This is a genomic window from Pedobacter steynii (assembly GCF_900103665.1).
GTDB lineage: Bacteria > Bacteroidota > Bacteroidia > Sphingobacteriales > Sphingobacteriaceae > Pedobacter > Pedobacter steynii.
The window spans coordinates 115,344-173,014 of sequence record NZ_FNGY01000003.1 but is presented as its reverse complement, the minus strand read 5'-3'; the positions used below and the strand labels follow the sequence as shown (position 1 = coordinate 173,014).

Sequence of the window (57,671 nt, the reverse complement as noted above, 5' to 3'; positions counted from 1 at the left end):
ATTGTCACTCGTTTATGAATTGGATGCTTTTGAAACCATCTCCGGTACAGCGCGCGAAAAAGGTTTGAGTTTTCCTGTTTATTCCGGCGCTAATGAAGTAAAGGTCAGCTTAAAAGGCTTGTTTCATCCGTCGATTGACCGCGCGGTAAAGAATGACCTTGTTTTGGAAAAAGGAGAAAATATCACTTTTCTGACCGGATCAAATATGGCCGGGAAATCTTCTTTATTGAAATCACTGGGACTCAGTATCTATTTGTCACACCTTGGCTTTCCTGTCCCTGCAGCACAAATGGAAACTACGATTTTCAATGGATTGCTGACCACGATTAATTTACCGGACAACCTCAATCAGGGCCTGAGTCATTATTACAGCGAGGTGAAAAGGGTAAAAGAAGCGGTTTCAACGCTCCTGGAGCAGGAGCGTATGTTTATCATTTTTGATGAACTCTTTAGAGGAACGAATGTAAAAGATGCTTTTGATGCTTCTTTGTTAATTGTCTCAGAACTTTCACATGTCCATAATTCTATCTTTTTTATTTCCACGCATATCGTTGAACTGGCCGATGAACTCCGTAAGTTTGAAAACATCTCTTTTAAATATATGGATACCTTTTTTAAAGAGGGCAAACCGGTATTTACCTATCAGCTAAAAGAAGGCGTTTCTCAGGAACGTTTGGGCATGTACATCATTGAGCAGGAGGGGATCGTTGAGATCATCCGGCGGGTATCTAAAAAACCAAACGGTCTGTCATTGTCCTGATATGGTCGTTATTGTTGTTGATTTCGTCTGCTTTTAATGCATTCTGAACCGCCCAGCTGAACAACTCCTGGTCTTTCTTTTCTGCTGCAAGCTGTGCAATTCTGTAATAAGTATAGGCAAGGTAATCTGTAGTTCTTGAAGCGCATCTGGTGGCCCTCATATAATATTCCAGGGCTTCAGCATTTTTCTTTTGAGTCCCTTTCATGCGCCCTAAAATATAAAGAAGAGAAAACTCAACCCCGTATTTGTCGGATTTTGATAAAGTATCGATGTATGAAAGTGCTAATTTTTCGGCGGCTTCATATTTCTGTTCTATCCTGAGTTTTTGAACTGCAGATACTTTAGCCATCGCCACTGCTTCGGGTTTCATTTCCTCCTCCCAATGGATTACCTGAAAATAAGGATCTGTTTTGATGGATTTGACTTCCCCCTTTACCGGGATTTTAAGGTGGCTGATTTGTTGGCTGATCTCCACTTTTTTAAGGCTGCTTTCTCCGCTTTCATACGTAATGAGCAGGTTGAGCGGAAAGCGGTAGCTGTTGTTTTGTTGGGTGATGTTTAGCCGGACTTCGTTTTGTTGCTGCTGCCAGGAGGTTTTCCATTCCGGAACACCGGTCTGCTCGAACCATTGTTTAAAGAACCAATCGAGGTTAGTGCCGTTGGCCAGACTGATCTCTTTTGTGAAATCTTCCCAGCGGAGGCCGGACGACTGGTATCTGGAGGTTATCTGATGCATTGCCTTGTTGAAATTTTGCTTTCCTACAGTTTCCGAAAGTAATTCCAGGACGAGGAAACCTTTACTGTCCGCAATGATGTGATCATTACTGCCCGTTAGGCGGGTTAAAGGTTCGTCATTTCCTGCAGCCGCATTTTTCAGGTAGCCAAAGCCGGACTGGTCATTGATGTAACCTGGATAACCCTTTTTACGGTAATCCATGGCATGTTGCGGATCAAATTTCTGAACCACCTGCAGCGATCCATATTGTGCCATTCCTTCCGAAAGGATGGCTTCCCCTTTGTTTCCTTTTGCCATCACGAGGTTGCCCCACCATTGATGGGCAAGCTCGTGGCCGAACAAGGCATAGTTAAATCTCCTGATGGCAGAGCTGGGCATCAGGATGCCACCCAATAAACTCGCCCCACCAATTCCGGTCTGCTCGGACACATGTTCCGGAAATTCAATAATGCTGAAGCTTGGAATTTTTAACGGGCCGAATTGTGTGCTGAGGAAGGAGAGGACCTGTTCTGATTTGATCGGTACTTCCTCGTTATAAGGGGTGCCAGCAAGGGTGTAGGCATAAAACGGGACAATTCCTTTGTAAGGATGAGTGTTGTAATTTCCAATGTATAAAGAGAAAATGTCTGGTTCGGTATAGCTGAACTCCACCGTTTTGTCCGGGTTTTTGGTGAACACTTTTGACGTACTGGCTGCCATCACTGCGGTAAGACCGGAGGCAGTGGTAACGCTGATGGTTCCTGTACCTCTTGTATACTTTTTGCTGCCATCTTCTGCAAGGGAATTTACCTGTGGATACCAGGCAGAACCATAGCCGCCTGCCATACAGAAAGTGCTGTCCAGGAAGTACTGGAAGCTGCGTCGGGATCCGCGTTCATATTGGAAATCAAAATTCAGCTGGCTGCCTGCGGCCAGGTTTCTGGAAAAGCTGAGCTGATAAACGATGTCGCCGGAAGAATTTCTGGAGGTATCTGTTTTTCTGATCTTAACATCGGTATTCAATAACCTGATCACCGGTTCAGTATCTCCTTTTGTAATGACGATTTGCAGGGAATCTGCCGAATAAGCTTCGGTCAGAAAAGACATGGTCCCTTTAACTGCAAAACTTCCTTTTGTTAAATCTGCTTTTACCTCCATCCGGTACTGCAGGTTTTTTTGTCCGTAGCTGATGCTGTTGAAGCTTAAAAGGTAAGCTAAGCCTATATATATGGTTTTGTACTTCATCGTTTTTTTATACAAAGGAAGCAAAGCCGGCTATAGGAAAATTGTATCAGATTAACCTTTTAATACGGAACGGAATTTATGAGGAGAAACGGGGTAATAGAGGCGGAAGGATTTAATGAAATGAGCTGCATCAGAAAATCCTGTAGTATAGGCAATTTCAGAAATGCTGAGCTTTGTACTGAACAGCAGTTCCATAGATTTTTTTACGCGCATCTGAAGTTTGTATTCCCCTATCGTGAGGCCTTCACGTTCCCGGAATGCCCTGGCCAGGTAAATGGGGTGCACGAAGACCCTTTCAGAAATGCTGTCTATGGTATGTTGGGTTTCCAGTTCTGTTTCCAGGATCTTTTTAACCTTTGGAAGCCATACCAGACGGGAAGGGACAGGCGTATGCTGATGTGCTGACAGCCAGTTGAAAATGTATTCTTCTGACAATTCAGGGTCAAGATCGTTGCTGAAAAAATAGAGCAATTTGTAGAGATAGCTGAACGCTCCTGCCTGGTAAGTGGTGGCGAGCTCCGGTAATACAGCGCGGAGGCCATAAGCATCCAGGGCATCTTTTTTGAACTCGATGTTCATACAGCTGCCACCGGTTTTTCCAAAGCTATTCGCATGACGGTAACCGGAAGGACGGAGGATGACTTCTCCCGGGTTCATGATCCCGTCGTTACGTTTGTTAACTTCTTCATAATTCCCTTTGATCAGCAGGCTGAGGTAAGCATTTTCATGGTAATGCTCATGGATATGTTCCGCAGGGGCATAGTGGGTCAGGTTTAATTTGAACAAAGGATGTTCGTTAAACTTCTTCTCAATGCCGAAATAGTTTCCGGAAGATAATAAAATGGCCATATTCGGAAGATCTCTAACCAAATATAGCCATTTTTAAGACTAGATTCCAGCCTTTAGTCCGAGGGTAAACCAGGAGCCGGGCATAGGTACCGCTCCGGCCTCAATGTATTGTACATTGAACAAGTTGGCCCCATCTGCATAAATGCTGTAATGCGCTTGTTTAAAAGCTATTCTTGCATCCATAACGGTATAGTTTTTATAGCTGATGCGTTCGTTGTAACGGGCAGTAAGGGTTAGGTCAATGACTTTACAAAAGGTCGCATTCGCTGTTCCGCTCAGCTGATTTCTCAGGCTCTCCAATGCATATCTGGAAAAGTTTGCGGTGCTTAGCGTAGTTTTAAAGCTGGGATCGAGGTTGGTATAAGAAGCACCTAGTCTGAGTCCGTTTAACCACCCGTTTTGAGAAAGACTGGCCAGCTTATAATCTGCGCTTAATGTAAAACCATTGGTATTGACCTGACTGAAATTTTGAGGCTGCCATGGATCGCTCTGTTGTGCTTTTACCCAATCAATAAAATTATCGATCCGGCGGACAAAATAACTCGCATTCATGGAAAGCTGGTCATTGTTGAACTTAATTCCTCCTTCTGCATATTTCGATTTTTCAGGACGAAGCTGGTCGTTTCCAATATTGGTGGGTCCTTTATAATAAAGGTCTGTATAGGTCGGTAAACGTTGTCCCGTTCCGAGGTTCGCAAATAAGCGCCAGTTGCCATAGAAATTATAACCTGCATCGAGGCCTGGGAAAGCCTGCCATCCATAGTCGGAATTGTAATTGGTATACATCCCCACATTAATTAGCAAACGTGCTACAGGTTCAAATTTATATTCTCCAAAGATGCCGGTATTGGTCCGGTCTCTTTTGCCGAGGTTGGTGCTTTTGATGCGTTCGGTTCTTGCTTCCAGTCCGAAGCCAAAAGTACCGATGGCGGTTTGAACCGTATTGTTCAGTTCTGCATCGAATACATTGCCGATGTGGTGGTTGTGGAACTTATCCGGCGTTTGCTTGATGTAAAGGTAATCGTCTACATTATTGCGGTAGCTGATCCGGGGAACCAATGTCCAGTTGTCCATGATTTTAGTCGTATAGGAAACTGAGGCCAGTGCGGTCTTTACCGTTTCTTCGGCTTCTTTATCTCCGGGGGCCGCATAGAAGGCATTGGCTCCAAAATTATTATGGACATAGCCTGCCATGACGTCGAGGTAATCCGAAGATCCCACATTTATTTTTCCCTGGTAATACAGTTTCTGGTTGTTAAAGGCCGTATTGTAGCGGTAACCATTTCCCGCTTCCTGAGCTACAGAGAACAAATGGGAGGAGCTGGTTAATGCCAGAGATCCGCTGGCCTGAATCCCGTAGTTGGCATAGGTGCTGCCATTTCCTTCTTTCTTTTTAAAACTGCTTCCCGAGAATAGGTTTGCGGAAAGCCCGGTTGTTTTTACCGTCCGGGTTACAATATTGATGGCACCGGTGAGGGCATTGATGCCATAGATTCTGGAAGCCGATCCCCGGAGGACTTCGATATGGTCGATGTCGTCCATAGTGATGGGCAGGTTCATCATGTTATGTCCTGTTTGCGGATCTGAAACTTTAATGCCATTGATTAATACCAGGCTTTGATCGAACGTTCCTCCATCCATACTGATGTCTGCCTGTGATCCGCCGGGACCACGCTGACGAACATCTACACCGGAGACATAACTGAGCAGTTCGCTGACCGATCTGACCGGCAGGCTTTTGATTTTCTCCCGGTCGATGATGGATACATTTCTGTTTTGTTTGGAAAAAGGCAGTTGAAGTCTGTTTTCTTTGACGATGACTTCATTCAGTTTCCTGGTGGTATCATTTAAAGGTTTAGAGATATTTTCTGTTTGCGCATTCACGCTGAGGGTACAACCCAATAAACCGATCAGGTATGCGGAATTTTTAAAAAGCATGCTTGTTTATATTTGGGGGCCAAATATAGGTCTTTAAATGCGATCATTCTTTTGCGTTTTTGGGATTCTAATGAATGATTTTTGGGGATTCTCTCTGAAATTTAAGCTGCATGTTTCGCTGAAGCAAAGGCAGGATGCAGGGTAAATAATTGTATGTAAAATTTATATCTTATCTATTGATTTTTTTACGCTTTATGGGGCCTTTGCCTAAAAAATGACGTTCTTTACGAACATAACGCAAATCCCGTTTTTTGTAAGTGTATGTCTAAACCGTTTCTCGTTTTGTTGCTCCTGTTGCTTGGTTTTAATGGGTTGGCCCAGAAAGTATTTTTAGAAGGAGTGGTGCTGGCCGATTCGGGCAGGAAAGCAATTTCAGGAGCGCGGGTTTCTTTAAAATCAAGTCAGCAGCAGACGGTGACCGATCAAAACGGTTATTTTAAAATACAACTGGATAAAGGAAAAACCGAGCTTCGGATCAGCCATATGGCTTATGCGGAACTGAGTACCGCATTGTCGCTCAGGAAGGACCATCACCGGACTTTCTATTTAAAGACGAACACTCAATTCTTAAACGAAGTTCAGATCAGCGGTGATCAGGGGATCCTGCAAAGTAACCTGAATAATTATCACCTGCTGAGGGCAGCCGATTTGGAGAAAACACCTGCTTTTTTAGGCGTGCATGACCTCATTAAAACGATTAAGACCCTGCCTGGAATTGGCAATGGGGGAGAAGGGAATGCAGGGCTGTTTGTCCGGGGCAGTAACTCCGGACAAAATCTGGTGCTTTTTAACCATTCCGTCGTTTATAACCCTTCGCACCTGCTTGGATTTTTTTCTGTGTTTAACAGCAACGCCGTGGAGCAGGTGAAATTTTATAAATCAGGCATCCCATCGGAATACGGAGGCCGGCTATCTGCTGTAATTGACATTAAGAGCAATCAGGCTGTCGCAGATTCGCTGAGACTGGAAGCAGAGTTGAGTGTGCTGGCTGCAAGTTTGAACCTGAAGATTCCAATCACAAAGAACTGGTCTTTTGCGACCTCCATGCGGAAAACATTTATGAACCATTCTGTATGGCCAATCGTAAATCGTTTGGGCAATAGAGATGAATCCAGCAACCAAATGAGGTATGATTTTTATGACCTGAACTTTTCCTCTGCTTTGGCTTTAACAGCGAAAGACCGATTGTTTGCTACTTTTTATATGGGAGCAGATGATTTTGGCTTTGACATCCGCAGGTTCCAGATTAACAATGGAATGGATTGGCAAAATAATGCGGCATCCCTCAATTGGAACCGGATCGTTTCGGATAAGATCGTGCTGGACAATACCTTAAGTTATAGCGGATACCGTTTTAATTTCGGCATGCAGCAGGAGGGATTTAAAGCAGGGGTTCAATCTGCAATCAGGGATTTCAGCTATCATTCGGCTTTACAGGTTTACCTGGACCAGCATCAGCTGAAAGCAGGTATAGACCTTAATCAGCATAAGTTTAAACCCAATACCCCCTTTGCAAGAAACGGGCTGACGGATTTTGATTATGGAATCGCGAATACTTATTTTGCTGATGAGGGGGCCTTGTTTCTCAGTGATGACTATCAGTTTTCGGAACGGCTAAGTATTTATGCCGGACTGCGGTTAACGTATTACCGCCATACAGGACCCTACAACATCACTAGTGAAGATGCTTCGGTTACCCATTTCCCAAGGAGCAAAACCCTGAGCGATGAGCTCTTCCTGGAGCCCTCTTTTACAGCCAGGTATCATTTGAATAAGCAGACTGCACTAAAGTTTGCCTATTCCAGAAATGTGCAGACCATTCACCTGATTCCGGTTACTGCCTCCAACTTTCCAAGTGATTTCTGGATGCCCAGTATCAATGGGGTTCCGCCTGAAAAAGGGAATCAATACAGCCTCGGTATTTTTAAAGAATGGGCTGATTCCGGTTATGAGGGCTATATTGATTTGTATGCCAGAGATTCGAAAAATGCGATTGAATTTTCCGGGGGCATCATGAACCTATTTGAAAATCTGAGGATTGAAGATCATATTTACCTGGGGAAGGGTAAAAGTTACGGTGCTGAATTTTTCCTGAAAAAGAAAAAAGGAAAGTTTACCGGATACCTGAGTTATACCCTTTCCAGGTCTGAACGGACATTCGCTGAAATTAACGAGGGGCAGGTTTTTCCTTTTAAATACGATAGAACGCATGATTTGTCGCTGGTGTCTGATTACAAATTATCTCCACGCTGGAATTTATCAGCGCTTTTTACCTTGGCGACAGGAAATGCGTATACCAAGCCGGTAAGCAGGTACCTGATTGCAGGAAATGTAGTGAATGAGTACGGTGCCTATAACAGTTCCAGAATGCCCCTTTACCACAGGCTTGACCTTTCTGCAGGTTATCAATTTCATACCGGGAAGTATAAAAGTTCGCTTTCCTTATCGGTCTATAATGTATACAATAAAAAGAACCCCATGTTTAATTATTATATGGCCCGTGGGAGCCTGAGTTCTGGCAGGGTATCTGTTCAGGAGAAGTCGATTGCCTTGCTTCCCGTCCTTCCCGCCATTAATTATAAAGTAGTTTTCAGATGATGAATTTTTGTAGAAGTGTTTTTTTTGTACTGCTGCTGTTGATGGCTTATTCCTGTAAAAAGCCAGATAAACCGGCACCTTATAAACCCCGTTTTGTAGTGGAGGGCTGGATTGAGAAGGATGATTATCCTTATGTGATTGTAACCCATAACCTACCCTTTTTTACGGCGATAGACTCCGCACAACTGGCAGAGGTGGTGATTCGCTACGCTAAAGTAACGGTATCTGACGGAACCGAAACGGAGGTGTTAACCGGGATGACCGACAAACGTTACTTTCCCTACTTTTTATACAGAGGAACTTCGCTGAAAGGAGTAACAGGGGGTAATTATAAGTTAACCGTAACCTATGCCGGCAATACGCTTGAGGCGGAGACTTCTATTCCCAAGGTTACGCCTTTAGATAGCATCTGGTTTGTTCCAAGGCCTAAAAATAATGTTCAGTTAAATGTTCGCTTTAAGGATGCGGCAGCTGATAAAAATTACTACAGGATGTATACGAAGTTAGAAAAGGCAAAAGTGTTTACGCCAACATTGCTCTCCAATCAGAACGATCAGTATTTTAACGGACAGGAATTGCAATTGCAGGTCAATAGAGGTCAGGATAATAACCTGACGAGTAAACACGATCCTTATTTTATGAAGGGAGACACGGTTATGGTTAAATTTTCAGGGATACCGCAAAGTGGATTTGAATTCTGGAGCAGCCTACAGGATGAGGTCCTGAATGGCTCTAATCCTTTGGTTGGAAGTACGAAGGCCTTGAAAACAAACATTAAAGGGCCTGGAGTAGGGATATGGTGCGGCTATGCTTCGACGATTTATCGGGTTATTGCCCAATAAAAAAGGTGGAAGATTATGAGTCTTTTTAGATTGGTTTAATACGGTTCGATATGACTATTAAAACACTAATAAACAATGATTTACATTCATGACGACTTTTATTAAACCATAAAAAACCGTATATTGTCTTACCTATTTCGTACCAGTAGGTCAGTGACATACAATCGCTATAACGACAGCACAGAAATTATTTCGCCATTCCAATATTGAAACCACAATGGGCTACATGAATAATTTCCTCCATAAGGATGAAGCCCTGGACACGGTTATTAACCTTGGTCGAAGAAGTCGTAGCCCGTCTTAAGCCCCATTACAATAGCCCACAAGAAGATAAATGGATTTCATATATTGAGGCTATGTATTGCCTTATTATCAAGTCTAAAACAATTCTACAAACATATCGGGACGAAGGTAAGATTCGGTTTAGTGAACCGAGTAGAAAGTCTATTCTATATGACCGAGACTCAATCAACGAGTTTTTAAACAAGTACACATCTGCATTATCCGATCACTTGCCTAAGGTTGAAAGCGAAGCACCGTGTATTGAGGGCTTACAGCTGGGTGTCAAGCAATATGCGCTTGAAACAGGTGCGAGAGTTCCGCTCTGCCTGGATGAAAACAGGCAGACAGGCACAAGCCCATGACAAATCCAAAGACTGAGATAGAGATCATGCCCGTTATTTTTATCTGCATAAGTGGGGTTGTCTGAAGTGGATTTTCGAGAAGTCGATAACAACTCTTAATATTTTAACCTTTTAATCTAATTAACATGATCACTAAAATCAAAATCAGAGCCATTGATGGCGAACTTGTTTGTTATCTAATCAATAGCGAAACTGATGCAACAATCTTAAAAAATAGAGATAGGATAATGTTACATTCACATGCAGCTACAAGGATCAAACCTCTTCTTTGTAAATCAAAAAAAGCCATTCTTCTTATCGAAAAATGGCTTTTTTATGGTGGGCTCATAACTAATTAATAATTATATTAGACAAAAGAAATTTAATCATTATGACGCCTCAAACCCTGCCCTGTGACATGAATTTACGTGGTGTTATTTTTGTATTAGTTATTCTGTTTAATACATTATTTACTTCTTGTGGTAATGCTCAATCTTCCCAAAAAGCACGAGCGACATTGTCTGCTGAAAAAATTACTTACCAGGAGTGGAAGGAAGAAGCAAAAACGAATATTAGACTTTTACCTAAATATGGGGACCTGCCTAAAACTGAGGATCAAAAAGATGCTGACAATGAACTTATCAATACTTATATAAAGCAAGAAGGGACCAGGAATAAGGCATCGACCGCATTGATCAGTTTGGGATTTAATTATTTATATCGTGGAGATATTAAAACGGCCATGTACCGATTTAACCAGGCCTGGCTTCTGGATTCAACGAATGTTGATATATATTGGGGCTTTGGGGCCATTTATCATTCCTTTGGTGATTATGAAAGTGCAATGATGCAATATGATGCTGGGTTAAGTATTGATCCTAAAAATTCAAGGATAATTACGGATAAAGCAACTGTTTATATGATTGGTTATTATGCTAACAATGATCAGAATAAGCTCAACAAAGCAATAGTATTATTGGAGCAATCTTATGCCTTGGATTCAAAAAATCAGAATACACTGTTTAAACTTTCTATTTGTTGTTTTTTAAAGGATGATTGTAAAAGGGCTAAAAAATATTATAATGAATGTATGAATCTGGGCGGTCAACCAATTACAAAAGAATTTACCAAAGCCCTTAATGAAAAGTGCAAAGGGGAGTAATTTATTGAAACATCTGTTTCTACAATTCTTGGCATTGCAGTATCTAAATAAGCTTCTAGGAAACAAAAAAGCCGTTCTTCTTATCGAAAAACGATTTTTTTGTTTGTGGACCCCAACTGGGCGTTTCTCGAACCATTTCCTATCTGATTTATGTTTAATCAGCGATTTGGCTGGCAAATGATATATAGGATTTAAAGTTCCTGCCGAACAAACCACTCCACATACTGTGGCAGAGAGGTACCGGCATAGTAAGGCAAATTCATGAGTAAATATGGTTTTTGACTCGGTGTGATCGCTTTCTCAATGTTGAAAGTACCAGCATACATACGTATCGCATAAGGATGATCTGAAGCATCTATGAACTGGTGAAGTGATTTCAGACTCCCTGTGCTCCCTGATTTTATTTCAATGGGAATAACCAAATCCTGGTGGGTAAAAAGCAAATCAACTTCTGCATTCGATTGAGATTTTTCCCTAACCCAAAAATTAGGCTTATGCGCTGAAATACTTTGAAGAGATATAAGCTCCTGTGTTACTAAATGGGGTATAACAGCACCTTTGTAAGCTCTATTCAAATCATCCATAGCGAGCATTTCTAATTGGATACCAAGAGTATAATTGACTAAACCAGTATCTAGAAACTGTAGACGTGGCGACTTCTTTAGATCTGTTTTTATAGGAGGTTGCAAATCTGTTGTAGGATAAATCAACCGTATGATTTTTGCATCATCAAGTGTTCTAAATGCTTCTCCTACCTCCCTTGATCGATAGCTGGAATTTCCAAAACCCTGAAACTTTACACGTTCGTCGAGATACAATGGGGCAGTATCCATCAAATGTTTAATAATTTTCCTTTCCGTATCATTAGATGTATACTTCTCTACATCATTTTTATAAGTCCCCCAAATACTTTCATATATCCTAGGTAAATCTGAAAGGCTCTGCTGCTGAACATCCATTTTTATTATTTCTGGCATTCCACCAATAATTGCGTAACGATGAAAAGCATCCATTAACAACTTATGAGCAACTGGTTTTATTGGAACAGACTGCAAATATCCTAATAGCTCTTGTTTACCTACGGCTTCCAGATATTCCTGGAAATTTAATGGATGGAGGTATAGAAATTCTACTCTTCCCACCGGGAAGCTTTGCACCTTTTGCATTGCAAATTCTAAAAGAGAACCAGCACTGATCACATGAAGCTCCGGCAATTCTTCATAAAAATATCGTAATAACTGGATGGCTTTTGGACTTTCCTGAATTTCATCGATGAAAAGAAGCGTATTAGCCATAGCAGATGAAGGTATGGTATGAGCTAAAAACAATGCTTCTAAAATCGTTTGAACATTATCAAAGTCTTCAAAATAACGTCGATCGCCAGGCTTTTCCAGATTGAGTATAATTCTATGCTGATAACCCTTAGCAAAATCTCGTATCAGTGTAGTTTTCCCAACCTGACGTGCTCCTCTAATGATGAGCGGCTTACGACTATCCCTTAATTTCCAGCTATTAAGATAATTTTCAATGTTTCTTTTAAATGACATGACCGGTATGATTTTTATTTTGTAATAAAACCAATCCAAATTTACTTAAATAATGTAACAAAACAAGCCCATATTGTCTTGTGTTTTGTAACAAACCAAACTCAGTTAAAATACCGTGACATGTTTGTTCCGGTTTTAGATATAGGAAACATAAATCTTGCAGCCGACAAATAACACTTAGAAACGAAAAAAGCCGTTCTTCTTATCGAAAAACGGCTTTTTAAGCAGTGGACCATGATGGGCTCGAACCATCGACCAAAAGATTACGAATCTCCCACCTTTTTTATCTTTCGTTACCCTGTTTTAGAAACGATTGGCGTAGGCCTCAAAGTCAGTGATTAATTTTTTGAAACCAGACTGTGTGAATTCTTTCATGCTTAATTTAGAACCGTCTTGAAACACCAGACGAGGCTCTGTGCTATAGTAGAAATTCGTTTCAGTAACTTCTTTTCCTTTTTCATAATCATAATATGTATAGGTATAAGAATCTTCAATAGATACGAGCTCCGATTTAGCAATGATTGCATTTTCTTTTTTATAGAAGGCAAGAACATTTGCGTTGGCGTTATAGGCCTCAGCTTTCTTCTTGTATTTTTCCTTTTCCGGAAGATTTTCGTTCGCTTTCTCGGCATCAGCTATTGCTTTAATGTCTATCTGACCAGCAATCTGAATGTTCATGATCTGCATAGCTGTATTTGCATTTTTTAATACCTCTTCAAATCTTTCAGCATCTTTAATTACATTAAAGTTTGTATTGCCGTTTCCTGTAACATTGAGACTAAACAAGGTTTCAGTTCCTTTGGAAATGGAAAGGCTTGAATTTAGTACTTTTAAATCATTGCTGATGTCAATTTTGAAGGCAAATGAACCTAAAGCAAGGTTTATATTTGTTTTTAAAGGTGTACCATCTGTATTAAACTCATAAGTTGAGGCTAATTTCAGCTCTTCTTTACCATCAACTTTCAATGTTGCATTTACAGCAGCAGGCAGTTCATAGGTTGTTCCATCAACTGATGCTGTTACTTTGGAAGCAGTATAGGTTGCTGTTAGTACTGCATTGTTTTCGGTAGCAGATGCTGTTGCAGGATAGTTGATTTCAAATTTATCGCCGGATGCTGTTTTTGTCCATTTGTTCAGTTTGCTATCGAAAGTGTAAATGCCGTAGAATTCATTTAAAGCACCTGATTTAACACCTGTGTTTGCAGAGGTAAGCGCAGAAAAAACACGGTCTACATTGTTGTTTTTAGCAGCAAAGCTGGTAGAAATGATTTGTCTTCCCACTACCGAGTTGGACATTATTTCCAGGTCCAGTTCTGCCAGTCTGGTTAATGCAGCAATAAATTTTTCGTTAGGTAAGGTGTTTATTTTTGCTAAGAAATTAATCCCATTGTCTTCTAAGGCTTCTTTATGTTTTTCAATGCTGAGTTTAGAATATTCCAGCTTTACGGGGGGGAGTACTGGTGGTTCTGAATTCAGGTCCTTCTTTTTACATGATACGAGAGCTCCTAAAAGAAGAGCAGAGAATAAAATGTTTTTCTTCATTATTTCTGTGTTAATTTAAATTTAAACGAAGATAAATATAAATTTCTCTATTGATTTGTTTTTGTGCGAATACTGAGTCTTTTCTCAGTATGATTTGCGTTACAGGCAATGTTGTTTTATGAACCGGATATCTTTGCCCGATGGTTTAGCCCCGGAGGCCAATTAGATTTTTAGTTCCAGATGGATATCAAGTGGTTGATGGTCAAATAATTCCTGGTCCAGTTCTGTCGTTAATATGGCTCCGGATTTCATGTAAAAGTCGACAGTCGCTTTTGTTGGCGTTGCAGAGATGTATAATTTTGTTGCTCCAAAAGCCTTTCCTTCTCTTTTTGCCTCCCCGATTAGTTGTTGTCCTATTTGCCGGCCTCTATAGGTGGAGCTTACATATAACATGTCCATTTTGCAGTATTCAGCAGCTGAACCTCTTTTTTTCTTTTCTATGGAGACTGCTCCGGCAAGCGTCTGTGTATCAAAAGCACCAATTATTGTTCCACCTGCATCTATGATTTTGTACTGCGCAGTCATGAGTTCGTCGAGATCTTCCTCATCCCATTCGTTGATCTCATAATGATCAGGGGCCAGGATCAATATCCCATCTTTGTATTCGTAAGATTCGTAAATGCTTTCTGCGCGGTCAATTGTCCTGATCTGTTCAATTTCTTTTCTCTTCAATGGCCTGTACGTGATCTCTTTCATAAATAGACTGGGTTATTTCTTGATGATTTTAATCTTCTTCAGGGATTTGCCGTTTCTGGAGATCACTCCGATATAGAGTCCGGTGTTTAGTCTGGAAATGTCAAATTGTTTATTCCCATTTGCTTTTTCTTCAAACACCCGCTGGCCAAGAATGTTGTACAATTCGAAAGTATAGGCTTCATATCCTCCGTTCAGGATATTGATATTGGTTTCGACAGGGTTTGGGTAAAAGCTGAAATCAGCATCTTTCAGGAAATCCACCAGGATCACTTCTGTCTGGATTTTTCGGCCATCGAGCGTTTCCATCGTTACCCGGTACCATTGCGGACCTGTTTTCGGGTTGATATCGGTATAGCTATAAGTGAGTTGTCCCTGAGTAATGTTGCTTTCTGAAAGCGTGCTGAAAACACCTCTTGAACTCTGTTTTTCCCAGGTTAGCTTTTTCAGGTTATTGGTCGTTCCAATGTATAGGTTCAGCACAATCTGGTCACCTGCTACTGTTCCCGTAAATGAGCGGGTGTAGCAGGAGATTCCTTGTAGGGTATAATCAATGGCACGGCTTCTTAAGCCGGTAAAACCGGGGCCTTTAGCTGCAATGGCAAAGACTGTACTGTTAGTGCTTGCTTTTTGTATAATGCTTAAGGTATCGCTGACATCAGTCAAAGGCACCATTTTTTGATCTTTAAGGTGATAAATGGTGTAACCGGTAGCATTGGCTATCGGGCTCCAATGAAAGAACAGTGCGTCATCGCAATTATAACCCACTTTCAGTTCTGGTGATTTAGAAATGAGGAAGGGCTTGCTTTGAAAAGTATTGGCATCGACTTCCATTTTGAGGATTGCTTTCGTTAGCAGGTCCGGTGTTGCCCATTTATAGAAATTTTTACTCAGGTCAGTATTGTTGTTTAGAACGGTCCAGTTGGTTCCATTATCATAACTAACCGATAATTTCCCTGTTTTTCCTGAAGCGAAGCTGTTTTTCCAACGGAAATAATTCTCTTCAGTTGCCGGGACATGGTCTGCGTTTTCCGGGTAAGTCCAAAGGAAATTATCCGCGGTACTGAGGCTATAGGCAATCGAAAAATCCTGAAGCGTTTGTTGTACTTTACGGCCTTTGACATGAACGGTATAGGTTCCTGGAGCAAGATTTTCCAGGCTGACCTGCTGAACGGTATTCAGTTGGTCGATCTTGCGTTTTGCCGGAGCAGCAAGAGAATCAAGGTGAGGATAACTGCTCAGCACCCAGGGTAAAATAACTTCCCCGGATGGGCTCTGCAGAGATAGGTCAAGGTGATTAACGATGCTTTGTGCAGTGTTGACCTGTGCGGGAGGATCGTTCCAAACCAGGGTAACTTTTATTGACTTTTGGTTTGCAGGAACCTGTATCGGGATGCTGAAATCCTGATCCTGACTAATTACTGAGGCCTTGTATCTGTTATCTGTTAGTGTATTTAGCGCTTCCCTTGCATTTAATTTGCCGTAGCCATAGATATAGTCCACCTGTGGAGTTCCCAAATCATCAGAAGAATTGATTAAGATGCTCCTTGCCAGTGCAGAGGAAGGAGCTTTTCCAAATAAGCTTTTGTATTTTTGTTCAAAGAGAATGGCTACGCCGCTGGCCAGTGCTGTTGCACCGGAAGTTCCATCCTCACTAAAGGTAACCACATCAGGTTTTACCCTTCCATCATAAGCTGGCCCTCTGCTACTCAGCGCCTCAATGACATTCTCCCGGCTGACTGAACCAATGACCAGGATGTTTTTCGCCTGTTTAAAGTTTCCGGTAAGGTTTGAGGTGTTTGGCAGGTCCTTATAAACCCCTGAAGTTGGTGTTGTTGTACCACTGTTTCCTGCAGAGAAAGCATGGATTAAATCGGAAGATTCAAATACCTGTTTATCGTAGGCAGCGGCTTCGATGCCATACATGCTCTCCAGCGTTGTTCCATAAGAATGGTTTTGAATATTGATATTTAAATCTCTGAAGCTTTTTAACTCGTCAGGAAGCGTACTTTTATCAACATCCGAAGAACTTAATTTAGCGGCTGGTGCTACGCCGAGTCCTTTATAATAGGAATTGCCATTGCCAAGCGCTATGGTTGCCATGTCTGTGGCATGTTGCTGAATGTCCTTGTTGGGACTAATTGCTCCGGGAATATACTTGCCCAATAAGTCCAGATCTTTAACGTCAAACATTCGCTCTTTTAAGGAGATCGTGATTCCGTTGCCATCGATATCAGGAAACAGGGCATGTACGGTAGAGATCTCATTCAGTGTGTGGTCAAATTTCGAGATGACTGATTCTACCTTGACCTTCTGAATGATGTCTGCAAAAAGAACGGTTTCCTGTTCCAAAACGGCAGTTATCTCAGAGAGCGGGATGACTGCTGTGATGAGGTTATGGTTAAAATCTATTTCCGGCTGATACCCGGATAAAAATGGTGGAACTCCATTTTTGAGTTCTTTGAGGACGAATCTGATTTTTATGGGTTTATTTTGTGAATTACCTTGTGCGAGGAGCTCATTTAGCTTGTCGCTGGCCTTCCATAAAGCATTTGCCGGAGCCTGATAAACGACTGTTGCAGCTAAATTTTTTAGGGCTTTTCTGTTCAGTACAAAATGAGTGGAAGAGAACTGTCTGCTGGGATTTAATTTTGCTAATTCATTGGCACTGAGAACTCTGTTTGTCTTTACGAGCACCATGCTATCTACAGGAAGTGCTAATTTTTTATCGGAAACAGAAACATACTTCTCATACACCCGCTCAATTTTCGTTGAGGGAATTTGGGCCTGGACATAGGTGCTAATTAGCCAGAATAGTAACAAAAGAGATCTAGTTAGAAAATTCAATAATTTTATGTTGTAAAATTTTGATTACGTAAATAATTCTTACTAAATTACAATTAATCACCTATTTCACAAATTAACTAACCAATATTAATCATCCTAATTAAACTAATTTATGAAAACCAATCGAATCTTAACCCTAGCCGTGCTGTGCTTATTAACCGGGGGACTTTACTCCTGTACAAAAGATAAAAATGTAGCGGAAGACGCTCCAAAACAGGAAGAACTTTCTGCTGCCACTTTAGCTCAGATTAAAGCCCAGGGATTTAGCACTGAAGGTGCCCGTAAAATCGAAGGCGGCTACCTTGTAGAAGGAGATATCCTTTTAACGGACGAGAATCTTACTCAAAAAGTCGAAAGCCCTAATTTGGTGATCGCGAAAGAAGAGCAATATAGAACCACCAATTTAGTAACCACCCTTCCGCAGGTAATTACGGTATCCGTATCGAACCTCCCGCAAGTGTATAAAGATGCGACCAACATTATGATCGCCAGATACAATGCATTGGGTTTGTCGCTTACTTTCCAGCTGGCAACAACCGGGACGATCGGAAAGATTGATATCGTAGGCTTTAACGAAGGTCCAAGTGGTGGTTTCATTACCTTAGGTTCTGCAGGTTTCCCTACTTCACAAGGTAAACCTTTCAATAAGATCCGTATGAATACGAATCCTGCTGCGTACGGTACGAATCCAAATTTAAATTACCTTGCTTCTGTGATCCAGCATGAAGTTGGCCATTGCATTGGTATGCGTCATACTGATTACATGAACCGTGCTTATAGCTGCGGTTCTGCAGGTGCTGGTAATGAAGGCCAGGCAGGTGTTGGTGCAATCCATATCCCTGGAACGCCAACAGGTCCTGATGCAAATTCATGGATGCTCGCTTGTTCAAACGGTGGGAACCGTACCTTTAACGCCAACGACATTATTGCGCTGAACTACCTGTATTAATTCCTGAAAATTAATATAGCGTCACGTGAATAGGTGATCTGACAGAACCCGGTCTAAAGTACCGGGTTTTGTTTTTTGTTTTTATTATGTTTGCTGAATAATTGAGTAAAACCGCTATAAAAAAAATATTTATGATTATTGCGCCTAGAATACGTGGGTTTATATGCCTGACCGCTCATCCGGAAGGTTGTGCCCAAAATGTGTTGAATCAGATCAACTATGTAAAATCGAAAGGATCGATCGATGGTCCTAAAAAAGTGCTTGTAATTGGCGCTTCTACCGGTTTTGGTCTGGCTTCCAGGATTACCAGTGCCTTTGGATCTGATGCTGCTACCATTGGTGTTTATTTTGAAAAACCACCTGCAGAAGGAAAAACAGCTTCAGCAGGCTGGTACAATACCGCCGCATTTGAAACACAGGCGCACAATGCCGGTCTGTATGCTAAAAGTATCAACGGAGATGCTTTCTCGAAAGAGATCAAAGAAAAAACGTTGGCACTGATCAAAGCAGACCTTGGACAGATTGACCTGGTTATTTACAGTCTTGCTTCTCCAAAAAGGGTTCATCCGGTAACGGGAGTGACACATAATTCAGTGTTGAGGCCAATAGGTGAAGTGTTTAGCAACAATACGGTAGATTTCCATACCGGAGTTGTTTCTGAGATCTCTATTCAGCCGGCTAATGAAGAAGATATTGAAAATACAGTTGCGGTAATGGGTGGTGAAGACTGGGCGATGTGGATCGACGAATTAAAAGCCGCAGGTTTACTTGCTGATGGTGCAACTACAGTTGCTTATTCTTATATCGGCCCTGCTTTAACCGAAGCGGTATACCGTAAAGGAACCATTGGTCGCGCTAAGGATCATTTAGAGGCCACAGCTTTCACAATTACTGATACGCTAAAAGATATCAACGGAAAAGCTTATGTGTCCGTAAACAAAGCCTTAGTGACCCAGGCGAGCTCTGCAATTCCGGTAATTCCTTTGTACATCTCTTTATTATACAAAGTGATGAAAGCAGAAGGAATTCATGAAGGATGTATTGAGCAGATCCAGCGTTTGTTTAAAGAGCGTTTATATACAGGTGCTGAAGTACTGACTGATGCGCAGGGAAGAATCCGTGTAGACGATTGGGAGATGCGTGAAGACGTTCAGGCTAAGGTTGCGGCTTTATGGTTGGAATCAACTACGGAAACGCTGCCGGCAACAGGAGACCTTGCAGGTTATAAAAAAGATTTCCTTAACCTTTTTGGCTTTGATGTAGCAGGAATTGACTACGAAGCAGATGTGAATGAAATGGTAGAGATTTCAGGATTGGTATAAATCCGGTTATTTTTAAAGAAGGGCAATTTTCAAACCGAAAATTGCCCTTCTTTATTTTAACGCTTTCTATTTATAGATATTTGGCCAGCACTTCTTCCAGTTCCTTGGGGAACAATGGTTTTTTGAACAACCTGATGACATGAGGGTTTGCTTCTGCTTTTTTGATATCTCCGAAATCCAGTGTAGAAGAGAGAATGGCTACGATACATTTCTCTGTGATCGGGCTTGGTAATCTTTTAAAGATTTCCAGGAATTCAAAGCCATCCATCTCCGGCATTTGAATGTCCAGTAAGATGAAATCAGGTAGTTTATCTTCTTCCCTCAGGTTTCGGCTGAGGTAATTGAGCGCTTCTTCTCCGGATTGGCAAAGAATGATTTCATCAAATAACTTAGATATGGTAATGATTTTTGAATTGATCTTCAGGTCAACTTCATTGTCATCTATCAACATTACTCTTTTGTACTTACTTAACATTTGGTATCGTTATTTTAAAGGTGGTGCCCTCTATTGAGTTCGAACTTACCGCTATTTTTCCGTTAATTTTATTTAATGCTTCTTTCACGATGAAAAGACCGAGGCCGCTTCCGTGGTTGATCTTGCTCTTAAAGAACTGAAGGAATATTTTTTCTAAATGTTCATTCAGGATGCCCATCCCATTGTCGTTGATGGCGATGTTTACCTGCGTTGGCTGAACCTCTATGGTAATGTTTACATTTTTATTCAGCTCCGTTTCTTTCTGATATTTTATGGCATTGGAGATCAGGTTGCCCAGGATGACTTCAATTCTGAAGGCATCTCCAAAGAAAGGTTCATTCTGGGTGATGTTCACATTGAAATGCATGTCTTTATCCGTATAGGAATACAGTTCAATCAGATCCGATACCAGTTTCTTGAAGTCGACCGCGGTATTTTCTGAAATGGTCTTGTTGTTTTTGTAGTATTGGAGGGTTTTCTGGATGTAATAATCCAACCTGTTGGAACAGGTTTCTATCAATCCCCAGTATTCGCCGCTGGAATGAAAGAGGCCTTCCATTTTAACGAGGTTGACAATCCCCATGGCCGAAACCAGTGGTGCCCTGAGCTCATGGGAAATGCTGTAAATAAACCGGTTCAGTTCGTCATTGGTTTTCTCGAGTTCTGCTACTTTATTTCTGAGGTCTATTTTAGATTTATAGGCATCATAAGCATTTTTGATAGAGTTGTGCAGTTCCAGGTCATTCCATGGTTTGGTGATATACCTGTAGATGTCCCCATGATTGATCGCATCTGCAAGCGCCTCAATGTCGGTGTAACCGGTCAGCAGGATTCTTGTAGGATCAGGATAAGTGTGTTTAATGTTCTTGAAAAATTCCACTCCTGTCGTATTGGGCATTTTCTGATCCGCAATAATCACCTGCACGGAAACGTTTTCAAGAATTTTTAATCCTTCGTCAGCGGATAAGGCTGTGTAAATTTCATACTGGCGTCTAAAACTTGCTTTGAAAGCGTGCAAGTTATTTTCTTCATCATCAATATACAGAACACGTATAGTTGTTGCATTCATAACAAAGTGTATTATCGTGAGGTTACGGGTAAGGTAATAATAAATTCTGTACCGTGATTTACTTTTGTGAGTACATCGATCTGGCCGTGATGGTTTTCAATAATCCTGAACACAATAGATAATCCCAAACCAGTTCCTTCTCCGACATCTTTAGTGGTGAAAAATGGTTCAAAAATCTTCTGTTTAACTTCTTCTGACATTCCTGGTCCTGTATCTTTAATGCTGATTTTTACCTGATCATCTTCATGCCAGGTGCTTATAGTTAACTTTTCTTCCTCATCGCTTTGTGCTTTTCCTTTAATGGCTTGAATGGCATTGCTGATCAGGTTCATAAATACCTGATTGATTTTCCCCGGCATACATTCAACTTTAGGTAAGTTACCATAATTTTTCTCAATATTAAAGTTGGCAGGAAAGGTATTTCTAACCAGCACCAGTGTAGAGTCCAATCCTTCGTTCAGGTCTACGAATTTACAATCGTTTTCATCTAATCTGCTAAAATTTTTCAAGCTTCTGATAATCTCTGCAGTTCGTTTTGCGCCTTCGCCAATTCCGGAGAGAAGAGATTTGATTTCATCGCGAACAAAGTCGAGGTCTATTCTCTTCTTAAAGCTCTCAATAGCATGGATCTGTGTATTTAAATCTTCATCCAGTTTGAGGTTCTCGTACATGTTAATGACTTCGTTTAGCTCTTCAATATCGAGTTCTAAAGGTTTGATATTAGAGGTGACAAAGTTGATCGGATTGTTGATTTCATGTGCGATACCGGCAGTAAGTTGTCCGAGACCGGCCATTTTTTCTGAATCGACCAGCTGACTTTGTGCTTCTTTAAGGTCTTTCAAGGTCAGTTCCAATGTACTGTTGGATTCCTGTAACTCGAGTGTTCTTTCATTTACCTTTTGCTCCAATTCTACATTTTGTTGCTTGATCAATTGCTCATTTTCAAGGGAGATCCGGAGGGCCTGAGCCTGAGATTCTTCTTTTTCCTTTTTAAAGGTATTGATTTTATCAGCCAGTGCAAAAGAAAGTAAAACTACTTCTAATGCCGAGCCAAATGGCATCATGTTATAGGTAAGGGTATTGTATTCTAATATATTGTAATCTTTCAGTACAAAGCTGCATACGCCAAGAAGGAAGACACTCCAGGCCAGAAGGAAAAACTTGGCCGGTCTGAATCCTTTTAAATAGACCATGAAAGCGATGATCAGCATATACATTGCAGCCGCAACAGCGGTGACCTGAATGATCTGATATCCTAAGTTTAAATCTCCAAAAAAGGTAGAGAGCAGGGCAATCAGATAAGGCAGATAGAAAAAGTTCAGGGTTTTATGCAATGTTGGAAGGAAGTCCCGGGTATGCAAAAACTGTTTCATAAATTCTATTGCCGACAGGGCCGCCAGGGAACTCAGTATGTAGACGGCGTGGGTAGACAGCCAGGTGTTGTCAGGCCATAAGTATTTAAAGGCATAGCCCTGAAAGTTGGCCTGTGTAAGGCCTATGATCAGAATATAGACAATGTAATATAAATAGCTTTTGTCCTTTGTGGAGATGAACAGAAACAAGTTATAGATAAACATCACAGAAATAATTCCGATATATAGTCCGAAGATGATAGACGCATTTTGAATCTCATCGATCAGGGAGCTGCTGTTTCCAACTGTGAGTGGCACCTGTAATTGTTCTCCGCCGTGAATTTTCAGTAGAATGGTATAAGTTTTATGCCTTTCCAGGTTAAACCTCAGGGTAGGGATGGGGTTGTCGAATTTCCTGCTCGCATACACGAGCCTGTCGCCGGTTGCTTCATGGCGAATGACTTTCTGTGAAGAATCGACAATAAAAAAATCTAAATAATCAATGGTTGGAAGGGCCAGTCTTAACATGAGGTCAGACCTGCTGCTTTCGTTTTTGATCAGAAACTTTAACCAGTAGGTGGCATTTGTAACGCCTAAATTAGGTACAGGAGTATTTAAGCGGGTATACTCCTGATTTGTCAGGGCAGCTTTCACGTCGATGCGGTGTTCCTGATCTTTTAAAAGCATAATCTTCTTGCCAAAATTACGCTCGATTTCCCCGGTTTTAACAATTACGGTGTCTTGTCCTGATGATTGCAGAGGAGCAAAAAAAGCTACCCAGATTAGCAACAGAAAACAACTCCAGAATTTATTCATATTTAGGTATTAATAACTGATAATCAATTTCTACGTCCCCTTTTGGGCCGGTTTCAAGGGTTAGCTGTATCGGGTTGTCTCTTAAGTCAAAGATGCGTTCCCTGTCAAATTCCTCTGCCGTTTCGAGCGTTTTTGCATTCATTTTTCGGAGTACCCTGGCAATATAATTGTCGTTGGGATATACAAATTCACCTCCTTTGCCCAGGGAATCCTCGACAACAAAGCCTACTTTTCTAACCATTGGCAGGGTATAATCTGCACAGATGGTGAAAAGTGAGGCCAGTCTGATTTGGTTTACAATCGCAATTCCTGCCCTTACGAGCAATATGCTGATGCCCACGCCAGCCACACTTTTTGCATTCCAAAGTCCACAAAGCTCACCAGTTCCGCTATCAAAATATTGATTAATGATCGTCGCCACGTTAGGGTCCATCGATCCGACTGCCTTTTCTACCGGAAGCGGATGGATGCCATCTGCAATATGAACACGTACCCCGCCTACCACTTCTCCACTTTCTGTTTCAGCAACAATTCCATGCACATTAGGCAACTCCATCCATTGTCTGTTATTGGTGGTGATATTGGTAATCCCATAGTCTTTCAACACCTGCACATGCCCTTCAAGATACCTTTCACAGGTTTCGGGTTCTTTAACCGCAGTAAATGACCGGAAGGTTAGCTTCATTTCCATTTTATATAAATTGTAATATATCTTTCAAAGGTTTTCGTAAAGCCCGTACCGTTGGAGCCGAAGCATGGGACAACCGGAACATAAATACTCCTTGTTGGTCCCCTAAAGTAGGGAATATTTGCAATAGATCCTTTTGATATTTTGACAGTTCTTCTGTCATTTTTTGATTCAGGCCTTCACCCTTTCCATGATTTAGCCTTGCGAAGAGAAATAAAGGTGCAGAAATGGGGTGAAAAGAGAGCCCGTTGAGGTTTGCATTGATCCAGACCCTTTGAACCGCTTCACCTCCTTTAAGGAAGTTTTCCGCTTCATAAGATGGCATGGTGACCAGGCCAATTCCGGAAGAAGTACGGATTGCTTTTCTCGACAGGTTTTCAAATGCTGCCCCGCCGCCCCATCTGTTGAGCAGTTTAATGACTTCCGGACTCTCGGCAACTTTCAAACCTGTTTTATCAGATTCTGACAATTCAAGAGATAAGATGTCCAGTCCGTCTTTGGTTTCATTGACCGCTTCCGGGGTCCATCTGATTTCTTTAGTATAAAAATCATGGTGGCCCTGAGGGTATAGGAAACGAACCCTTTCCACTCCGGCAACGATATCGGCAATCAGATTGATTTGTTGTTCATCCTGAATCACCTGTAATGTGGCAGGAGAGTTGAGGCTTGCAGCCGATTTTAATGCGGCTACTACTGCTGTTTCAATAGGCGCTTTGTTTCCCTGTTTTCTGTTGGTTAACCTGATGGCCATTCCTGCTGCAAGATCTGTTGCATAGGCTGCCGAGGTTTTTTGGAAAGAGAAAGCCGCAACTAATCTTTTATTTTCCGGATTTGGAAAAGCGAGATAGCTGGCTTCCAGTCCAGCTTTTCCTGCTTCGAGTTTGATGTTTTCAATGGCCGTTCCGAACGCAATGTTGGAGGTAATGTTGTCAAAATCTCCCCAGGATACAGAATGTTGCTCATCATGGAAGAGGTATAGTTTTCCGGAACGGGCGATCCATTTCCATGGCTGGTTATTACCCGCGGAAGGAGCAATGGCTGCTGCGGAGACCAATTGTTCGACTTGTTCGGTACTCAATGGAAACGATTCCATTTCTTTGCTGCTGATCGCTGCAATCGCCTGATTCATTTCGGCTTCAGTCAGTACTTCTGCAGTGTAATCCACTACATTATAATCGTTGTCTTTTGCTTTGTTTTTATCGCCGATCAGGTCTTCCAGATCCACAAAGTAGCGGCCGGATTCTGTATATTGTTTCAGACTGATGCGTCTGCATACATCTGCACCCAGTGCGCCACCGAGGGCGACTGCTGAGGCCAGCTGTGGCCAGGTAGTAATCGATTGGCCGACTTCTACCATGGAAGCTTTCAGGCGGTTAGAAAGGGTGTCTACACCAATCATCGCCAAGAGAAAAGGAACTTTTTCTTCGTTGGTTTTCAGGTATTTCACCTGGGTATGATCCAGGTGGTCTATCCAGCCATGAAGGATCGGACGGTTAGGTTCGAGGTCAAAACGCTCTACATCCAGGGTTCCGCGATCGCTCATGTCCTGTACAACAGGAATGCCCAGTGATTTGGCTTTATGTCTCAGTAAAATTTTAATGTCAAGGCCATCACATTCATCGACAACGATGTCCAGATTTCCGCCTTCGGTAAAAAAGCGGTCCATATTTTCCTCTGTCATGCCATCATCAAAACAAGTCACTTTTAGGAAAGGGTCTATTTCTTTGATCTCTCTGGCCACGAGCACTACTTTTTTAATGCCCAGGTTTTGCACGCCTGTTCTGATGCGGTTGAGGTTGGTGAGTTCCAGAAGATCGAAATCAGCAAGTCTGATCTCTCCGAACCCTCTCTCCATAGCCATGGTGATGGAAATGGATTGTCCTACAGAAAGACCTACTACGCCTATTTTCTGTTTGCCCAGGATGTCGCGTTCTTCCGGTGTTATTTTGTATATATTTCTGTTCGTTCTTACTGCTATAAATTCTTCTTCATCCAGGAGATGGACCAGTCGTTCAGACCATGGGTAATATACCCATACGCCATATTCCAGTTTTGATAAATTTCCGATGTGCTTGATTTTCAGTTCCTCCATCTCTGCAGGCTCAGGTTTCTTTTTCGGATGTTTTGATTTGATCAGATCATCCAGTTGAGTCTCTATCTCATCGTGTATTTTGGTGTGGGGTTTTTCTTTTAATAAAGCCTCGAGAGCGTCTTTATCTTGTTGTTGATAGATTCTAAAGAATTGCGGTTCACAGGTGGTGAAATCTTCTTTTATCAGGTTCTCAAGTACTAACATCTTTAAACGGGTTTATTTTATGAAATGCAAAAATAGTATATGTTAAGACATTACTTCTTTTTTTAACGATGTATTTAGCACTTTTGATTAATTTTGTTTTATATGGAGGACCAGTTAGTAAATATTTTGTATGTTGATGACGAGGTGCATAACCTCAATGCGTTTAAAGCGTCATTCAGACGATCGTTTAACGTCTTTACAGCAGAATCAGCGAAGGAAGCAATGCCGATACTGGCGGAGCATTCCATTCAGATTATTATTACCGATCAGCGGATGCCGCAGATGTCGGGTGTAGAATTTCTGGAATCTATTCTGGAAGCTTATCCGGACCCTATTCGCATTTTGCTAACCGGTTATGCAGATATCGCTGCCGTTATCGATGCGATTAACAAGGGCCAAGTCTATTTATATATCACAAAACCCTGGCAGGAAACGGAATTAAAGTTGTATATTGAGAAAGCTTTTGAAGTTTTTCAATTGAGAAAGGAAAATAAAGAGCTGACTAAAAAGCTACTGATCGTCAATGAACAATTGGAGTTCATGTTGCGTCAGAAACTTATTTCTTAACTCAGATATTCTTTTGATGATTTCTTTATTTTAAGGTGTTTTGGTAACATTTTAGTACCTTTTTGTGTAATTATTTAAGAATAAAATCTGATGTAATTTTTATCAATAAATAGTTTTTTTGTTCATAATAATTAAAATATATTTAACAAAAAAAAGGCTAAATTCTATGAATTCTGACACTTCCGCAAACGTTCTCTATGTTGATGATGAAGTCCATAATCTAAATGCTTTCAAAGCCAGCTTCAGGCGTAAATTTAATATTTTTACGGCAAACTCGGCAGTAGAGGGCAGACAGATCTTAGAGTCGGAAGATATTCACGTGATCGTTACCGATCAAAGAATGCCTGTTACTACAGGGATTGAATTTCTGGAATCTATCATCCCTGATTTTCCGGAACCCATCAGAATTTTGCTCACCGGTTATGCGGATATCAACGCCGTTATCGATGCCATTAATAAAGGACAGGTTTATCGTTACATCCAAAAGCCATGGATGGAGGACGACCTTAGGATTAATATTGAGAAAGCATTTGAGCTTTATATGCTGAGAAAAGAAAACAGAGACCTGACTGCCAGTCTTATTGAAGCAAACGGAAAACTGGAGAACCTGCTCAGGGGAGACCTGGACGCCTGATCAATTTTTAACCTAAAAGTACATGAGCAAACGGAGATTAGTTTTATGGTTACTACTCTCTTTCTTTTTTGTCAGCTGTGCTTATGGTCAGAATACTTCTAATAAAGGAACCGAATTTTGGGTTGCTTATACCGGCCACGTCGATGGTGTAAATTCCAGATTATATTTATATGTGACTTCTGATGTGAGTACGAACGTTTCTGTCAGTATTGGAGGAACAGCCATTCCCGGATCTCCGTTTTCGGTGATTGCAAATGAGATTACGCCCATTCTGATCAATCCTCAGTTACTGAATGTTTATATCGGGAGTTCGGATGTTATAGAACCGAACAGGGCGATCCGGATAGAAGCCGAAAAACCGGTAGTTGTCTATTCCCATATTTTCAGAGCGGCACGATCTGCTGCCACATTGGTGCTTCCTACAAAGGTATTGGGAAGAGAGTATTATGTTTCGGCTTACGTACAGAACGGCTATTTTGAGAGTCCCAATCAGAATCCAAGATTCGTTCAGGGCTATTCCGAGTTTACTATTATTGGTGTGGCAGACCATACTCAGGTAGAAATCACACCCAAGGCAGCGGAAAGGAATGGGCAACATCCGGCAGGGGTCACTTTTACGAAAGAACTGATGAAAGGAGAGATTTATCAGTACCAGTCTACCGAAGACCTGTCCGGAACACATATTGTATCTGTCGCAGGAGCTGGCAGTAGTTGTCAGCCGGTAGCCGTCTTTTCCGGAAGTTCCTGGGTCGGTTTTTGTAGTGTTTCGCAGGGCTCAACTCAGGGCGGGGATAACCTTTATCAGCAGTTGTATCCAACTTCCTCATGGGGCAAGGAGTTTATTACGGCACCGATGATCAATAAGCCCTACGATATTTTTAGACTCTATTTTAGTAAAGACAATACCAGCCTGACCATCAATGGGGCAGCAATCAATGCGGGAAGCGCGGGTTTTTCTCCGGGCCCATTGAAGTCTGCTTATAACAAAGGAGAGTTTTTTGAATTTAGTTCGAGTCAGGCAAATCATATCGTCGCATCAGAACCTGTTAGTCTTGTTCAATATCAGATCAGTCAGGGTTGTGATCCCCGGAATACCGATTCAAACAATCCTTTATATCCCGGAGATCCGGAAATGACGATCCTGAATCCTGTGGAACAAACTTTGTCCAGGATTACGGTTTATTCTGCTATGAGGAACCAGACGAGTCCTCAAACCCAGATCACGCAGCATTTTATCAATGTCATCATCAAGAATGACTTTATTCCTTCTTTTCGGATTAATGGTGTGGTTCCGGTTGCGCCATTTGTGCCCATTGCCGGGAGTCCTTACGCTTATCTTCAGGAAGATGTGACCCAGGCTTCGGCGATTAATCCGACACATACTTTATCTGCTGATGGGGGATTTTCTGCAATCGCTTATGGATACGGAAGAGTCGAATCCTATGGTTACCTCGCAGGTGCCGACGTCCGGAATCTTTTTCAGAATATTGAAATCATCAATACCGCAACGCAGTTGAAGACACCGGATGTTTGTATGGGGGCTTCTTCGGAATTCGTGTTGACTTTGCCCTATCCAACCAGTAGTCTGACCTGGATTATTGACGGTGTAGCCCAACCTGCTTTAACTAATCCGGTTGGAACACCAGTTGTTATTGATGGGGTTACCGTTTATACCTATCGCTATAATCAAGCTATGGTTTTTAATGCACCGGGGAAACATTCGCTGAAGGTAAAGGTTTTAAACCCGAGTCCTTCGGGTTGTGATCCCATGGAAGAGATCGGTCTGGATTTTGAGGTTTTTGCCCCTGCAGTGGCCGATTTTACAATGAGCACGCTGAGTGGTTGTGTCGGTACTGCGGTTGTATTTACCGATAAGAGTGATCCGAAAGGAAAGAACATCTTGAAATGGACCTGGGATTTTGGTGATGGAAGCCCGGAACTGGTGAGGGATAATGGTGCTCCGTTTGAGCATATTTATGCTACAGGTGGAGATTTTGTAGTGACATTGAAGATAGACAATCAAAATGGTTGCGGGCCCTCGCAGAGTGAGCCTAAAGACCTTCATGTGAACCTGGTTCCTGAGGCTAAATTCAGTTATTCAGGAGCTTGTGCAACAAAAGCAACAGTATTTACAGATCTTTCCGTTGCTAATGAAGGGAGCCTTAGCAAATGGCATTGGGATTTCGGAGATCCTGCCAGTGCTGACAATACTTCTGAACTTTCAGCCCCTGTGCATACCTATGCAGCAGCAGGAACCTATACGGTGATATTAAAGGTAGAAACGAGTACAGGATGTGCTCATAGTTATACAGCCCAGGTTGAAGTGGCCCCGCTTCCTGAAGTGGATTTCGAGCTGCCCGGTGCTTGTGTTAGTAATGTAGCAGTTTTTAAGAATTTGACTGCAGATGAAGCCGGATTACAGTACTTATGGGATTTTGGAGAGCCTGGTTCGGGGGCTTTGAATGCCAGCACAGACCGAGAAGGAAGGCACTTGTATAGTGCCGCTGGAACATATACGGTTACTTTAACCGTTACGACTGCCAGTGGTTGCCGTGTAGTAAAGGTAAAGGATTCTTTTGAGTTGAGTAGTTCTGATCCGGTTGCATCCTTTGAGCTCGTAGATCCCGGTGTGTTGTGCAGCAATCAGTCTTTTCAGGTAAGAAATACATCATCCGTGAGGATCGGCAAAATCCGTATTCTCAAATGGTATCTCGATGGAGTCTTGAAGGAGACTGATACAGATCCTGCATTGAATAAGGTGTATACTTTTAATTATGAGCCATTTTTGAGCCCGGAAAGTAAGCCGGGGATCTTAACGCTGGTTGCTTATTCCGGGACAGATGGTCCTGCTTGTCAGGATGCTAAAGATCTGGAGCTGATTTTTCATGCAGTTCCTGTTGCTCATTTCAGTATCTTGACAGAAGTATGTTTGAATCAGGATGGATTTCAGGTAAATGCTGATGCTTTGAAGAGCGGGGAGTCTGGCGTTTTTTCCGGGCCTGGAATTAGTACCGGCGGTTTTTTTGATCCATTATTGGCCGGGACGGGAACACATACGATAAAATACAAACTGAGTTCCGGCGCTGGCTGTATTGCAGAGCAATCGCAGGAGATTAAGGTCTTGCCCTTGCCGGAAATTGATGCCGGACCGGACCTGGTGGTCCTGGTTGCAGGGAAAGAAAAACAGCTGAATGCAAGGGCATCAGGATCTGATCTGGAGTATAAATGGACTCCGGCAACAGGATTGAGCAGAGATGATATTTTAAACCCTATGGTTAAGCCAGATCAGGATACGGAATACACTTTGAGCGTAAAATCCGGAAACGGCTGCGTTGTTACAGACCGGGTAAAGGTGAAAGTCCTGGATGACATTACGGTACCCAATGCTTTTTCTCCTAATGGAGATGGCATAAACGACCTGTGGAACCTGGAAAATATAGACAGTTACCCTGGTGCAGCGGTAGAAATTTTTAACCGTTATGGGGAAAGGGTTTTCAATAGTCAGGGTTATGCAAGGCCTTTTGACGGTACTTTTTCCGGAAAGGCGCTACCGGTAGGGACGTATTATTACCTCATCCGGCCGAATAACGGAAGAAAAGAAAAATCAGGAGCTTTAACTTTAATCAGGTAATTTAATTGAGGAAACTAGGCCATATCATCGCAGCAATATTGCTGGCCGGCCTTGGCGCCCACGGCCAGCAAAGGCCTCAGTATACACAGTACATTTTCAATAATTACCTTTTGAATCCTGCTTTAAGTGGCATCGAAAATTATACTGATATAAAAGTAGGATACAGGCGGCAATGGACTGGGATTGAAAATGCACCTCAAACCTCATTTGTTGCAGCGCATTGGAAGCTTGGAGACGACTATTTATGGGGCAATCCATTGTCACTCCCGGATAAAGGAGATGATCCCATGAGCAGGAATTATATGCAGAATTATACTGCTTCTCCAGCCCATCATGGTGTAGGGCTCATTGCAGTTTATGATAAAGCTGCTGCGATATCCCGGTTGGACTTTAACCTGACCTATGCCTATCATTTGCAGTTACAGCATGCGCTAAATCTTTCGGTAGGTGTATCTGCCGGATTTTCCAGGATAGGCTTTGATGCGAATTCTTTACAGTTTGAAGATCAGACGAGGGAAGATCCTGCGATACGGAATACCGTTATCAGTCAGTTTAAGCCTGATCTGGGATTGGGCGTATGGTTGTATGGAGCACGTTTCTTTGCCGGCGTTTCTGTGCAATCCGTGCTACCTCAGAAACTGTCATTTACAAAAAATACTGATTATAATTCAGGCAAAGAGGTTCCGCATTTATTTGTGACTTCCGGTTATCGGTTTTTTGTGGACGAAGAAATTTCTTTGACGCCTTCGCTGATGTTTAAGCAGGTTGCTGCAACACTTTCAGCAGATCTGAATATCAAAGCGTCTTTTAAGGATCAGTTTTGGCTGGGTGGAAGTTACCGGAAGGGGGATTCTTTTTCAGCTATGATGGGCGGGAATTTCGGTAAAATGCTAAACCTGACCTATGCTTATGATTTCACGACTTCCGGTTTAAATAAAGTGAGTAACGGAAGTCATGAAATCGTGTTGGGCATTCAGTTGAATAATGTATACCAGGTTTGGAGCGGACAGCGGAGAATGTGGTAGCTGTTTTACAGTTCCTTTCTTAAACGTGCTACAGGAATGTTCATTTGTTCCCTGTATTTTGCAACTGTTCTTCTGGCGATATTGTAACCTTGTTCTTTGAGAATTTCTGTCAGCTTTTCATCTGCAAGCGGCTTACGTTTATCTTCGTTTCCGATACAGTCTTCCAGAATTTTCTTCACTTCTTTGTTCGATACTTCTTCACCGCTTTCCGTTTGTATGGCTTCAGAGAAGAAAGATTTCAAGAGAAAAGTTCCAAACTCTGTTTGTACATATTTAGAATTCGCTACCCTGGAAACGGTAGAAATGTCCATATCAATTTTGTCTGCAATATCTTTTAAGATCATGGGGCGCATTTTGCGCTCATCACCAGTCAGCAGATACTCGTATTGGTATTGCATGATGGCGTTCATGGTCTTTAACAAAGTTTGCTGTCTTTGTTTAATGGCATCAATAAACCATTTTGCAGAATCCAGTTTTTGCTTTACAAACTGTACTGCTTCCTTGAGTTTTTTATCTTTTTGCGCCGCTTTATCATAATGATCAAACATATCAATATACGAACGGCTCACTCTGAGTTCCGGTGCGTTTTTTGAATTGAGTGTCAGGATTAAGGTGCCGTCATTATTGGAAACATGAAAATCGGGGATGACCTGCAGTTGTTTGGTCGTGACCTGATTAGAGTCTCCCGGTTTTGGATTTAAGCGTAGTATTTCTGCAATGATTTCCTTCAGGTCGTCACTGTTCAGTCCTAAAGATTTTTCCAGTTTATCGTAGTGTTTCCTGGTAAATTCATCCAGGTGATTTTCAACGATGATGATGGCTTTCATAATGATCGGGTTTGCCGGATCTTTACGCTTTAACTGAAGTGTGAGACATTCCTGAAGATCTCTCGCAGCGATTCCAGGAGGGTCGAAGCTTTGAATTACTTTGAGCATTTCCAACACATCCTCTTCTTCTACCATGGCATTTTGTGAAAATGCAAGGTCGTCGATCATGGAGGTGATGGGCCGGCGCAGGTAACCATCGTCGTCTAAGCTTCCGATAATTTGTTTGCCAATGATGAAATCCTGATCAGATAAAGGAACTAAATCAAGTTGTTCCTGCAGACTTTCAAAAAAGGTGCTCTCAATAGCGATTGGAGTTTCTTTTTTTTCTTCGTCATCATCGTTGTTATAGGAAGTACTATAGTCGTTTACATTGTCATCCTGTAAATAATCATCTACATTAAACTCATCTGTATTCTCTTCCTTGGCACTGGGATCAAAATCATCCGGAGTATCATTAAGATCATCATATTCTCCTTTAGGTTCCTCAGCAATCATTAAGCTGGGATCTTCAAGCGCAGGGTTTTCTTCTAATTCTTCTTTTATACGGGTATCTAATGCAACTGTAGGTACTTGCAGCAATTTTATAAATTGAATTTGCTGTGGAGATAGCTTCTGAAGTAATTTTTGTTGTAGATGTTGTTTAAGCATGTTTTGTAAAATAGGTATTTATGTACCCGCTCCAAAAATACGAATTTGGTTTACATATAAACTATCCCGACAAAGTATTATTGTGTTTTCGGCAAAGCCGATAAACTCAGGAAATCGGTTTATCTAATTTATATTTGATTGGCAGGTATGGTTTTAAACGTTAGGGACATTCTTCCAATATACTTGTTTTTTTATCAGAATATATTTGTTTTTTTAATTGTTATGAAGCGATTATGATCCTGATCTATTTTCATCCTCTCATTTTTATGAAGAAATTGTTGCTGTACTTGTTTAGTCTCACTAAAAAAAAGTGGCAATGACTGGATTAATGGCGTTTTTTAGAAATAAAGTTTATACTTTTATTACGATGTTTAAAAACTAAAACTAATACTACTTATGAGTTTTGTAAAAGAATTTAAAGAATTTGCAGTCAAGGGCAACGTGATTGACCTGGCTGTCGGTGTGATTATCGGAGGGGCATTCGGCAAGATTGTGACCTCCCTGGTGAATGATTTGATCATGCCTCCGGTTAGCTTATTGATTGGCGATAAAGGTTTCATTAACTTTTACTTACCACTAAGCGAAAAAGTAAGACAATTCGTGGAATCGAATCCTACAGCTTCTCTGGAAGATGCAAGGAAAGTAGGTCCTGTATTTGCCTGGGGTAACTTCGTAACAGAGGTGATCAATTTCTTCATTTTAGCCTTTATCATCTTCCTGATGGTGAAAGCAATCAACAAAATGAAAAGAAAACAAGAAGAGGCTGCTCCTGCAGTGGTGGCACCAACACAAGATCAGGTGCTTCTTACCGAAATACGCGATTTGCTAAAAAGCAAATAAGAAAGCAACGATTAAAAAGAGAAAGGGCTTTAGGAAAAATCATTATTTTCCTAAAGCCCTTTTTTATTGCTGTTTAAATCTTAAAAAGTTCTTTTTACTTTCGGGTCAGTAAGGATAATATAATCCCCAAGCTGCTGGTGTTTGCTCCAGTCGGGGCTGGCAAAATCATCTCCGGAGAAGCAGGAAATATTGGATATCCGCAATTTAGGCAGGTATTGTTTTAGTTTAGCCAGAGTTCCCAGTTTTTCATCACTATGAAAACGTCCGTTGACCTGGAAAATCTTTACTCCTTTATTGGCTTTATAGTATTTTGCTATTGACCAGGACATGCTGGCATCCCAAAGGTTTTGTGTCTGATAGATCTTCATTGGCCCCATGTCGTGTCCGCCAAGGGTTGCTATGAATTTGTCATAATATCTTCCCGTAGCGGTATCCACAGGGATCGGAGGAAGGAAATTAAGGGATGCGGCAGGAAATTGCTTTAAGGCTTCCAGTCCAGATTTGGTAACGGCATTGCTATATCTTGCTGCAGCATTTCCGGCAATTACCGGAAGCCGGCTGGCCTTGGCAAATTCAATCATGGGGCGGTAATCTTTATAGTTGTTCCAGGCCCTTGCTTCTTTGTTGAAATTCTTTTCCGAAATCAGGCCAGCCAGATATTCGTTCATCACAGGTTGTGTGTCGGTATGAAACATCTCTAAGGCCAGGGCTGTTTTGGGATAAGTGCTGCTCAGTTTTTTTAGCAATTCAAACTCCAGAATATGACCGATAGAATCATTATGTTCTTCTCCAAAAAACAAGACATCAATGTTTTTAGTGTCGGCTACCAATTCATCAATGCTGATGAGCTTCTGGTTTTTTACATCATATATTTTGTAATGCTGTTCGGGGGATTGCCCAAATGCAATGCAGGGAATCCAGCACAGCATTGCGATTAGTAATTTCTTCATTATCGGGGACCGGTTTTGCGGGTAAATAGTTAGGAATTCAAATTAACGGATAATTTTTACCGATTAAAAATAGGAGTTTACCGACTATTGACTCCTTCCGGAGTGATCTTCCTTTTAAAATGCCCATAACCTATATACATTTGGTTATAGAAAGCGCAACAGATGGGCTTTCAACATAAATGAACAGATAGGCTATCTGGAAACCATCACGATTGTGATCGCTTCATGGCCAACGAAAAGAATTGTATTACTGATGAAAATAAGGAATAATGGAAAAGTGGAAAGATTGTAACAAGAACAATAGCGTATGGAGTGGTTTGATTCTTCTCCTGATCGGTTTAGTGTTCTTTTTGAGGAACATGGATATTTACATCCCTCATTGGGTGCTGAGTTGGCATACATTATTGATCGTGATCGGATTGCTTGTTGGGTATAAGCGTGGTTTTAATGGAGGAGGATGGTTGATTATGGTATTGGTGGGTAGTTTCTTTACCCTGAAAGATATTCTGGATTTTGACTTCTCCAGGCATTTCTTTGCCATCGCTTTTATCGGTGTAGGTCTGTTTCTGATTCTAAAACCTAAAGGAAAAGGCTTTAACAGAGAGAAATGGGAGAAAAAAGGGGCTTACTTTAATAAGGATTTTACTTTTACAGAGACTGAAGATGTTTCCTCAGGAACTGCTGAAGCTAAGGAAGAGAAAAAGGAGAAAAAAGGGAAATGGGTGGATGAAAACGACATCATTGATTCGGTTACTGTTTTTGGAGGAACAGATCAGACGGTGTATTCCAAAAATTTTAAAGGTGGAGATCTGGTTGCTGTGTTTGGAGGCTGTAATGTAAACCTCACCCAAGCTGATTTTGAAGGCGTGATTGTGTTAGAGGTAGTCGCCATCTTCGGTGGGATAAAGATCATTCTTCCTCCCGGCTGGATTGTGAAATCAGAGGTTACCGCCATTTTTGGAGGTAGTGAAGATAAGAGGGGACCTGTAATTATTGCGGGCAATGAGGGCAAAATTGTGAAGATCACAGGAGTAGTTTTATTCGGAGGGATAGAGATCAGAAACTTTTAAAATGAATGCCGATGAAATGGTTTGCATTAAGATACATTTTTCAGATCATCAGTGGAGATGGAAATTATGCCTCTCAGTTTGATGAGCAATTGCGGCTGATCCAGGCCAAAGATGCCCAGGAAGCCTTAAATAAAGGAGAAGGGCAGTCAGGAAACTTTCACCGCCCGTTTCGTAACTGTAAGGGAGAACTGGTGAAGTGGGAGTTTATCTGTATTGCGGATTTATACGAGATTGAAGCACCCGGAGACGGATCTGAAATCGCCTCCGTATTACACGAGCCAGAAGATATGGCAAATTTTTTAGATGAACTGAAACGTCGGGAGGCGTTTCTGCATCAAAGTATATCCATAAAGAATCCTAATTAAAACGATTTTGACCAGTAGACCTCTAGCCAATAAGAACATTCAACGATTTGCCGCGGCCATATTTATGGCCTGGGTTGCTGTATTTATTTTGCTTTTTTATTATACGCTGAATTTTAACTGGTTCATTTCTGTGGCAGATAGTCTGATTACAAATGGGCTATTGGCATTGGCTTGTATGATCCTGAGCAATATGCTTGGTTATTATCAGCCGAAAAATGAAACCATTCTTTTCTTATTCGTATTGACCCTGATGCTTGCCGGTCTGATTACCTTTATCAGCAATGTTTCCCTGAGTTATCTTTTTGTCGATGAGGTCACTTATAAAAGCTTTCTGCAGTTGTCGCTCATCATTCGGTTCATCATCGTATTTGTCTTTTTAGCCTGGTGCGCCCTGGCTAATATATTATGGTATCGTTTGGAAGAGCAATCTGCTACCCAGGAACGTTTACTGACGGCGCAAAATTTATCTAAAGAAGCCGAATTGAATAAATTAAGGCATCAGCTGCAACCTCATTTTCTTTTCAATAGTCTGAATTCAGTGTACGCACTGACGATTATGAATCCTAAGGAAGCAGGGACCATGATCATGAAGCTGGCTTCTTTCCTGCGTGGAACTTTAAAAAGAGATGATGAGGTTTGGGTAAATGTAGGGGAGGAGATGGAGTATATTCAGCTGTACCTGGATATAGAAAAAGTACGCTTTAGTCATCGTTTAAATATTGATGTGAAAGTTGAGGAAGAAACCATAGATTTATGCCTGCCAGGGACCTTGTTGCAACCGATTGTAGAGAATGCAATTAAATTCGGTTTGTACAATACTGCTGCTGCGATTACGATTTCCATATTGGTAACGTTGGAAAATAATATGCTCGAGGTGACGGTTCAAAATCCTTTTGATCCGGAAATGAAGGCTGCAGGAGGGACAGGATTTGGGTTGACGGCTATTAAAAGGCGACTGTATTTGTTATTTGGAGATGAAAAATTACTGCAAACCAGGGCCACAGAAGAAAATATGTATATAACCACGCTTAAAATACCTCAGAAACAATGATGAGAACGATACTAATAGATGATGAATCCCTTGCCCGAGACATAGTAAAACACTATTTAAGCAGTTTTCCGGATATTGAGATCGTTGCTGAATGTAGCGATGGGTTTGAAGGGATTAAAGCCATTACGCAGCATCAGCCTGATTTTATTTTTCTGGACATTCAAATGCCCAAGATCAATGGCTTTGAGATGCTGGAGCTGGTGGAGAAGCATCCTGCGGTAATCTTTACTACGGCCTTTGACGAATACGCCATCAAAGCTTTTGAAGTGAATGCTGTGGACTACCTGTTGAAGCCGATCGAGCAAAGCCGGTTTGAGCAGGCGATCCAAAAATTGCCGGCGAGGTTAAACAGTAGCGATGCCAATACTAAAGAGCTGCTGGATTCGGCAGCGCTGAACCCGGCACAGAACAATAGGGTGGTGGTGAAGAAGAATGGTGTGATCAAGATCATTGCCGTTACTGACATTCATTACCTGGAAGCAGATGATGATTATGTGAAGCTGAGCACTACTGAGGGGATATTCCACAAGAACAAAACGATGAGTTTCTTTGAGCAGACTTTAGAATCTTCTCAATTTATTCGTATTCATCGTTCATATATCATAAATTTGGCGCAGGTGACAAAAATAGAACTGAAAGAAAAGGACAGTTATATTGTATTATTGAAATCTGACATATGGCTTCCGGTAAGTAAAACGGGCTATATCAAGCTTAAAGCGGCGCTTGGCTTGTAAGAAATCAATAAAAAAGAAAACTACCTTGAATTCTATTTGCAATTAAATAAAAATCAAGCTATATTTGCACCTCTTATTTAAAAAAATAGTCTAAGATATAATACAGTTATGAAAAGAACATTCCAACCTTCGCAAAGAAAGAGAAGAAACAAACACGGCTTCCGCGAAAGAATGGCTACAGCAAACGGTAGAAGAGTATTAGCTTCTCGTCGTGCAAAAGGAAGAAGCAAACTATCAGTTTCTGACGAACGTCGTCACAAAGCATAATTTTTGATTGCAGCACATTAAGTGTTAGCAGATCACAATATCTGCAAATTTGCGATCAAAAACATGAACACATTTAATAAAGAAGAACGGTTATGTAGTAGAAAATTATTAGATCTGCTATTTAAAGACGGTTCTTCTTTTTTATTATATCCATTTCGCGTTTCCTATCTTTTTGTTGATGCCCCACACAGCTTCCCTGCTCAGGTAGTGATCAATGTTTCCAAAAAGCGTTTCAAAAAAGCGGTGGACAGGAACCTGATCAAGAGAAGAAGCCGTGAGGCTTACCGTTTGCAAAAACAGGCCGAACTCTATCCCGCAATTGCGGAACGGGAGCAGTTGCTTATTTTTTCTTTACAGTTTGTAGGAAAGAAGATCTACGAATTCTCTTTTATGGAGAAGAAGATGGATGGCGCTTTAAAACGGCTGGTTAACAACATCAAAAATGATCAGGGCAGTTAAACAGGTCATCGGTTGGTTCTTCCTGCTGCTGATTAGGGCTTATCAGTTGCTTTTGTCGCCATTATTGGGGGCGCAATGCCGTTTTACCCCTACCTGTTCTCAGTATGGAGTAGAAGCGATAAAAAAGTATGGGCCTTTTAAAGGAGGATGGTTAACTTTGAAACGGATTGGACGTTGTCACCCCTGGGGTAAACATGGGCACGATCCTGTTCCTTAAGCCTGAGTATTTAATTTTATCTGATGACCACTATACTTCAAATCGAAACTGCTACACAAGTTTGTTCTGCCGCCATCTCTCAGAATGGGAAAACCATTGCGCTGAAAGAAGAAATGGCGAGCAATATTCATGCAGGTAGCCTGACTTTATTCATCAAATCTGTAATGGATACTGCGGGATTAAAGTATGAAGAGCTGGATGCGATTGCAGTGAGTAAAGGTCCTGGTTCTTATACCGGGTTGCGAATTGGTGTTTCTACGGCTAAAGGGCTTTGTTTTGCTTTGGATAAACCATTGATTGCAACCGATACGCTGCAGATGATGGCGGAAGGTTTTGCAACACAGCATCCGGAAAATAAAGGATTAATCTGTTCAATGATCGATGCCAGAAGAATGGAAGTTTTTACGGCAGTATTTGATCAGCAACTGCAACATATCTCTCCTGTGGAGGCGAAAATCATAGATGAGCAAAGCTTTGAAGACTTGTTGAAGGATCAGGTCATCACTTTTATAGGAGACGGTGCTGCAAAATGTGCCCAAGCGCTAAGTCATGAACATGCCCGTTTTTCCGAGCTGAATTTTAATTCTGCTTCCAATATGAGCCGCCTGGCTATGGAAGCTTTTGAAGCTGCAAAATTTGAAGATGTAGCGTATTTTGAACCTTTTTATTTAAAGGATTTCGTTTTAACAACCCCTAAGAAAAAGTAATATTTTCCTGATTAAGTCGGGTTTCCCTGAGTAGACTATCACCTTTTTCCTGGTGTTATAATGGTGTTATTGTGTGTTCTGAAGGATGCGGAGCAGATTTGTATAGGCATTGCTGTTGCTGAGGGGGTGACGACGGGTTGCCGAGGGGTTGGCAACGGTTGATAAGGCCTTTGACGCCGCCAACCCTTCGGCAACCCCTAATACAGCCCTAATCAGGACATAACACTATACAAATCTATAAAGAATTTAACGGATGCTGATTTACCAGAGATTTTCCAGTCAATTTGGTGGCAAATTCCGGTAATCTCCGGTAAAATCCGGCAATTATGCCTTGTGAATTAGCAAGTTAAGGTTGTTGTTGTTATATTAGTTTATAAAATTTTAATTATATAAACTATAAAGATATGGCAACATCAAGAAACAGGCTTCCGAGTGGAAAGCTGGGAAATACCGTCTCCTATGAGCTGAACGGTAAAATGGTCACACGTGGCATAGGGGAAAACAACAAGAAGCGGAGTAAATCGCAATTGACGGTGATGCAGAAGACAAAGGTTACCTCTAAATTTCTAAATCCAGTGATGGCTTTCATCAGGGTTGGATTCGAAATTGAGGCCAAACTGACTAAAGCACATCCACAAAACCCTGCGTTCGTGTACAATTGGAGGAATGCCACAAAGGGAAATTATCCGAAGATCAAAATTGATTTCGAAAAGGCTTTATTAACTAAGGGAGATCTGCCGATGTCCTTAGGAGCTAAGATAAAGCTGGTTGATACAGGGGTGGAATTTAGCTGGAATGGGGAGGCTGATCCGGAAGGAAGTCATTGGTCGGATCAGGTGATGATGTTGGCTTACTTCCCTGAGCTGAATATGGCTAAATTCGTTACAGCCGGCGCCGCAAGGTCTATTGGTAAAGATCTGCTCCCTTTATTCATCGAAAACAAAAAATCATTAATGGAACTCTATATCTCATTTATCTCAAGTGATAGAAAGCGTATTTCAAATAGTGTATACGTTGGGAAGCTATTTTGGTAATTGCGGTTAATTTGAAAAATTAAAATATGGGCACTTATAAACCAGGGATATTTGGTCCCTTCAACGGCACTGTCGGACATGTCGTTGCAACGAAATGGAAGGGAAAAGACGTTGTTAAAAACTCCCCCGAAAAAACGAATAAACAAGCAAGCCTGAGTCAGGTGGATCAACGAAGCCGCTTCAAGCTGGTTAATGATTTTCTGGGCGATTGTTCTGGTTTTATAGCCGTAGGTTACCGGGCTGTAGGAAAGAAGCGGATTCCAATAAATGTGGCACTAGCTTATCATTTAGAAAACGCAGTAACAGGCGTTTATCCGAAATATGAGCTGGATTATGCTAAAGTGAAGCTAAGCTTGCATAAAGCAATAGATCCGGTTGTAAAACCAGAATTTTTACTGGAAAAAGATGGGGTATTGAAAGTGAGCTGGCAAATGCCCAGAATGAGGAGTGTTACGACGAAATCAGACGATCTGGCTTACATTATATGCTATAATCCGATGAAGAGGAAATTCCTGGAATTCCTGGAAACAAGAAGAAGTGACTTGTCAGCAACGTTAGCCATGCCCGAATTTTACAAGGGAGATGCGTTGCTTTGCTGGATATTTTTTGTTTCGGCAGATGGAAAGTTTACTTCTGATACGCAGTATTTAGGATCCGTCATTTAGGAATTGTTTTAGTAGAATTTCTGCTTTTCGTGTTCAATTTTACGAAACGTTTCAGTGGTGCAATAGATTGAAGGAAAGGCCGTAATCATCAGTATTTCCTTCAATCCGTTGATGGCAATGCGTATGATGATTTTCTATAAGTTGCCTTGTTAATCATTTAAAATAGGAATATTGTTTTTTGCCACTCAACTACTTATCTTTAATGAGTGTTTTTATATGAAAATTAAATTACTATTAGTTGGTTGATAAATTATTCCAAATTGAGTTATTTAATTAAATACCTAATAATAGGTACTATGTGTATAGGAAGCGCTTCATATGCGCAAACAATTGAGTTATGTAGTAGAGGGCTGAGTCTATTTCCTTTGGGAAGCAAACTGAATGATACAAATAAATTGGACTTGCAAGATATTGACACCTCGAATTTAGAAGGAATGCTGGAATACTCATTAGCATCAGCGGGTACCGACAAAGAAGATAGCTACACGTTTAAGAAATTAATAGCTGGAAGATATATAGTAAGAGAGATGGAATCCACGTCATGTGATATATATATAGGCTTTACAAAAGAATATGAAATTCGACAAATAGTCATAAAACTCCGTGACTTTGATTTTTCTCATATCAAAGATATAATTAATCGTATTTATGGAACTCCCGAAGTCGAAGGAACTAGCGAGATAAACGGCGCTTTTTCTCATCAAACATGCGTTTGGTCTGGCGCCGATTTTGACGTCATTTTTTCCGGCTTAGGGGGAGATATTGGATTTTACTATCGAAGATCTGCGGAAGACATGGAACGCAAGTTAAACCGCCTGATAAAAGGTTTACATTAGCTTTGGTTTTTACAACTGATCCCGTAACGTTAGTTTCTTCATTGTGGTGTCAAGTCAGATGTTGGTTTGGGAAATATAACTGGTTTACAAAATTTTAGAATAAATAAGATGTTTAGCTTTTTTAAAAGAACAAAAATTGAGCCTTGGGAGATAGACTTTTTGAAGGCAGTGTTTTTGAAATTATCAAGTGAACGTAGCAATAAATTATATCGCCAGGTCGAGTCAGGCCTGTTAAAAGGTGTAATGGTAGGAATGGGAGATATTCCTAATTATGTTGGATTTACTTATAATTCCTCTTTTTATAACAAGTTTTATGAACCTATTGATGAAAATTATAAACTTTCGAATATTTCTGTTAGGAACGGTTATTCAGGGGAATTATTGTCGGTATCAGTGTATGTTGCTTTTGGAATGATAAATGGTTATTCTGTTGACAGTGAGGTTTCAAAGTATAAAATTGACAATTTGGGGATAGATACCAATTCTATTAAAAAGATTTTTATTGGGGCGGGTGGTAATTCGAAAATTACTTCATACTTAACGGAGAAAGAGCGAAAATTTATAAATGACGGTGATATTTATGCCACTGCTATAGAGAATAAAGATTATTACCATTTGAAAGAGTTGGAAGATGGAGATTTTATAGGTATTGACGAAAACAATATTGTTTATAGAATAACACACGATCCATTGGAAATCTTGCCAATCGATCGAAACAAGTTAGTAGAAATAATAGCTAACGAAGGCCGTTAAGAAATGTAGCATTCCGAACAGTATTAAGAATAAATAGGGAATCAATACGCCCAAACAAGTCATAGTGGGGGCAACTGGAATGGACTGTTTAAAATTATGCGACTGTTGGAAAATAGCATTCCACATCTACATTGATTTGAACCCATGTCTGCTTTTGGGAAAAGAATTTGTGTTTAGCTTTAAAAAAAAATAATTTTTAAGATGAAAGCAATTAAAAGTATAGAAAAAATAAAAGATATCTATAGCGCTTGGAAGCCTTCAGATATGGCGTTTATAAAAGCTGTTGAATGGTCAATCAATAATTTGGTGATCATCTTTTATTGTCAAGTAAGAAATTGTGTTGTCGAATGGCCAGATATGTCGAAAGATTTTTTTGAGATATCAATAACATTTAAAAATGTGGCTAATTTGAAACTTGATATTAATGGCATAGGTTTGCATCAAATTTCGGGATTCGATATTTTGGATATTTCTGATGACGGTTTAGAGAGATTCAATTTTCAAATTGAAGATTATGAAAATGATAGTGTTAATTTCATATGTCAAGAAATTGAGGTAAATGAAGTCTCCAATTCTCTCAAAATAAAAGTGGGTTAGGATGATAAAAGCCCAATCCAAATGAGTGAATAGCGTAATTAAATAATAGTATTAGGAAAATTTAAAGAATTTTATAGATTCTAGTTGCAGAAGAGCTTTTCAAAGGTTGGAAATCCATTTAAATAAATGAAATGAATGAATTATTAAATAGAACATTTAAGACTTGGGCTTATACAGTGAGTCATAGTTTTTTGATCTTGAGAAGCCCATTGAAATATCCAGATCGAGTGATATTCAGCGAATCTGAAAAATTTAATATTGATATAGAATTTTCTGCGGTTGCTTATTTGGATATTCCATCCATTTTACCAGGAGTTATTATTCATCAAATTGAAAATTCTATTCCGAAAAAATTACGGCACTATAGAAATAAACTAGGCTATAAAATATTTGAAATCACATCTGAAAATAATCAATATTATATTGTGGCTGGGAGCTATAGAGTTGGAAAGTCGAGATGGCTATCAGAAGATCGGATTCAGAATATGAATTTGGAATATGATGAGATCATAGCAACCTCACAGAATGTAGATTAGTGACATTATGGAGATATGCTTTGAGATTTTAATACCAGAAGAAGTGGGTTGTAATTTTTGAGCCCGATTGTGATCGTATAGATGAAGTTATTGATTTTGCTTTTCGAAAAATTGTTAAATCTTTAAACGTGGAAGCAGAAATAGAGGTAGAAGGGTTTGTGATGTGGTTTAATAGAGATGGTAAGTGATCTGGTCAATGAATTTGAGCAATTGAGAAGAGATTTAAAGCGTATATTCGTCTTCCCCTGGAAGAAGAAAAGTAATACTTCGTTAAATAAGAAAAAATGTCAGTATTGTCTTTTACGTTTTTCAAAATGCTCGAAGGAATTAGGATCAATAATACCCTTAGAGTGTCGATTTGGCCGGAGACGAATGAAAGCTACCTAATGCCCTCCCGATTTATAGAAGTACGAGAAAATAATGATTTTTTTATTGTAAAAATTGAAATACTAGATCCAGATAAATTTATTGGGGCTAGACATCTTGAGGAAAAATTCTTTTTCGGTCATCCAGGAAAAATTATTGGATACGGATTTTTAAATGAGATAGTGGAAAATGATAGCCGAAAAATAATTTAAATTCGGTCTGATCCTGAAAAGACTATGGGATTAATAACGTCGCTATCTTTTCTTAGAGAAAATACTGAAAAACTTTTTGAACAGGCTGGTTGGTTCATCTCCCAGACCTGGCATAGTACTGCTGTTTAGTGGATGTTCCACGAAGTTTCCTACCTTTATTGCCAGTCCGAAGTAAACGGCTGCGCCATTATAACCTTTTCCTGTTGTGGCATCTTTATTAAAATACCCTTGAGCCTGACTTACAGTTTTGAACAAGTCATCGGAGCCAAGGAATACTTCAAAATTAGGCGTTTGGTACATTCCCTGGAGCCCCATGAAGAATAGATTATTGAAATTATAAGTAGGAACAGCGGTTACAGAAAAGTTTTCATATTTGAATTTGTTGACGAATGCTGCATCTCCGCCCTGATAAAAAAGGTTCTTGGATACAATTATTCCAGGGGTATAGAAACCAAAGCTTTTGGAGAGCATAAAATCAGCTTTTGCATTGGTTAAGGAATAAAAACTATTGGTGTCTGGTGTAAGTGTGATGGCATCAGCAATGCGATTTTTCATCTCCTTATTGGTCTCTGAACCTGTAAGTGGAATTAATGCATTGATGTCCTTTGAATAAGATTTGCTGTTCCAGCGTATGAAACCAAGATCTTTTAAATTGGCCATGATAAATACCCCACTTTTAGCATTGTAGGAAGTTCCGAGACTGATTGAAGCACCTGGATTTCTAAAGCTGGGCATAAAAGTGTTGTAGGAGATTTCCTTTCCTTTGGTAAAAGTACCCCGATAACTTCCATTGAACGCAATATTCGTTACACCGGCTATATCCTTTAGTTCCGAGTCTGTGATGTCCAGTTTGTTGTATGTGGTTCCACTTAAAATACTGAGCTTGACACCAAAAGCTAATTTCTTCGTGTAATTTTCCCGGTAACTGACGCTGAACTGATGATAGGATTGGACATAACCATCATTGTCAAATGCACTTGAGGCCGGTGGTTGTGCGATCAGGCTCCTGTAATTATTGAGTAAATCCAGGGTTTCATTCGTATAATTCAGGTGAGCGTCCGTCCGGAGTTGCCAGGAGAAGCCGAGTTCTTTCTGGTATTTGTAAGAATTGAAAATCTTTAGATTGAACAAATAGACATTTGTATTTTGGGCAACGGTATTGTTTCCTTTTTGGCCCATAGGTAAAAGGCTATTGTCGGTTTTGTTCTCATTTATTGCCTTTCTGATGAAATCGGAATTGCCCTTACTCGCGGCATTTACCCCAAAATAAGGGAGGAGGAAGTTAGAAGCGAATTTTCTGGAAGAATCCAGTGTAAAGGTCTTTTGGGCAGGGTTTTCGAACCCGTCAAAAAGCGTTTTTGTATTAAATAATCCATACTGCTGTGCTTTTAAGCAATGAGCGGACAGGAGTGAGATGCAGATAATTATTCCCCTTTTTAACATGTTTTAAAATATTGCTTAACAAACTTGATGATTATTAATGATTTATGGTGAAGATTCTAAAATTCTTTTTCAATAACCAATGGCTTGCTCAACAGAATATTGCTTTGGAAAGTTCCATTGTCTCCACTTAACTGGTAAACGAAAGCTTCATATTCTTTTAGTCCTTTTTCTGATTGAAGGTGTTTCAGGTAAGGAAGGTAAATATTTTTAGTCAGAAGATCGGCAGAATTCCGATGGTCCACGTAGAAATTGAGGTTTGAATTGTTGGGCAGTTGATTGTTTACGTTGGTATAAGCGTGGGTATTGACCAATAATTTATTACTCCTGTAATCATCTAGAAAGGTCTGTATAGGAGCGGCGTAGTTAGAAAAAACCAGATAATTATCTATAATGACATAATAGGGTTTCTTATAAGCCTTAAATGGCATCCCAAAATACGTGTATAAAAGATCAGCTTCTTTAAATTGCTTGATCTCGTCCGAATAGTTGTCACTTAAATCAAGTAGCAACTGATTGAGCTTGTCGCCATTTGTAAGGTCTATTGCCGCCAGTTTTTCGCGGCTGCCCAATTGAAAATTTAAGAATTGGTTTTTGAAATACTTTGGAAAAAGTGCTTCCAGATTTAAATGGTATTTCAGGTTGATGTCTTCAATGAGTTTTGCCCTTTTTTTGTCTTCCTTACGGTAGGCAAACCAGGGTTCCAGTTTTTTTCTCCAGTTGGCATAGCTATCTACCGCATAGATGCTGTAGTTGGCCGTTTGTTCCGGAAGGATGGTGTTGATGGTAATCTTCTGTGGAGGAGTTTCTGAGAACAGCTGGTAATAGCTATGTGGATCGTTTAAATGCGTTGTGCCTGTAAATAAAACCCTTTCCTTACTGAAATTATAGCTGAATGATGCAAATGCGTCCTGATGGTCAAGAACAGCGGCTTCTCCAGTTAGTTTTCCGGGTACTACAGCTTTTAGTATTGCCGGAATGCGGTTAAAGTTCAGGTAAAGCTGGGCGAGGCTATTTTTGGAAAACCTGCTGCCCGACTTAATATAGGCCACAAAATTGTCGTCTTTTTTATCAAAGGTTTTCGATAGTATTTCTTTGACCGGCTGCGGAGTATTGGAAAGCAGGATTAAATGGTCTTTAACTCCTAAATAAAAGATGCTGCTGTCCGGTAAGGTGATTTTAGTCGTATTGCCGGTACTGTCGAGCAGAATGTTTCCGGATTTCATGGATTGGAATAATTGTCTTTTGCTAACTTCCGTTCCACTTTGCGTACTCAAGAGGTAATTGATCTCTTTTCCTGTTCCGGCCAGGAAACTAAGGTATACCGTTTGTTTATGGATGAGCTTGTTGATGCCTGGAGAGGATAGGAGAAAGGTTTTTAACGATTGCATCTGTTTCGCTTTATCTTCTCCAATGATTTCCTCAAAGTTGTTTTGTCCTTTGAAAATATCAAGAATACTTTTGTCATTCTCAAAAGAAAACACAAAGCCCGATTGGTTTACAGCAGCGTACAGACTGAGGTCGGAGGGGGCATGTTGCTTGTTCAGTTTTGAGAAATATAAATAAGCCATGGTAACAATGGCTGTCAGGAGTACGATGATGCTAACGAGGATCTTTTTCAAATCAGATATTTTTTTTGCCGTTGTGAAACTTAGCCAATCCTAAATTTGCAAGCGATAAGCCAGCGCAGGTTTTATTGTTGCTCCTACAAATTTAATTTAATAAGTTGGGATTACTAAGAAAATGCAACCAAGTTTCTTAAATTTGGAGGATTAAAAAAGCCGATTTTATGATGAACAGACGTATTATTTTAACCGCATCTCTATTTGGACTGACCGCTGTTGTATTGGGTGCCTTTGGTGCCCATGGTTTAAAGAGCCAGGTCAGCCCGGAAGCTTTAGTTATCTGGAGCAAAGGAGTGGAATACCAGTTTTACCATACTTTCGCTTTATTGTTCCTTTCGCAGCTCAGTCTGAATCAGCCGAAACTGATTAAGCTGGCATATGTTTTTTTTACTTTTGGAATTATCCTGTTTTCAGGATCCCTTTATCTGCTGGCAACAAGAGAGATTACCCAGATTGGTTTTACGCGCTTTATCGGCCCTGTAACCCCGATAGGTGGATTGTTGTTCATCCTCGGATGGCTGAGTTTATTTCTTGCAGCTTCAAAAAATAAGTAATGATGGCTGCTGATCAATTGGAATTTGAAGAAAGGGAGACCCTCTTCATAGAAGTCATCCTGCCTTTATCCCTGGCTAAAAATTATACCTACAGGGTTCCCTTCGACCTTAACGCGCAGGTCGCTGTTGGAAAACGCGTGGTGGTTCAGTTCGGAAAAAATAAGATTTATACTGCCTTAATCAAGAGCATTGGAAAAAATGCCCCTGAGGTTTATCAGGCAAAATATATTATTGATGTTGTTGATGATCATCCGGTCATTACTACGACCCAACTGGAGTTCTGGGACTGGATGTCGGACTATTACCTTTGTAACGAAGGTGAAGTGATGTCTGCAGCATTGCCGGCTGGCTTAAAGCTGGCGAGTGAGACGATTATCGTGCTCAAAGAAGAATTTCCTCAGGATGGGGAAGTCTTAACTGCAAAACAGGAAATACTGATCAATGCCTTAAAGATCCATAACCGCCTGACGATAGATCAGGTGTCGGCGCTCTTAGGTCAGAAAACCGTGTATCCAATCATCAATACCTTACTGGATAAGGAAATGGTTTATATCGCTGAAGAAGTGGTGGAAAAATATAAACCAATGCTGAAGTCATTTGTCAGCCTTCATTCTTTTTACCATGAAGAAGAAAATCTGAGACAACTATTTTCTGTGTTGGAACGGCAGCCTAAACAAATGAATGTTCTGCTTGCATTTTTAAAGCTTTCTAAGCAACAAAGTCTGATTCCTAAGCAACAACTTCTGGAGGAGAGTGATTGTGGTGAGAGTACGCTTAAAACGCTGCTGAACAAAGAGGTTTTTGTGATAGAGAAGAAGCCTGTGAGCAGGTTGAAAGAACAGGACGATGATTTCGTGATGAACTTTGAATTGAGTGAGACACAGGGACAGGCGCTGACACAAATTGAAAACGAATTTGATCAAAAAGATGTGGTTTTACTACATGGGGTAACGGCCTCAGGTAAAACGCAGGTTTATATTAAACTCATTGAAAAGGCCATTGAAAAAGGAGGACAAGTTCTTTTCTTATTGCCGGAGATTGCCTTAACCACCCAGATTGTAGAACGTATTCAACGTTATTTCGGCGATGCGATTGGGGTGTATCATTCCAAATTCAATAACAATGAACGGGTAGAGATCTGGAATAAGGTCCTGAATGGGAAATACAGAGTCGTTCTGGGTGCCCGTTCTGCGGTATTCCTGCCTTTTCAGGATTTAAAACTGATTGTGGTGGATGAAGAGCATGAATCCTCCTATAAACAGCAGGAACCTGCACCACGTTATCAGGCAAGGGATGCCGCGGTATATCTGGCCTGGCTGCATAAAGCAAAAGTTGTTTTGGGCTCTGCAACACCTTCAATTGAAAGTTATTTCAATGCCCTGCATCAGAAATACGGATTGGTAACAATGAGCGAGCGGTTTGGAGGGGTGGAACTGCCGGTTCAGGAAGTCATCAGCATTGCGGAAGAAACCAAAAAGAAGAAAATGGTTTCCTATTTTTCCAATATCCTGGTTGACGAGATTGAGGCTACACTGAAGCTCAATGAACAGGTCATCCTGTTTCAAAACAGGAGGGGCTATGCAACGATTCTCATCTGTGCGACCTGCGGTTATGCGCCTAAATGTGTGAATTGTGATGTGAGTCTTACTTATCATAAAACGAGCGGAAAGCTGCATTGTCATTATTGTGGTTACCATCAGAGCAGCATCAATGTTTGTCCTGCCTGCGGTTCGGTACACATTGAGCAGAAAGGCTTCGGAACGGAAAGGGTTGAAGAAGAGTTAAGCCTGATCTTTCCGGAAGCTAAAATTGCCCGTTTGGATGTAGATAGCACGAGGACAAGGAACGGATTGCAACAAATCATTTCCGATTTTCAGGAGAAAAAAACAGACATTCTGATTGGTACTCAAATGGTGGCGAAAGGATTGGATTTTGATAACGTGACGCTCATCGGAGTGATTAATGCGGATACGCTGTTGAATTATCCGGACTTCCGGGCCTTTGAAAGAAGTTACCAGTTGCTGGCGCAGGTGGCCGGTAGGGCAGGAAGAAGGGATAAGCAGGGAAAAGTAGTCATTCAGGCTTATGACGACAAGCACCGGATCATTGCGCAGGTGATTGAAAATAAGTACCAGGAGATGTATACGGACGAAATCAGGGAGCGAAGGGAGTTTCATTATCCGCCTTTTACCCGTATGATTTTTGTCAACATTAAACATAAAGACATGAACCTGTTAAATGTTGCCGCCCAACAATTTGCAACTGCTTTACGGGTGCAATTGGGGAACCGGGTTCTCGGGCCGGAACAACCTATGGTGGGCAGGATCAGGAATTATTACATCAAACAGATCATCATCAAAAGCGATAAAAACACGGCGATTACGAAAGTGAAATCGGTATTGAAGGAGGTTATTTTACAATTCCAGTCGCAAAAAGACTATAGAAGTGCCATTGTTCAGGTAGATGTCGATCCATACTAGTTTTATAGCGATTGATACTGTGAGGATTAGAATTTTGCCATCGAATATAGTTCAGGATTAGATTTCAAAAGCCTATTTTTGATGTAATGGCGTATAAGTTTGTAGATAATTACAGGGAGCGGGGAGCAAGAAAGAAATTGGTTGCTCATCTCGAAGGCAGGGGCATCACAGATAAAAATGTGTTGAATGCAATCGGGAAGGTGCCGCGTCATTTTTTCTTTGATGAAACTTTCTGGAATCAGGCTTATAAAGATATCGCTTTCCCGATCGGGGATGGACAAACCATTTCTCAGCCTTATACTGTTGCTTACCAAAGCGAATTGCTCCACATCAAAAAAGGAGATAAAGTATTAGAAATCGGTACAGGATCGGGATATCAAACCTGCATTTTAATGGAGTTGGGTGCCAATGTATACACCATAGAACGTCAGGAAAGCATTTACAGACATACCATCCGTGTTTTGCCGGGAATGGGGTACAATGCTAACTTTTTCTTTGGAGATGGTTCTAAAGGCATTGCAGAATACGCTCCTTATCATAAGATTATCGTTACTGCCGGTGCGCCTTTCGTTCCGGAGATTCTGCTCAAACAATTGAAAATAGGCGGCATTCTTGTCATCCCTGTCGGAGATGAGCATACTCAGAAAATGGTGACGGTCATCAGGGTAAGTGAAACGGATTATGAACGTATAGAGCTCGATACCTTCCGCTTTGTTCCTTTAGTAGGGGACCAGGCCTGGTAAGTTAAAACTTCATTGCCCGATCCATTTCTCTTTTGGATTCTCTGTCTTTTATGCTGTCCCTTTTGTCGAATTCCTTTTTACCCTGTGCCAAAGCAATCTGGATTTTTGCAAAACCTCTATCGTTGGTATAGATCCTTAAAGGAACAATGGTATATCCCTTTTCTTCACTTTTCGCTTTCAGTTTCTTCAGTTCTTTTTTATGGAGCAGCAAGATGCGATCGCGCTTAATGTCGTGATGGTGGAAAGAGCTGTGGCTATATTCGGAAATGTGTAAATTTCTGACATAAAGAACCTCACCTATGAACATGCAAAAGGCATCGGACATATTTGCTTTTCCTTGTCTGATGGCTTTAATCTCCGTACCCAAGAGGGCTAGTCCGGCATTAAATTCCTCAACAATATGGTAATCAAAGTAGGCTCTTTTATTTTTAATCTGGATATCGTTCTTCATCTGTAATTTGTTGTTTCGGCTTTGAAGATGGGTTCAAAGCAATTATCAAACCTGAACTTAGTTCAGGTTTGATAAGAATAGCGCTAATATCCGAAAGAAATAGGGATTTCTGAATTTTATCGGACAATTAATACCGGAATAGTTACTTTATGTCTCACAGAATTGACAGTTGTTCCTAAAATCAGGTCTTTTAAACCCTGATGCCCATGGGCACCCATCACGAGTAATTCCAGGTTATTCTGCTTGCTGATCTCTACAATTGCAGTTACTGTCCCGCCATAACCGATATGTGCTGTAGCATGATAGCCAAGTTCTTTCAGATTTGTCCGGTATTTCTCCAGATTCTCGGCATCGCTTTGTGTTTCATAATCAAGGACTGATTTTCCATGATACCTGGCTGCGGCAGTTTCTACAACGTGAATCAGGTAGTAATTGGCGTGTTTACCTCCCTGAAGAAGGGCATGCCGGATGGTATTTCTGTCGTTTTTAGAGAAATCAACGGTAATCCCGATTCTGGTATAACTAATTTTTTCTACGGTTCCGATATCCAGTGCAACTCCGTGTGGGACATTGTCGTGTTCCTCTTTTTTAGAACTCAGGAGCGGATAAATGAATACATAAAGCAAGAGTAAACCGACGAGAATCGCCACTGGGATGACAATTACATATAAATACCAGCCTCCTGAACTGGACCAGTTGCTGATTTCTTCAATCACCAGTTTGACATTCAATGCAACGATGAGCAAAGAGCTAATCCAGGCCAATATTTTTACCCATGGCTTGATCGCAAAACCCTTCATGGTTTTCTTGTCCGAGGTAAAATGAATCAATGGGATCACTGCAAACCCTAATTGTAAACTCAATACCACCTGACTCAGGATTAACAAGCCTCCCAAGGCACTGTCGCCAAACCAAAGAATGGTAAAAAACGCTGGGATAATGGCCAGTAAACGGGTAATTAAACGGCGTAACCAGGGTTGAATTCTCAATTTCAAATGGCCTTCCATAACGATCTGCCCGGCCAGTGTTCCGGTTACCGTAGAGCTCTGTCCGGCGGCAATTAAGGCGATGGCAAAGAGGGCGGGGGCTACATTACCGAAGATATTTTGCAGTAATTTATGGGCATCCTGAATTTCTGCAACTTCATGTAATCCATTTTTATAAAATGCAGCTGCAGCAAGAATTAAGATCGCTGCATTGACAAAAAAGGCAAGGTTCAGAGCAACAGCAGTATCAATAAAGTTAAACTTAATGGCTTCTTTGATCCCCTTCTGGTCCCGTTCAAATTTTCTGGTTTGTACCAGTGAAGAATGAAGGTATAAGTTATGTGGCATCACTGTGGCACCGATGATCCCGATGGCAATGTATAATGCATCTCCAGATAACATAGAGGGTTCAAAACCTTTCACAATTTCTTTTAAGGAAGGTTCTACAATGAACATCTCCACCAAAAAGGATAGCCCCACAATAAAGACCATGGAGACAATGAACGCTTCCATTTTGCGCATTCCTTTGTTGAGCAGAAAGAGTAATAAAACGGTATCAAAAATGGTCACACTTATCCCCCAGATCAAGGGAAGGTCGAATAAGAGCTGTAAACCAATGGCCATCCCGATGATCTCAGCAAGGTCGCAGGCAATGATGGCGGTTTGGGCCAGTCCAAACAGAGGAATATTGATCCATTTGGGATAAGCATTTCTCGAAGCCTGTGCCAGGTCGAGTCCGCGGACAATACCTAACCTTGCGCTCAAAGATTGTAGCAACAAGGCAATGAGGTTAGACATTAATAAGATCCAGATCAGCTGATAACCAAATTTACTTCCTCCTGCAATATCGGTTGCCCAGTTTCCAGGATCCATATAACCCACACTAACCAGGTATGCAGGCCCGATAAAAGATAAGATACGGCGCCATCCGGTCCGCTTGCTGGTGTCTACAGTTTGATTTACTTCGCTTAGTGATTCGGAATGCTTCATATTAAATCCTGATGAGTATGTGTTTGGCTACTTCTCTGGTAACGCTGATTTTTTTGTCTTCGACGATGATTTCTACAGAACCGTCAAAATCTGTGATGGTGGTTAATGTTAATGTTTTCCCAAGGGTGAGCCCTAGTTTTTCAAGATGCTTTAAAAATGCGGAGGAGTGTTCACTGACCCCCATGATGAGTCCCTTTTCTCCGGTTTTAAGTTTGCTCAGCTTGGTAAATGGAACGGCATCAAATTTCCCATGTTTATCGGGGATTGGATCGCCATGAGGATCATTTTTCGGAAAAGAGAGGAACTCATCTAAACGTTCTACCAGCTCTGCCGAGTTGATGTGCTCGAGTTCTTCTGCAATGTCATGGACTTCATCCCATTTAAAATTTAGTTTTTCTACAAGAAAGACTTCCCAAAGCCGGTGTTTCCGGACAATATTAATAGCAGCTTGTCTTCCGGTCTGTGTTAAATGCACACCCTGATACTTTTTGTAATCTACCAGCTGTTTATCGGCCAGTTTTTTAATCATGTCTGTTACTGAAGCAGCTTTGGTCTGCATTTTCTCGGCGATAGCATTGGTTTGTACCGCCTGGTCATTGTTGACCGATAAATGGTAGATGATCTTCAGGTAGTTCTCTTCAGTGAATGATTGCATTTTTGTGTATCTAACTATATATTTAGACAAATCTAAAAAAATAAAGAGAAATAAACTATAAATTTTTACACGATTAATAGAATAAAATTTGGTGAATTACGCATTGATAGCCTACCTTTGACCATATTTTAAAACACAGATGGCAGCAGAATTAGATAAAACAGACTTTAAAATACTTAAATTACTACAGGAGAACGGTCGGATTACCAACTTACTCCTTTCTCAGGAGATTGGACTCTCTCCTGCACCGACTTTAGAGCGCGTCCGTAAACTGGAGATGTCTGGCTTTATAAAGAGTTACCATGCTTTGGTTGATGAAGAGAAACTGGGCTTAGGAATCAAAACTTTCATCCAGGTTCAACTGGACTTTCATAAAAACAATACCATTCAGATCTTTTTGGATGAGGTAAATCAGATTAAAGAGATTACAGAATGCCACCATGTAACCGGACAGGCAGATTTTCTGTTAAAGGTATATGTAAATGACATCAAAGCTTATGAGCGTTTGATCATGGATAAAATCAGTAAGATTTCTGTAGTGAAGACTTTTCAGACGATGATGATCATGTCTACGACCAAAAAAGAACCGATCGTTCCTTTGGAGTATTAAGCTTATTTTCGGACGACAGGGGATTTCCTTGTTTGAACATAAAGGAGGTGCTTTTTAGACACCTCCTTCCTACCTGATTTTGAGTCCCCGGCAAAGTACTTTCATGTTCAGTCGTTGATTCAACTCTGTTTCAATATTTTCTTTAGCTCAAATTTCTACCAAAGGCTAAATCAACCTTGCCTATCGTTTTTCTGATATTGCTGAAGAAGTTCATCGTTTGCATTCAAACACCGTATGTCACTACTTTTATCTATAGGTTTACCTCAACATATTCAAATGATGGCCCTATGGTGTATCCTTTTTTGCCAGGAAAATTCATAGAACCGAGCTTTTCTGCCAATAATTTTAAATCATACATGATTCCGATCGTGTGGGGGAGGAAGTCCGGTTCACCGTTGAAAGTCCTGTTTAGGCCGTTTAAAAGTGTAGCGTAGCTGAAATTAAATTGATTGATCAGTCTGTAACCTTCATGTTCAGGTGGGATCATATCTGATTTGGTGTTTGGAAAAAAGTTGAAGACCTCATCAGCATCGAAAGGTATTGGTTCCTGCGAAAAAGAATAGCCCAACGGGGAATCTGAATCGGCTACTATTTTTCGCCCTTTATAAAGTTCTTCAAATTTATAATAATGCGCTATTTCATCTAAATCGAAAGCGGGAGACTTGTCAGTACCTTCTCCTTGTTCTACAATAATATCGATCGCTTTCTGAGCGTCCTGCGTATTGGTGATGGGGAATAACTGATCTGCTTTGAAAAAAGCAGACACCACCTGTTTCTTCGGGTCTCCAGGCATGGTGCTAATAGCCAGTTCCGCGATTTTGGCTTGAATCTCCTTATAAAATTCTCCAATGGTGTGGTAGTCAACTTTGGCTGCCTTAAATGATTTCATCTCAGGAATCACCAAAGGGATTTCCGGTTCCTCGATTTCCATGAAGACATTTTTGACCTGGTCTGTGCTATATTTTGTGAGCCCGACAACGAGCTGATCTCCGATTCCCATAGGAAGTGGACCGGGATACTGCGGAATGAAGTTTTTGTTGTTTAAAACAGGGGATCCACCTAAAGCGTTCAGAATATTGGCAACTATGGTCAGGTGCAGCATTTCTTCAATGACAATCGAGTGAATCACTTCCCGGATATAAAGATTCTTGCCAGGTTTTAGCGAAAACATAGCGGTCAGGTATGGGGGAATAGTGGAATGCTCCAGCATCAAAGCCGATTGAAGCGGTCCAAAAAGGTCTTCCGGAACAGTGGCTTGCTTCACTTGATTAATGTATTCGGGGCTAATTTTTAGCATGACTTAAAGATTTAAAGGCGTTAAGAAGGTTCAGATGACTTAAGATTAAAAACAGTGATTGCCTGTTTAGGTTCAGCAAGAATAGGCAGGTCCTCCTGGGATAGCGGCTGAAAAGCTTCAAAGGAAAGCGCTGCTGATTTCAGGCTAATCTTCTCTGTTTTTTTGTCATCAAGTATCGGATTGTTAAGCCATTTTACAATTGTTGCAAGTTTATTAGCCGAGAGATCCCTGGTTACCGGCATATAGATCGGATCGTTGATCGCGCGGGTAAATGCAAACAAAATGATCTCCTTTTTTTTGATGACGGCATGAGGATCACCGAGGTCGGCAACATGTTTGCTCATGATTGGATAGAGGTTCGCATATTGTATCATCGTGTCTTTTATATCAGACCAGACCGGATTTTTAGGTATTACATATTCATCGCGCAAGTGGACGAAGACCTGGTCAAGACCGTGTTGGTCGGTCGAGAGTCCTTTAATACCATAGTTAAGGATATAAATTTGGCCATCAAGGTATCC

52 protein-coding genes (2 of these 52 cut by a window edge) are annotated in these 57,671 nt (G+C 40.9%); 31 read left to right on the top strand and 21 right to left on the bottom strand.

Annotation, left to right across the window (positions count from 1 at the left end):
• Positions 1 to 760, top strand: the 3' portion of a protein-coding gene (locus BLQ87_RS09010; protein WP_074605834.1) for a MutS-related protein. Its footprint begins 587 nt before the window's first position; 760 of the gene's 1,347 nt are visible here — the last part of the coding sequence; its start codon lies off the left edge, out of view; the stop codon is at positions 758 to 760.
• On the opposite strand, the gene BLQ87_RS09005 is transcribed toward BLQ87_RS09010, so the two are convergent.
• Genes BLQ87_RS09005 through BLQ87_RS08995 form a run of 3 tightly spaced genes read right to left on the bottom strand, consistent with a single transcriptional unit; the run spans position 729 to position 5,507 of the window.
• Positions 729 to 2,720, bottom strand: coding sequence for a M1 family aminopeptidase (locus BLQ87_RS09005; protein WP_074605833.1), 1,992 nt, complete (start codon positions 2,718 to 2,720; stop codon positions 729 to 731). The two genes, BLQ87_RS09010 and BLQ87_RS09005, sit on opposite strands and share 32 nt — an antisense overlap.
• Positions 2,721 to 2,771: 51 nt before the next feature.
• Entirely contained in the window at positions 2,772 to 3,569 is a 798-nt protein-coding gene (locus tag BLQ87_RS09000) for a helix-turn-helix domain-containing protein (protein ID WP_074605832.1), read from the bottom strand.
• A 39-nt stretch (positions 3,570 to 3,608) separates the two neighbouring features.
• The gene (locus BLQ87_RS08995) at positions 3,609 to 5,507 is read right to left on the bottom strand and encodes a TonB-dependent receptor plug domain-containing protein (RefSeq protein WP_074605831.1); all 1,899 of its coding nucleotides are present in this window, start codon (positions 5,505 to 5,507) and stop codon (positions 3,609 to 3,611) included.
• A 261-nt stretch (positions 5,508 to 5,768) separates the two neighbouring features.
• Here BLQ87_RS08995 and BLQ87_RS08990 point away from each other — a divergent pair, with 261 nt between their 5' ends.
• The 4 genes from BLQ87_RS08990 (at position 5,769) to BLQ87_RS08970 (ending at position 10,732) form a co-directional block, all read left to right on the top strand.
• Positions 5,769 to 8,105, top strand: a complete 2,337-nt coding sequence (locus tag BLQ87_RS08990) for a TonB-dependent receptor (protein ID WP_074605830.1) — start codon at positions 5,769 to 5,771, stop codon at positions 8,103 to 8,105.
• On the top strand, positions 8,102 to 8,947 hold the full coding sequence (locus BLQ87_RS08985; protein ID WP_074605829.1) for a DUF4249 family protein: 846 nt from the start codon (positions 8,102 to 8,104) through the stop codon (positions 8,945 to 8,947). Before BLQ87_RS08990 ends, BLQ87_RS08985 begins: the two co-directional genes overlap by 4 nt.
• 769 nt (positions 8,948 to 9,716) lie before the next feature.
• Positions 9,717 to 9,929 (top strand): hypothetical protein, encoded by a 213-nt coding sequence (locus tag BLQ87_RS08975; RefSeq protein WP_074605827.1) that lies wholly within the window; start codon positions 9,717 to 9,719, stop codon positions 9,927 to 9,929.
• 32 nt (positions 9,930 to 9,961) lie between these two features.
• The gene (locus BLQ87_RS08970; protein WP_074605826.1) at positions 9,962 to 10,732 is read left to right on the top strand and encodes a tetratricopeptide repeat protein; all 771 of its coding nucleotides are present in this window, start codon (positions 9,962 to 9,964) and stop codon (positions 10,730 to 10,732) included.
• Between the two features lie 191 nt (positions 10,733 to 10,923).
• Here the strand turns inward: BLQ87_RS08970 and BLQ87_RS08965 are convergent, their stop codons facing one another.
• The 4 genes from BLQ87_RS08965 to BLQ87_RS08950 all read right to left on the bottom strand — a co-directional run bounded on the left by BLQ87_RS08965 (position 10,924) and on the right by BLQ87_RS08950 (position 17,337).
• On the bottom strand, positions 10,924 to 12,279 hold the full coding sequence (locus BLQ87_RS08965) for an ATP-binding protein (RefSeq protein ID WP_074605825.1): 1,356 nt from the start codon (positions 12,277 to 12,279) through the stop codon (positions 10,924 to 10,926).
• Positions 12,280 to 12,582: 303 nt separating this feature from the next.
• Entirely contained in the window at positions 12,583 to 13,821 is a 1,239-nt protein-coding gene (locus BLQ87_RS08960; protein ID WP_074605824.1) for a hypothetical protein, read from the bottom strand.
• Positions 13,822 to 13,983: 162 nt separating this feature from the next.
• Positions 13,984 to 14,517: a GNAT family N-acetyltransferase gene (locus BLQ87_RS08955; RefSeq protein ID WP_074605823.1), complete on the bottom strand. Its 534-nt coding sequence runs from the start codon at positions 14,515 to 14,517 to the stop codon at positions 13,984 to 13,986.
• Between the two features lie 12 nt (positions 14,518 to 14,529).
• On the bottom strand, positions 14,530 to 17,337 hold the full coding sequence (locus BLQ87_RS08950) for a S8 family peptidase (RefSeq protein WP_143010392.1): 2,808 nt from the start codon (positions 17,335 to 17,337) through the stop codon (positions 14,530 to 14,532).
• A 136-nt stretch (positions 17,338 to 17,473) separates the two neighbouring features.
• Here BLQ87_RS08950 and BLQ87_RS08945 point away from each other — a divergent pair, with 136 nt between their 5' ends.
• Positions 17,474 to 18,310, top strand: a complete 837-nt coding sequence (locus tag BLQ87_RS08945; RefSeq protein WP_074605821.1) for a M57 family metalloprotease — start codon at positions 17,474 to 17,476, stop codon at positions 18,308 to 18,310.
• A gap of 131 nt (positions 18,311 to 18,441) precedes the next feature.
• Positions 18,442 to 19,632, top strand: a complete 1,191-nt coding sequence (fabV, locus tag BLQ87_RS08940; protein ID WP_074605820.1) for an enoyl-ACP reductase FabV — start codon at positions 18,442 to 18,444, stop codon at positions 19,630 to 19,632.
• A 70-nt stretch (positions 19,633 to 19,702) separates the two neighbouring features.
• On the opposite strand, the gene BLQ87_RS08935 is transcribed toward fabV, so the two are convergent.
• From BLQ87_RS08935 to BLQ87_RS08915, 5 genes are read right to left on the bottom strand one after another with little or no spacing between them, the layout of a single operon-like run.
• Positions 19,703 to 20,107, bottom strand: a complete 405-nt coding sequence (locus BLQ87_RS08935; protein WP_074605819.1) for a response regulator — start codon at positions 20,105 to 20,107, stop codon at positions 19,703 to 19,705.
• Entirely contained in the window at positions 20,097 to 21,176 is a 1,080-nt protein-coding gene (locus BLQ87_RS08930; protein WP_074605818.1) for a hybrid sensor histidine kinase/response regulator, read from the bottom strand. The genes BLQ87_RS08935 and BLQ87_RS08930 overlap by 11 nt, the downstream gene beginning before the upstream one ends.
• Positions 21,177 to 21,187: 11 nt before the next feature.
• A complete protein-coding gene (locus BLQ87_RS08925) occupies positions 21,188 to 23,344 on the bottom strand; it encodes a sensor histidine kinase (RefSeq protein ID WP_074605817.1) in 2,157 nt (718 codons plus the stop codon).
• Positions 23,337 to 24,029, bottom strand: coding sequence for a hypothetical protein (locus tag BLQ87_RS08920; RefSeq protein WP_172664770.1), 693 nt, complete (start codon positions 24,027 to 24,029; stop codon positions 23,337 to 23,339). The genes BLQ87_RS08925 and BLQ87_RS08920 overlap by 8 nt, the downstream gene beginning before the upstream one ends.
• A gap of 7 nt (positions 24,030 to 24,036) precedes the next feature.
• Positions 24,037 to 26,328, bottom strand: coding sequence for an Rv1355c family protein (locus tag BLQ87_RS08915; protein WP_074605815.1), 2,292 nt, complete (start codon positions 26,326 to 26,328; stop codon positions 24,037 to 24,039).
• Between the two features lie 102 nt (positions 26,329 to 26,430).
• Between BLQ87_RS08915 and BLQ87_RS08910 the strand changes: the two genes are divergently transcribed.
• The 4 genes from BLQ87_RS08910 (at position 26,431) to BLQ87_RS08895 (ending at position 32,185) form a co-directional block, all read left to right on the top strand.
• Positions 26,431 to 26,895 carry a response regulator gene (locus BLQ87_RS08910; protein WP_074605814.1) on the top strand — a complete coding sequence of 155 codons (465 nt, stop codon included), beginning with the start codon at positions 26,431 to 26,433 and terminating at the stop codon, positions 26,893 to 26,895.
• 166 nt (positions 26,896 to 27,061) lie between these two features.
• The gene (locus BLQ87_RS08905; protein WP_074605813.1) at positions 27,062 to 27,529 is read left to right on the top strand and encodes a response regulator; all 468 of its coding nucleotides are present in this window, start codon (positions 27,062 to 27,064) and stop codon (positions 27,527 to 27,529) included.
• Positions 27,530 to 27,551: 22 nt separating this feature from the next.
• The gene (locus BLQ87_RS08900; RefSeq protein WP_074605812.1) at positions 27,552 to 31,160 is read left to right on the top strand and encodes a PKD domain-containing protein; all 3,609 of its coding nucleotides are present in this window, start codon (positions 27,552 to 27,554) and stop codon (positions 31,158 to 31,160) included.
• 5 nt (positions 31,161 to 31,165) lie between these two features.
• Positions 31,166 to 32,185, top strand: a complete 1,020-nt coding sequence (locus BLQ87_RS08895; protein WP_074605811.1) for a PorP/SprF family type IX secretion system membrane protein — start codon at positions 31,166 to 31,168, stop codon at positions 32,183 to 32,185.
• Between the two features lie 5 nt (positions 32,186 to 32,190).
• Here BLQ87_RS08895 and rpoN read toward each other — a convergent pair whose 3' ends face one another.
• A complete protein-coding gene (gene rpoN, locus BLQ87_RS08890; protein WP_074605810.1) occupies positions 32,191 to 33,660 on the bottom strand; it encodes an RNA polymerase factor sigma-54 in 1,470 nt (489 codons plus the stop codon).
• Between the two features lie 396 nt (positions 33,661 to 34,056).
• Here rpoN and mscL point away from each other — a divergent pair, with 396 nt between their 5' ends.
• The gene (mscL, locus tag BLQ87_RS08885; protein ID WP_074605809.1) at positions 34,057 to 34,500 is read left to right on the top strand and encodes a large conductance mechanosensitive channel protein MscL; all 444 of its coding nucleotides are present in this window, start codon (positions 34,057 to 34,059) and stop codon (positions 34,498 to 34,500) included.
• An 80-nt stretch (positions 34,501 to 34,580) separates the two neighbouring features.
• Here mscL and BLQ87_RS08880 read toward each other — a convergent pair whose 3' ends face one another.
• Positions 34,581 to 35,450 (bottom strand): ChaN family lipoprotein, encoded by an 870-nt coding sequence (locus tag BLQ87_RS08880; RefSeq protein WP_074605808.1) that lies wholly within the window; start codon positions 35,448 to 35,450, stop codon positions 34,581 to 34,583.
• A gap of 269 nt (positions 35,451 to 35,719) precedes the next feature.
• On the opposite strand from BLQ87_RS08880, the gene BLQ87_RS08875 reads away from it, so the two are divergent.
• From BLQ87_RS08875 to BLQ87_RS08805, 15 genes are all read left to right on the top strand, one after another.
• Positions 35,720 to 36,520 carry a LiaF transmembrane domain-containing protein gene (locus BLQ87_RS08875; protein ID WP_074605807.1) on the top strand — a complete coding sequence of 267 codons (801 nt, stop codon included), beginning with the start codon at positions 35,720 to 35,722 and terminating at the stop codon, positions 36,518 to 36,520.
• 11 nt (positions 36,521 to 36,531) lie between these two features.
• On the top strand, positions 36,532 to 36,885 hold the full coding sequence (locus BLQ87_RS08870) for a DUF4288 domain-containing protein (protein ID WP_172664771.1): 354 nt from the start codon (positions 36,532 to 36,534) through the stop codon (positions 36,883 to 36,885).
• Positions 36,886 to 36,892: 7 nt separating this feature from the next.
• The gene (locus BLQ87_RS08865; protein WP_245723824.1) at positions 36,893 to 37,936 is read left to right on the top strand and encodes a sensor histidine kinase; all 1,044 of its coding nucleotides are present in this window, start codon (positions 36,893 to 36,895) and stop codon (positions 37,934 to 37,936) included.
• Positions 37,933 to 38,670: a LytR/AlgR family response regulator transcription factor gene (locus BLQ87_RS08860; RefSeq protein ID WP_074605804.1), complete on the top strand. Its 738-nt coding sequence runs from the start codon at positions 37,933 to 37,935 to the stop codon at positions 38,668 to 38,670. Before BLQ87_RS08865 ends, BLQ87_RS08860 begins: the two co-directional genes overlap by 4 nt.
• A 108-nt stretch (positions 38,671 to 38,778) precedes the next feature.
• Positions 38,779 to 38,937: a 50S ribosomal protein L34 gene (gene rpmH, locus BLQ87_RS08855; protein WP_073232865.1), complete on the top strand. Its 159-nt coding sequence runs from the start codon at positions 38,779 to 38,781 to the stop codon at positions 38,935 to 38,937.
• A gap of 63 nt (positions 38,938 to 39,000) precedes the next feature.
• Positions 39,001 to 39,396, top strand: coding sequence for a ribonuclease P protein component (locus tag BLQ87_RS08850; protein ID WP_074606889.1), 396 nt, complete (start codon positions 39,001 to 39,003; stop codon positions 39,394 to 39,396).
• Positions 39,380 to 39,613, top strand: a complete 234-nt coding sequence (gene yidD / locus BLQ87_RS08845) for a membrane protein insertion efficiency factor YidD (RefSeq protein WP_074605803.1) — start codon at positions 39,380 to 39,382, stop codon at positions 39,611 to 39,613. Before BLQ87_RS08850 ends, yidD begins: the two co-directional genes overlap by 17 nt.
• Positions 39,614 to 39,636: 23 nt before the next feature.
• On the top strand, positions 39,637 to 40,320 hold the full coding sequence (gene tsaB, locus BLQ87_RS08840) for a tRNA (adenosine(37)-N6)-threonylcarbamoyltransferase complex dimerization subunit type 1 TsaB (protein ID WP_074605802.1): 684 nt from the start codon (positions 39,637 to 39,639) through the stop codon (positions 40,318 to 40,320).
• A 404-nt stretch (positions 40,321 to 40,724) separates the two neighbouring features.
• A complete protein-coding gene (locus tag BLQ87_RS08835) occupies positions 40,725 to 41,354 on the top strand; it encodes a DUF6266 family protein (RefSeq protein WP_074605801.1) in 630 nt (209 codons plus the stop codon).
• A 26-nt stretch (positions 41,355 to 41,380) separates the two neighbouring features.
• Complete coding sequence (locus tag BLQ87_RS08830) at positions 41,381 to 42,019, top strand: DUF6266 family protein (RefSeq protein ID WP_074605800.1); 639 nt, start codon at positions 41,381 to 41,383, stop codon at positions 42,017 to 42,019.
• A 260-nt stretch (positions 42,020 to 42,279) separates the two neighbouring features.
• Positions 42,280 to 42,855 carry a hypothetical protein gene (locus tag BLQ87_RS08825; RefSeq protein WP_143010391.1) on the top strand — a complete coding sequence of 192 codons (576 nt, stop codon included), beginning with the start codon at positions 42,280 to 42,282 and terminating at the stop codon, positions 42,853 to 42,855.
• Positions 42,856 to 42,921: 66 nt separating this feature from the next.
• Positions 42,922 to 43,608, top strand: a complete 687-nt coding sequence (locus BLQ87_RS08820; RefSeq protein WP_143010390.1) for a hypothetical protein — start codon at positions 42,922 to 42,924, stop codon at positions 43,606 to 43,608.
• Positions 43,609 to 43,809: 201 nt separating this feature from the next.
• A complete protein-coding gene (locus tag BLQ87_RS08815) occupies positions 43,810 to 44,205 on the top strand; it encodes a hypothetical protein (protein ID WP_074605797.1) in 396 nt (131 codons plus the stop codon).
• Positions 44,206 to 44,336: 131 nt separating this feature from the next.
• Positions 44,337 to 44,741 carry a hypothetical protein gene (locus tag BLQ87_RS08810; RefSeq protein WP_074605796.1) on the top strand — a complete coding sequence of 135 codons (405 nt, stop codon included), beginning with the start codon at positions 44,337 to 44,339 and terminating at the stop codon, positions 44,739 to 44,741.
• Between the two features lie 284 nt (positions 44,742 to 45,025).
• Positions 45,026 to 45,319 carry a hypothetical protein gene (locus tag BLQ87_RS08805; RefSeq protein WP_143010389.1) on the top strand — a complete coding sequence of 98 codons (294 nt, stop codon included), beginning with the start codon at positions 45,026 to 45,028 and terminating at the stop codon, positions 45,317 to 45,319.
• Positions 45,320 to 45,361: 42 nt separating this feature from the next.
• Here BLQ87_RS08805 and BLQ87_RS08800 read toward each other — a convergent pair whose 3' ends face one another.
• Positions 45,362 to 46,762, bottom strand: coding sequence for a DUF5723 family protein (locus tag BLQ87_RS08800; RefSeq protein ID WP_074605794.1), 1,401 nt, complete (start codon positions 46,760 to 46,762; stop codon positions 45,362 to 45,364).
• A gap of 56 nt (positions 46,763 to 46,818) precedes the next feature.
• Positions 46,819 to 48,381 carry a hypothetical protein gene (locus BLQ87_RS08795; RefSeq protein ID WP_143010388.1) on the bottom strand — a complete coding sequence of 521 codons (1,563 nt, stop codon included), beginning with the start codon at positions 48,379 to 48,381 and terminating at the stop codon, positions 46,819 to 46,821.
• A 170-nt stretch (positions 48,382 to 48,551) separates the two neighbouring features.
• Between BLQ87_RS08795 and BLQ87_RS08790 the strand changes: the two genes are divergently transcribed.
• From BLQ87_RS08790 to BLQ87_RS08780, 3 genes are all read left to right on the top strand, one after another.
• Positions 48,552 to 48,938, top strand: a complete 387-nt coding sequence (locus tag BLQ87_RS08790) for a DUF423 domain-containing protein (RefSeq protein WP_074606887.1) — start codon at positions 48,552 to 48,554, stop codon at positions 48,936 to 48,938.
• 2 nt (positions 48,939 to 48,940) lie between these two features.
• Positions 48,941 to 51,418, top strand: coding sequence for a replication restart helicase PriA (gene priA, locus BLQ87_RS08785; RefSeq protein WP_083361821.1), 2,478 nt, complete (start codon positions 48,941 to 48,943; stop codon positions 51,416 to 51,418).
• A gap of 86 nt (positions 51,419 to 51,504) precedes the next feature.
• Positions 51,505 to 52,161 carry a protein-L-isoaspartate(D-aspartate) O-methyltransferase gene (locus BLQ87_RS08780; RefSeq protein WP_074605791.1) on the top strand — a complete coding sequence of 219 codons (657 nt, stop codon included), beginning with the start codon at positions 51,505 to 51,507 and terminating at the stop codon, positions 52,159 to 52,161.
• Position 52,162: 1 nt separating this feature from the next.
• Here the strand turns inward: BLQ87_RS08780 and smpB are convergent, their stop codons facing one another.
• The 3 genes from smpB to BLQ87_RS08765 all read right to left on the bottom strand — a co-directional run bounded on the left by smpB (position 52,163) and on the right by BLQ87_RS08765 (position 55,243).
• Positions 52,163 to 52,612 (bottom strand): SsrA-binding protein SmpB, encoded by a 450-nt coding sequence (smpB, locus tag BLQ87_RS08775; RefSeq protein WP_074605790.1) that lies wholly within the window; start codon positions 52,610 to 52,612, stop codon positions 52,163 to 52,165.
• Positions 52,613 to 52,728: 116 nt separating this feature from the next.
• Positions 52,729 to 54,588, bottom strand: coding sequence for an Nramp family divalent metal transporter (locus BLQ87_RS08770; RefSeq protein ID WP_074605789.1), 1,860 nt, complete (start codon positions 54,586 to 54,588; stop codon positions 52,729 to 52,731).
• Position 54,589: 1 nt separating this feature from the next.
• On the bottom strand, positions 54,590 to 55,243 hold the full coding sequence (locus tag BLQ87_RS08765) for a metal-dependent transcriptional regulator (RefSeq protein WP_074605788.1): 654 nt from the start codon (positions 55,241 to 55,243) through the stop codon (positions 54,590 to 54,592).
• A 139-nt stretch (positions 55,244 to 55,382) separates the two neighbouring features.
• Between BLQ87_RS08765 and BLQ87_RS08760 the strand changes: the two genes are divergently transcribed.
• Positions 55,383 to 55,853: an Lrp/AsnC family transcriptional regulator gene (locus BLQ87_RS08760; protein WP_048906633.1), complete on the top strand. Its 471-nt coding sequence runs from the start codon at positions 55,383 to 55,385 to the stop codon at positions 55,851 to 55,853.
• 250 nt (positions 55,854 to 56,103) lie between these two features.
• On the opposite strand, the gene BLQ87_RS08755 is transcribed toward BLQ87_RS08760, so the two are convergent.
• Together BLQ87_RS08755 and BLQ87_RS08750 are read right to left on the bottom strand one after the other, a co-directional pair.
• Positions 56,104 to 57,150: a ferritin-like domain-containing protein gene (locus BLQ87_RS08755; protein WP_074605787.1), complete on the bottom strand. Its 1,047-nt coding sequence runs from the start codon at positions 57,148 to 57,150 to the stop codon at positions 56,104 to 56,106.
• A 20-nt stretch (positions 57,151 to 57,170) separates the two neighbouring features.
• Positions 57,171 to 57,671, bottom strand: the end of a protein-coding gene (locus BLQ87_RS08750) for a hypothetical protein (RefSeq protein ID WP_074605786.1). The gene runs 1,422 nt beyond the window's last position; 501 of the gene's 1,923 nt are visible here — the last part of the coding sequence; the start codon falls outside the window, past its right edge — the gene reads right to left on this strand; the stop codon is at positions 57,171 to 57,173.

Excerpts from the sequence above, each read along its gene's own strand:
- BLQ87_RS08780 (WP_074605791.1), top strand. The coding sequence starts at position 51,505 with ATGGCGTATAAGTTTGTAGATAATTACAGGGAGCGGGGAGCAAGAAAG.
- BLQ87_RS08975 (WP_074605827.1), top strand. The coding sequence starts at position 9,717 with ATGATCACTAAAATCAAAATCAGAGCCATTGATGGCGAACTTGTTTGT.
- BLQ87_RS08970 (WP_074605826.1), top strand. The coding sequence starts at position 9,962 with ATGACGCCTCAAACCCTGCCCTGTGACATGAATTTACGTGGTGTTATT.
- rpoN (WP_074605810.1), bottom strand. The coding sequence starts at position 33,660 with ATGCTTAAACAACATCTACAACAAAAATTACTTCAGAAGCTATCTCCA.
- BLQ87_RS08960 (WP_074605824.1), bottom strand. The coding sequence starts at position 13,821 with ATGAAGAAAAACATTTTATTCTCTGCTCTTCTTTTAGGAGCTCTCGTA.
- BLQ87_RS08925 (WP_074605817.1), bottom strand. The coding sequence starts at position 23,344 with ATGAATAAATTCTGGAGTTGTTTTCTGTTGCTAATCTGGGTAGCTTTT.
- BLQ87_RS08930 (WP_074605818.1), bottom strand. The coding sequence starts at position 21,176 with ATGAATGCAACAACTATACGTGTTCTGTATATTGATGATGAAGAAAAT.
- BLQ87_RS08900 (WP_074605812.1), top strand. The coding sequence starts at position 27,552 with ATGAGCAAACGGAGATTAGTTTTATGGTTACTACTCTCTTTCTTTTTT.
- BLQ87_RS08920 (WP_172664770.1), bottom strand. The coding sequence starts at position 24,029 with ATGAAGCTAACCTTCCGGTCATTTACTGCGGTTAAAGAACCCGAAACC.
- BLQ87_RS08850 (WP_074606889.1), top strand. The coding sequence starts at position 39,001 with ATGAACACATTTAATAAAGAAGAACGGTTATGTAGTAGAAAATTATTA.
- BLQ87_RS08810 (WP_074605796.1), top strand. The coding sequence starts at position 44,337 with ATGAATGAATTATTAAATAGAACATTTAAGACTTGGGCTTATACAGTG.
- yidD (WP_074605803.1), top strand. The coding sequence starts at position 39,380 with ATGATCAGGGCAGTTAAACAGGTCATCGGTTGGTTCTTCCTGCTGCTG.
- priA (WP_083361821.1), top strand. The coding sequence starts at position 48,941 with ATGGCTGCTGATCAATTGGAATTTGAAGAAAGGGAGACCCTCTTCATA.
- BLQ87_RS08770 (WP_074605789.1), bottom strand. The coding sequence starts at position 54,588 with ATGAAGCATTCCGAATCACTAAGCGAAGTAAATCAAACTGTAGACACC.
- BLQ87_RS08875 (WP_074605807.1), top strand. The coding sequence starts at position 35,720 with ATGGAAAAGTGGAAAGATTGTAACAAGAACAATAGCGTATGGAGTGGT.
- BLQ87_RS08965 (WP_074605825.1), bottom strand. The coding sequence starts at position 12,279 with ATGTCATTTAAAAGAAACATTGAAAATTATCTTAATAGCTGGAAATTA.
- BLQ87_RS08915 (WP_074605815.1), bottom strand. The coding sequence starts at position 26,328 with ATGTTAGTACTTGAGAACCTGATAAAAGAAGATTTCACCACCTGTGAA.
- BLQ87_RS08805 (WP_143010389.1), top strand. The coding sequence starts at position 45,026 with ATGTCAGTATTGTCTTTTACGTTTTTCAAAATGCTCGAAGGAATTAGG.
- BLQ87_RS09005 (WP_074605833.1), bottom strand. The coding sequence starts at position 2,720 with ATGAAGTACAAAACCATATATATAGGCTTAGCTTACCTTTTAAGCTTC.
- tsaB (WP_074605802.1), top strand. The coding sequence starts at position 39,637 with ATGACCACTATACTTCAAATCGAAACTGCTACACAAGTTTGTTCTGCC.
- BLQ87_RS08995 (WP_074605831.1), bottom strand. The coding sequence starts at position 5,507 with ATGCTTTTTAAAAATTCCGCATACCTGATCGGTTTATTGGGTTGTACC.
- BLQ87_RS08860 (WP_074605804.1), top strand. The coding sequence starts at position 37,933 with ATGATGAGAACGATACTAATAGATGATGAATCCCTTGCCCGAGACATA.
- BLQ87_RS08880 (WP_074605808.1), bottom strand. The coding sequence starts at position 35,450 with ATGAAGAAATTACTAATCGCAATGCTGTGCTGGATTCCCTGCATTGCA.
- rpmH (WP_073232865.1), top strand. The coding sequence starts at position 38,779 with ATGAAAAGAACATTCCAACCTTCGCAAAGAAAGAGAAGAAACAAACAC.
- BLQ87_RS08790 (WP_074606887.1), top strand. The coding sequence starts at position 48,552 with ATGAACAGACGTATTATTTTAACCGCATCTCTATTTGGACTGACCGCT.
- BLQ87_RS08835 (WP_074605801.1), top strand. The coding sequence starts at position 40,725 with ATGGCAACATCAAGAAACAGGCTTCCGAGTGGAAAGCTGGGAAATACC.
- smpB (WP_074605790.1), bottom strand. The coding sequence starts at position 52,612 with ATGAAGAACGATATCCAGATTAAAAATAAAAGAGCCTACTTTGATTAC.
- BLQ87_RS08955 (WP_074605823.1), bottom strand. The coding sequence starts at position 14,517 with ATGAAAGAGATCACGTACAGGCCATTGAAGAGAAAAGAAATTGAACAG.
- BLQ87_RS08760 (WP_048906633.1), top strand. The coding sequence starts at position 55,383 with ATGGCAGCAGAATTAGATAAAACAGACTTTAAAATACTTAAATTACTA.
- BLQ87_RS08990 (WP_074605830.1), top strand. The coding sequence starts at position 5,769 with ATGTCTAAACCGTTTCTCGTTTTGTTGCTCCTGTTGCTTGGTTTTAAT.
- BLQ87_RS08800 (WP_074605794.1), bottom strand. The coding sequence starts at position 46,762 with ATGTTAAAAAGGGGAATAATTATCTGCATCTCACTCCTGTCCGCTCAT.
- BLQ87_RS08870 (WP_172664771.1), top strand. The coding sequence starts at position 36,532 with ATGAAATGGTTTGCATTAAGATACATTTTTCAGATCATCAGTGGAGAT.
- fabV (WP_074605820.1), top strand. The coding sequence starts at position 18,442 with ATGATTATTGCGCCTAGAATACGTGGGTTTATATGCCTGACCGCTCAT.
- BLQ87_RS08945 (WP_074605821.1), top strand. The coding sequence starts at position 17,474 with ATGAAAACCAATCGAATCTTAACCCTAGCCGTGCTGTGCTTATTAACC.
- BLQ87_RS08905 (WP_074605813.1), top strand. The coding sequence starts at position 27,062 with ATGAATTCTGACACTTCCGCAAACGTTCTCTATGTTGATGATGAAGTC.
- BLQ87_RS08815 (WP_074605797.1), top strand. The coding sequence starts at position 43,810 with ATGAAAGCAATTAAAAGTATAGAAAAAATAAAAGATATCTATAGCGCT.
- BLQ87_RS08755 (WP_074605787.1), bottom strand. The coding sequence starts at position 57,150 with ATGCTAAAAATTAGCCCCGAATACATTAATCAAGTGAAGCAAGCCACT.
- BLQ87_RS08985 (WP_074605829.1), top strand. The coding sequence starts at position 8,102 with ATGATGAATTTTTGTAGAAGTGTTTTTTTTGTACTGCTGCTGTTGATG.
- BLQ87_RS08910 (WP_074605814.1), top strand. The coding sequence starts at position 26,431 with ATGGAGGACCAGTTAGTAAATATTTTGTATGTTGATGACGAGGTGCAT.
- BLQ87_RS08765 (WP_074605788.1), bottom strand. The coding sequence starts at position 55,243 with ATGCAATCATTCACTGAAGAGAACTACCTGAAGATCATCTACCATTTA.
- mscL (WP_074605809.1), top strand. The coding sequence starts at position 34,057 with ATGAGTTTTGTAAAAGAATTTAAAGAATTTGCAGTCAAGGGCAACGTG.
- BLQ87_RS09000 (WP_074605832.1), bottom strand. The coding sequence starts at position 3,569 with ATGGCCATTTTATTATCTTCCGGAAACTATTTCGGCATTGAGAAGAAG.
- BLQ87_RS08830 (WP_074605800.1), top strand. The coding sequence starts at position 41,381 with ATGGGCACTTATAAACCAGGGATATTTGGTCCCTTCAACGGCACTGTC.
- BLQ87_RS08935 (WP_074605819.1), bottom strand. The coding sequence starts at position 20,107 with ATGTTAAGTAAGTACAAAAGAGTAATGTTGATAGATGACAATGAAGTT.